The sequence below is a fragment of the Lentzea rhizosphaerae genome, from assembly GCF_042649515.1.
GTDB classification, from domain to species: domain Bacteria; phylum Actinomycetota; class Actinomycetes; order Mycobacteriales; family Pseudonocardiaceae; genus Lentzea; species Lentzea aerocolonigenes.
This window is the reverse complement of record NZ_JBHRZI010000018.1, coordinates 56,594-110,695: the sequence shown is the minus strand read 5'-3', so window position 1 is coordinate 110,695 and position 54,102 is coordinate 56,594. Positions and strand designations below refer to the sequence as shown.

At 69.0% G+C, this 54,102-nt stretch carries 51 protein-coding genes (1 of these 51 running past the window's edge); 30 read left to right on the top strand and 21 right to left on the bottom strand.

The window, feature by feature from the left end; all coding sequences use genetic code 11:
* On the top strand, window positions 1-697 hold a 697-nt coding region (locus tag ACFOWZ_RS24000; protein WP_382376046.1), incomplete at its 5' end, for an IS3 family transposase.
* Window positions 698-865: 168 nt separating this feature from the next.
* Here the strand turns inward: ACFOWZ_RS24000 and ACFOWZ_RS23995 are convergent.
* Complete coding sequence (locus ACFOWZ_RS23995; protein ID WP_382376044.1) at window positions 866-1,819, bottom strand: asparaginase; 954 nt, start codon at window positions 1,817-1,819, stop codon at window positions 866-868.
* Window positions 1,820-1,923: 104 nt separating this feature from the next.
* On the opposite strand from ACFOWZ_RS23995, the gene ACFOWZ_RS23990 reads away from it, so the two are divergent.
* Genes ACFOWZ_RS23990 through ACFOWZ_RS23980 form a run of 3 tightly spaced genes read left to right on the top strand, consistent with a single transcriptional unit; the run spans window position 1,924 to window position 7,161 of the window.
* Window positions 1,924-2,571: a GntR family transcriptional regulator gene (locus tag ACFOWZ_RS23990; protein WP_030471918.1), complete on the top strand. Its 648-nt coding sequence runs from the start codon at window positions 1,924-1,926 to the stop codon at window positions 2,569-2,571.
* 11 nt (window positions 2,572-2,582) lie between these two features.
* Window positions 2,583-4,838, top strand: a complete 2,256-nt coding sequence (locus tag ACFOWZ_RS23985) for a helix-turn-helix domain-containing protein (protein ID WP_382376041.1) — start codon at window positions 2,583-2,585, stop codon at window positions 4,836-4,838.
* Window positions 4,839-4,842: 4 nt separating this feature from the next.
* Window positions 4,843-7,161 (top strand): ATP-binding protein, encoded by a 2,319-nt coding sequence (locus ACFOWZ_RS23980; RefSeq protein ID WP_382376039.1) that lies wholly within the window; start codon window positions 4,843-4,845, stop codon window positions 7,159-7,161.
* Here the strand turns inward: ACFOWZ_RS23980 and ACFOWZ_RS23975 are convergent.
* Window positions 7,153-7,536, bottom strand: coding sequence for an SsgA family sporulation/cell division regulator (locus ACFOWZ_RS23975; protein ID WP_382376037.1), 384 nt, complete (start codon window positions 7,534-7,536; stop codon window positions 7,153-7,155). The genes ACFOWZ_RS23980 and ACFOWZ_RS23975 overlap by 9 nt on opposite strands.
* 176 nt (window positions 7,537-7,712) lie before the next feature.
* Here ACFOWZ_RS23975 and ACFOWZ_RS23970 point away from each other — a divergent pair, with 176 nt between their 5' ends.
* Window positions 7,713-9,680, top strand: coding sequence for a helix-turn-helix transcriptional regulator (locus tag ACFOWZ_RS23970; RefSeq protein ID WP_382376035.1), 1,968 nt, complete (start codon window positions 7,713-7,715; stop codon window positions 9,678-9,680).
* On the opposite strand, the gene ACFOWZ_RS23965 is transcribed toward ACFOWZ_RS23970, so the two are convergent.
* From ACFOWZ_RS23965 to ACFOWZ_RS23950, 4 genes are read right to left on the bottom strand one after another with little or no spacing between them, the layout of a single operon-like run.
* Window positions 9,677-10,237: a LuxR C-terminal-related transcriptional regulator gene (locus tag ACFOWZ_RS23965; RefSeq protein WP_382376033.1), complete on the bottom strand. Its 561-nt coding sequence runs from the start codon at window positions 10,235-10,237 to the stop codon at window positions 9,677-9,679. The two genes, ACFOWZ_RS23970 and ACFOWZ_RS23965, sit on opposite strands and share 4 nt — an antisense overlap.
* Window positions 10,234-10,980: a MaoC/PaaZ C-terminal domain-containing protein gene (locus ACFOWZ_RS23960; RefSeq protein ID WP_382376031.1), complete on the bottom strand. Its 747-nt coding sequence runs from the start codon at window positions 10,978-10,980 to the stop codon at window positions 10,234-10,236. Before ACFOWZ_RS23960 ends, ACFOWZ_RS23965 begins: the two co-directional genes overlap by 4 nt.
* Entirely contained in the window at window positions 10,980-12,149 is a 1,170-nt protein-coding gene (locus ACFOWZ_RS23955) for an acyl-CoA dehydrogenase family protein (protein ID WP_382376029.1), read from the bottom strand. The genes ACFOWZ_RS23960 and ACFOWZ_RS23955 overlap by 1 nt, the downstream gene beginning before the upstream one ends.
* Window positions 12,150-12,159: 10 nt before the next feature.
* A complete protein-coding gene (locus ACFOWZ_RS23950) occupies window positions 12,160-13,305 on the bottom strand; it encodes an acyl-CoA dehydrogenase family protein (RefSeq protein ID WP_382376027.1) in 1,146 nt (381 codons plus the stop codon).
* A gap of 40 nt (window positions 13,306-13,345) precedes the next feature.
* Here ACFOWZ_RS23950 and ACFOWZ_RS23945 point away from each other — a divergent pair, with 40 nt between their 5' ends.
* From ACFOWZ_RS23945 to ACFOWZ_RS23925, 5 genes are all read left to right on the top strand, one after another.
* Entirely contained in the window at window positions 13,346-13,945 is a 600-nt protein-coding gene (locus tag ACFOWZ_RS23945) for a TetR/AcrR family transcriptional regulator (protein ID WP_382376025.1), read from the top strand.
* Between the two features lie 9 nt (window positions 13,946-13,954).
* Entirely contained in the window at window positions 13,955-14,962 is a 1,008-nt protein-coding gene (gene ligD, locus ACFOWZ_RS23940) for a non-homologous end-joining DNA ligase (RefSeq protein ID WP_382376023.1), read from the top strand.
* A 77-nt stretch (window positions 14,963-15,039) separates the two neighbouring features.
* Window positions 15,040-15,258 carry a hypothetical protein gene (locus ACFOWZ_RS23935; protein WP_030469010.1) on the top strand — a complete coding sequence of 73 codons (219 nt, stop codon included), beginning with the start codon at window positions 15,040-15,042 and terminating at the stop codon, window positions 15,256-15,258.
* A gap of 96 nt (window positions 15,259-15,354) precedes the next feature.
* Window positions 15,355-16,272: a DUF1996 domain-containing protein gene (locus tag ACFOWZ_RS23930; protein ID WP_382376021.1), complete on the top strand. Its 918-nt coding sequence runs from the start codon at window positions 15,355-15,357 to the stop codon at window positions 16,270-16,272.
* Window positions 16,273-16,373: 101 nt separating this feature from the next.
* Window positions 16,374-17,063, top strand: a complete 690-nt coding sequence (locus tag ACFOWZ_RS23925; protein WP_382376019.1) for a DUF6319 family protein — start codon at window positions 16,374-16,376, stop codon at window positions 17,061-17,063.
* Window positions 17,064-17,322: 259 nt separating this feature from the next.
* On the opposite strand, the gene ACFOWZ_RS23920 is transcribed toward ACFOWZ_RS23925, so the two are convergent.
* Together ACFOWZ_RS23920 and ACFOWZ_RS23915 are read right to left on the bottom strand one after the other, a co-directional pair.
* The gene (locus tag ACFOWZ_RS23920) at window positions 17,323-19,413 is read right to left on the bottom strand and encodes an ATP-binding protein (RefSeq protein ID WP_382376017.1); all 2,091 of its coding nucleotides are present in this window, start codon (window positions 19,411-19,413) and stop codon (window positions 17,323-17,325) included.
* A gap of 21 nt (window positions 19,414-19,434) precedes the next feature.
* The gene (locus tag ACFOWZ_RS23915) at window positions 19,435-20,937 is read right to left on the bottom strand and encodes an alpha/beta fold hydrolase (protein ID WP_382376015.1); all 1,503 of its coding nucleotides are present in this window, start codon (window positions 20,935-20,937) and stop codon (window positions 19,435-19,437) included.
* Between the two features lie 203 nt (window positions 20,938-21,140).
* Between ACFOWZ_RS23915 and ACFOWZ_RS23910 the strand changes: the two genes are divergently transcribed.
* Complete coding sequence (locus tag ACFOWZ_RS23910) at window positions 21,141-22,010, top strand: EamA family transporter (protein ID WP_382376011.1); 870 nt, start codon at window positions 21,141-21,143, stop codon at window positions 22,008-22,010.
* Here the strand turns inward: ACFOWZ_RS23910 and ACFOWZ_RS23905 are convergent.
* Window positions 22,007-23,071 (bottom strand): ATP-dependent DNA ligase, encoded by a 1,065-nt coding sequence (locus tag ACFOWZ_RS23905; protein ID WP_030469016.1) that lies wholly within the window; start codon window positions 23,069-23,071, stop codon window positions 22,007-22,009. The genes ACFOWZ_RS23910 and ACFOWZ_RS23905 overlap by 4 nt on opposite strands.
* Before the next feature lie 128 nt (window positions 23,072-23,199).
* On the opposite strand from ACFOWZ_RS23905, the gene ACFOWZ_RS23900 reads away from it, so the two are divergent.
* Window positions 23,200-24,354 carry an RNA-guided endonuclease InsQ/TnpB family protein gene (locus ACFOWZ_RS23900; protein ID WP_382376008.1) on the top strand — a complete coding sequence of 385 codons (1,155 nt, stop codon included), beginning with the start codon at window positions 23,200-23,202 and terminating at the stop codon, window positions 24,352-24,354.
* A 93-nt stretch (window positions 24,355-24,447) separates the two neighbouring features.
* Here ACFOWZ_RS23900 and ACFOWZ_RS23895 read toward each other — a convergent pair whose 3' ends face one another.
* Complete coding sequence (locus ACFOWZ_RS23895) at window positions 24,448-25,107, bottom strand: dihydrofolate reductase family protein (RefSeq protein ID WP_382376006.1); 660 nt, start codon at window positions 25,105-25,107, stop codon at window positions 24,448-24,450.
* A 66-nt stretch (window positions 25,108-25,173) separates the two neighbouring features.
* Here ACFOWZ_RS23895 and zapE point away from each other — a divergent pair, with 66 nt between their 5' ends.
* The 4 genes from zapE (at window position 25,174) to ACFOWZ_RS23875 (ending at window position 28,548) form a co-directional block, all read left to right on the top strand.
* A complete protein-coding gene (zapE, locus tag ACFOWZ_RS23890) occupies window positions 25,174-26,163 on the top strand; it encodes a cell division protein ZapE (protein WP_382376004.1) in 990 nt (329 codons plus the stop codon).
* Window positions 26,164-26,466: 303 nt separating this feature from the next.
* Window positions 26,467-26,712, top strand: coding sequence for a DUF3040 domain-containing protein (locus ACFOWZ_RS23885; RefSeq protein WP_382376002.1), 246 nt, complete (start codon window positions 26,467-26,469; stop codon window positions 26,710-26,712).
* A 49-nt stretch (window positions 26,713-26,761) separates the two neighbouring features.
* The gene (locus ACFOWZ_RS23880) at window positions 26,762-28,357 is read left to right on the top strand and encodes an ABC-F family ATP-binding cassette domain-containing protein (protein WP_382376000.1); all 1,596 of its coding nucleotides are present in this window, start codon (window positions 26,762-26,764) and stop codon (window positions 28,355-28,357) included.
* A 2-nt stretch (window positions 28,358-28,359) separates the two neighbouring features.
* On the top strand, window positions 28,360-28,548 hold the full coding sequence (locus tag ACFOWZ_RS23875) for a DUF1737 domain-containing protein (protein WP_382375998.1): 189 nt from the start codon (window positions 28,360-28,362) through the stop codon (window positions 28,546-28,548).
* Between the two features lie 4 nt (window positions 28,549-28,552).
* Here the strand turns inward: ACFOWZ_RS23875 and ACFOWZ_RS23870 are convergent, their stop codons facing one another.
* From ACFOWZ_RS23870 to rocD, 3 genes are all read right to left on the bottom strand, one after another.
* The gene (locus tag ACFOWZ_RS23870; RefSeq protein WP_382375996.1) at window positions 28,553-28,957 is read right to left on the bottom strand and encodes a GNAT family N-acetyltransferase; all 405 of its coding nucleotides are present in this window, start codon (window positions 28,955-28,957) and stop codon (window positions 28,553-28,555) included.
* Between the two features lie 44 nt (window positions 28,958-29,001).
* A complete protein-coding gene (locus ACFOWZ_RS23865; RefSeq protein ID WP_382375994.1) occupies window positions 29,002-30,387 on the bottom strand; it encodes a DUF2252 domain-containing protein in 1,386 nt (461 codons plus the stop codon).
* Window positions 30,388-30,472: 85 nt separating this feature from the next.
* Window positions 30,473-31,723: an ornithine--oxo-acid transaminase gene (rocD, locus tag ACFOWZ_RS23860; protein ID WP_382375992.1), complete on the bottom strand. Its 1,251-nt coding sequence runs from the start codon at window positions 31,721-31,723 to the stop codon at window positions 30,473-30,475.
* Window positions 31,724-31,863: 140 nt separating this feature from the next.
* Between rocD and ACFOWZ_RS23855 the strand changes: the two genes are divergently transcribed.
* From ACFOWZ_RS23855 to ACFOWZ_RS23805, 11 genes are all read left to right on the top strand, one after another.
* Entirely contained in the window at window positions 31,864-32,694 is an 831-nt protein-coding gene (locus ACFOWZ_RS23855; RefSeq protein WP_382375990.1) for a PPK2 family polyphosphate kinase, read from the top strand.
* Window positions 32,695-32,840: 146 nt separating this feature from the next.
* Window positions 32,841-33,896, top strand: coding sequence for a lactonase family protein (locus ACFOWZ_RS23850; protein ID WP_382375988.1), 1,056 nt, complete (start codon window positions 32,841-32,843; stop codon window positions 33,894-33,896).
* Window positions 33,897-33,946: 50 nt separating this feature from the next.
* Window positions 33,947-34,684 (top strand): SGNH/GDSL hydrolase family protein, encoded by a 738-nt coding sequence (locus ACFOWZ_RS23845; protein WP_382375986.1) that lies wholly within the window; start codon window positions 33,947-33,949, stop codon window positions 34,682-34,684.
* Window positions 34,685-34,694: 10 nt separating this feature from the next.
* Window positions 34,695-34,997 carry an ArsR/SmtB family transcription factor gene (locus tag ACFOWZ_RS23840; protein WP_382375984.1) on the top strand — a complete coding sequence of 101 codons (303 nt, stop codon included), beginning with the start codon at window positions 34,695-34,697 and terminating at the stop codon, window positions 34,995-34,997.
* Window positions 34,994-35,449 (top strand): SRPBCC family protein, encoded by a 456-nt coding sequence (locus ACFOWZ_RS23835; RefSeq protein WP_382375982.1) that lies wholly within the window; start codon window positions 34,994-34,996, stop codon window positions 35,447-35,449. The genes ACFOWZ_RS23840 and ACFOWZ_RS23835 overlap by 4 nt, the downstream gene beginning before the upstream one ends.
* A gap of 10 nt (window positions 35,450-35,459) precedes the next feature.
* Complete coding sequence (locus ACFOWZ_RS23830) at window positions 35,460-36,227, top strand: HipA family kinase (RefSeq protein ID WP_382375980.1); 768 nt, start codon at window positions 35,460-35,462, stop codon at window positions 36,225-36,227.
* Window positions 36,211-36,597 (top strand): DUF3037 domain-containing protein, encoded by a 387-nt coding sequence (locus ACFOWZ_RS23825; RefSeq protein ID WP_382375978.1) that lies wholly within the window; start codon window positions 36,211-36,213, stop codon window positions 36,595-36,597. Before ACFOWZ_RS23830 ends, ACFOWZ_RS23825 begins: the two co-directional genes overlap by 17 nt.
* A 76-nt stretch (window positions 36,598-36,673) precedes the next feature.
* Entirely contained in the window at window positions 36,674-37,693 is a 1,020-nt protein-coding gene (locus ACFOWZ_RS23820; RefSeq protein WP_382375976.1) for an LCP family protein, read from the top strand.
* A 290-nt stretch (window positions 37,694-37,983) separates the two neighbouring features.
* On the top strand, window positions 37,984-38,715 hold the full coding sequence (locus tag ACFOWZ_RS23815) for an SDR family oxidoreductase (RefSeq protein ID WP_382375974.1): 732 nt from the start codon (window positions 37,984-37,986) through the stop codon (window positions 38,713-38,715).
* A 10-nt stretch (window positions 38,716-38,725) separates the two neighbouring features.
* The gene (locus ACFOWZ_RS23810; protein WP_382375972.1) at window positions 38,726-40,024 is read left to right on the top strand and encodes an MFS transporter; all 1,299 of its coding nucleotides are present in this window, start codon (window positions 38,726-38,728) and stop codon (window positions 40,022-40,024) included.
* Window positions 40,021-41,568, top strand: a complete 1,548-nt coding sequence (locus tag ACFOWZ_RS23805; RefSeq protein ID WP_382375970.1) for a helix-turn-helix domain-containing protein — start codon at window positions 40,021-40,023, stop codon at window positions 41,566-41,568. Before ACFOWZ_RS23810 ends, ACFOWZ_RS23805 begins: the two co-directional genes overlap by 4 nt.
* Before the next feature lie 133 nt (window positions 41,569-41,701).
* On the opposite strand, the gene ACFOWZ_RS23800 is transcribed toward ACFOWZ_RS23805, so the two are convergent.
* The 5 genes from ACFOWZ_RS23800 to ACFOWZ_RS23780 form a co-directional block, all read right to left on the bottom strand.
* On the bottom strand, window positions 41,702-43,171 hold the full coding sequence (locus tag ACFOWZ_RS23800; RefSeq protein ID WP_382375968.1) for an APC family permease: 1,470 nt from the start codon (window positions 43,169-43,171) through the stop codon (window positions 41,702-41,704).
* Window positions 43,171-44,643 carry a GMC family oxidoreductase gene (locus tag ACFOWZ_RS23795; protein ID WP_382375966.1) on the bottom strand — a complete coding sequence of 491 codons (1,473 nt, stop codon included), beginning with the start codon at window positions 44,641-44,643 and terminating at the stop codon, window positions 43,171-43,173. The genes ACFOWZ_RS23800 and ACFOWZ_RS23795 overlap by 1 nt, the downstream gene beginning before the upstream one ends.
* A complete protein-coding gene (locus ACFOWZ_RS23790; RefSeq protein ID WP_382375964.1) occupies window positions 44,640-46,079 on the bottom strand; it encodes an aldehyde dehydrogenase family protein in 1,440 nt (479 codons plus the stop codon). The genes ACFOWZ_RS23795 and ACFOWZ_RS23790 overlap by 4 nt, the downstream gene beginning before the upstream one ends.
* 81 nt (window positions 46,080-46,160) lie before the next feature.
* Window positions 46,161-47,264, bottom strand: a complete 1,104-nt coding sequence (locus tag ACFOWZ_RS23785; protein ID WP_382375962.1) for an NAD(P)/FAD-dependent oxidoreductase — start codon at window positions 47,262-47,264, stop codon at window positions 46,161-46,163.
* On the bottom strand, window positions 47,261-47,581 hold the full coding sequence (locus ACFOWZ_RS23780) for a bifunctional 3-phenylpropionate/cinnamic acid dioxygenase ferredoxin subunit (RefSeq protein ID WP_382375960.1): 321 nt from the start codon (window positions 47,579-47,581) through the stop codon (window positions 47,261-47,263). Before ACFOWZ_RS23780 ends, ACFOWZ_RS23785 begins: the two co-directional genes overlap by 4 nt.
* Before the next feature lie 120 nt (window positions 47,582-47,701).
* On the opposite strand from ACFOWZ_RS23780, the gene ACFOWZ_RS23775 reads away from it, so the two are divergent.
* Window positions 47,702-48,472: an IclR family transcriptional regulator gene (locus ACFOWZ_RS23775; RefSeq protein WP_382375958.1), complete on the top strand. Its 771-nt coding sequence runs from the start codon at window positions 47,702-47,704 to the stop codon at window positions 48,470-48,472.
* A 246-nt stretch (window positions 48,473-48,718) separates the two neighbouring features.
* Here the strand turns inward: ACFOWZ_RS23775 and ACFOWZ_RS23770 are convergent, their stop codons facing one another.
* Together ACFOWZ_RS23770 and ACFOWZ_RS23765 are read right to left on the bottom strand one after the other, a co-directional pair.
* Window positions 48,719-49,696, bottom strand: coding sequence for an acyl-CoA dehydrogenase family protein (locus tag ACFOWZ_RS23770; protein WP_382375956.1), 978 nt, complete (start codon window positions 49,694-49,696; stop codon window positions 48,719-48,721).
* Window positions 49,689-50,030 (bottom strand): MmcQ/YjbR family DNA-binding protein, encoded by a 342-nt coding sequence (locus tag ACFOWZ_RS23765; protein WP_382375954.1) that lies wholly within the window; start codon window positions 50,028-50,030, stop codon window positions 49,689-49,691. The genes ACFOWZ_RS23770 and ACFOWZ_RS23765 overlap by 8 nt, the downstream gene beginning before the upstream one ends.
* A 149-nt stretch (window positions 50,031-50,179) precedes the next feature.
* Here ACFOWZ_RS23765 and ACFOWZ_RS23760 point away from each other — a divergent pair, with 149 nt between their 5' ends.
* Window positions 50,180-52,549 carry a GcvT family protein gene (locus ACFOWZ_RS23760; protein WP_382375952.1) on the top strand — a complete coding sequence of 790 codons (2,370 nt, stop codon included), beginning with the start codon at window positions 50,180-50,182 and terminating at the stop codon, window positions 52,547-52,549.
* Window positions 52,546-53,652 carry an N-methyl-L-tryptophan oxidase gene (gene solA, locus ACFOWZ_RS23755; RefSeq protein WP_382375950.1) on the top strand — a complete coding sequence of 369 codons (1,107 nt, stop codon included), beginning with the start codon at window positions 52,546-52,548 and terminating at the stop codon, window positions 53,650-53,652. The genes ACFOWZ_RS23760 and solA overlap by 4 nt, the downstream gene beginning before the upstream one ends.
* Window positions 53,653-53,682: 30 nt before the next feature.
* On the opposite strand, the gene ACFOWZ_RS23750 is transcribed toward solA, so the two are convergent.
* Window positions 53,683-54,102: the final stretch of an RNA-guided endonuclease InsQ/TnpB family protein gene (locus ACFOWZ_RS23750; protein WP_382375948.1), read on the bottom strand. It continues 780 nt past the right edge of the window; 420 of the gene's 1,200 nt are visible here — the last part of the coding sequence; its start codon lies beyond the right edge, outside the window; the stop codon is at window positions 53,683-53,685.

Genomic DNA, 54,102 nt, shown 5'->3' with positions numbered 1-54,102 from the left:
GCTGCACCGCGAGGGCATCGACGTGGCCCGGTGCACGGTCGAGCGGCTCATGCGCGAGGCTGGGTTGCGTGGCCTGCTGCGCGACAAGTCGCCGCGCACGACACGACCGGCGGCGGAGACCAGCAGGCCCGCAGACCTGGTGGAACGTGACTTCACGGCGACGCGTGTCAACGAGCTGTGGGTTGCGGACATCACCTACGTGCGCACCGCCGCCGGCTGGGTCTACGCGGCGTTCGTACTCGATGTCTTCTCCCGCCTGATCGTTGGCTGGCAGGTCGCCACCAGCCTCTACACCGATCTTGCGCTGGACGCGCTGCAGATGGCGCTCTGGCGCCGCCAGTCCACTGGCGGTGACCTGACCGGACTCGTCCACCACAGCGACCGCGGCGTGCAGTACCGGGCGGTGCGCTACACCCAGCGCCTCGCCGAAGCCGATGCGGTCGCATCCGTTGGCAGCAAAGGAGATTCCTACGACAACGCGATGGCCGAGGCGTTCAACTCGTTGTACAAAGCCGAACTCGTCCGCAACAAGGGCCCGTGGCGCGGCATCGACGACCTCGAAATCGCCACCGTCGAGTACATCGACTGGTACAACAACCGACGCCTGCACGGCGAACTCGGGCACGTGCCGCCCGCCGAGTACGAAGCACTGCACGCGATGACCCATCCGGTCACCGCAACCCTGGAAACCAACTAATCCAGTCTCCATCAAACCCGGTACTTGACACGGGGGCTCGGCCGCGCGTCCATCGCCCAGGACCGGACTGTTGCGAGGCCGGCGACCTGCTGACATCCACCTGGGGCGCTTGAGCAATCAAGAAACATGTTGACGGGTACACACCCGTGTTGACCCGTCAACGTCGAATCAACAGGCCAGGGCGAGTGACGGCTTGACGGCGCCAACTGCACGTCCATGACCCAGGACCGGCACGGTGGCGAGGTCCTCGATCGCGCTCACGTCCACCCCGAGTCGCTTGAGCACCGCGACGATCACGACCGCGCGGGCTCGCGAGGAGCCGTCGGCGATCTTCAGCGCCACGCCCTCGCCGGTGGGGAGGCCGACGGCGTAGACGCCCTCCGCGCCGTCCTTGGCGATGACGCCGGGCAGGGCGTCCATCAGCACGGTCACGTCACGGCCGGTGCCGCCCACCCACTGCGGGTGGGTGTTCATCGCGGTGGCGACGCGGTGTTCCAGGGTGCCTTCCGGGGCGGCGGCCAGGCGGCCGAACGCCCTGGCCAGGCCCGTCAGGCTGATGGCGAAGATCGGGGCGCCGCAGCCGTCCACGCCCACCTGGGCCACGGGTTCGCCGGCCACGTCCTCGATGGTCTTGCGCGTCGCTACCTGCAGCGGGTGCGTCGGGTCCAGGTAGTCGGAGGTCGACCAGCCGTTGGTCACGCAGGTGGCGAGCATGGCGGCGTGCTTGCCCGAGCAGTTCATGTACTTCGGCGCGGCGGTCAGGCCGCGGGCCAGGTGCTGGGCGCGGGCGTCGTCGCCGAGGGGCAGGTCCGGGGTGCACTGCAGCGCGTCCTCGTCCAGGCCGGCAGAGGCCAGGATGCGGAGGGCGCCGGAGACGTGGAAGTCCTCGCCGGAGTGAGAGGCACACGCGAGGGCGAGCAGTTCGCCGTCGAGGTCGAGGCCGCTGCGGAGCATCGCGAGGGCCTGGAGCGGCTTGTTCGACGAGCGGGGGAACGCCACGTCGCCGGGCCTGCCGACGGAGAGCACCGGATCGCCGGACGGGTTGGTGGCCACGACGGTGCCGTGGTGCACCGACTCCAGGAAGTCGCCCCGCCAGACCTCTGCCACTACCTCGTGTCCCATGTCGCCCCTTCCCGCACCTCGACGAAACTGCCAACTGTCGACAGTTGACAACATCGATAATGTAACCAGGAGACGGCCGGTGCCGTCCAGATCAGGAGACGAAGGTGACACCTCCCCTGCACCTCAGTCTGGCCGGGCAGGCCGTGGACGTCCTGCGTGAGCAGGTGCTCACCGGGGAGATCCCGCCTGGCTCACGGGTCAACGAGGTCGAGGTGGCGCAGAAGCTCGGCATCAGCCGCGGGCCGTTGCGCGAGGCGATCCGGCACCTGGCCTCGGAGGGTCTGCTCACGCTGGTGCCGCACCGCGGCGCGTTCGTGCCCGACGCCAGTCCCGACGACGTCCGGGCGCTCTTCGAACTGCGGACCGCCCTCGAGTGCGCGGCCGCGGAACTGGCGGCGTCGCGGCGGACCGACGTCGACCTGGTGCGGTTGCACGAGGTGTGCGCGGCGAGCCGGAGCAACTACCACGCGGGGCAGCCGTTCCCGTACCGGCTGGACCTCGCGTTCCACCAGACGCTGCTCGACGCGGCGCGCAGCCCGTACATCGCGGAGCAGGTGCGGCTCGTGCAGCAGCGAGTCGTTCTTCTCCGCAGTGCGCTCGAGGACGACCCGCCGCACCAGCACGCGTCGATGGACGACCACGACGAGCTCGTCAGGGCGATCGAGGACGGCGACGCGGCCAGGGCGTCGACGGTGATGCGCCGTCACCTCTCTCGGGTGTGTGCACAGATGCTCACGAGCCTGAACCACTAACGTCGGAAGACATGACGTTCGGCGACCGGCTCCTGCAGCACCGCAAGAGCGCCGGGCTCAGCCAGGAGGAGCTCAGCGCCCGCTCCGGTGTCAGCGTCCGCGCCATCAGCGACATGGAACGCGGCAGGGCCCGCTCCCCGCAGCGCCGCACGACCGAAGCGCTCCTCGACGCGCTCGGCCTCGGCGAACCCGACCGCGCCGAGCTCCGCAGGCTAGCCAGGGCGGGCCGGGCCACCGTGACGAATCCCGTCTGGTCGTTGCCGATGTACGTGGCGGACCTCGTCGGCAGGGACGCCGAACTCGCCACGATCGCCGCGAAGCACGGCGGGCTCGTGGTCGTCCACGGCGCGGCGGGAACCGGCAAGACCAGTCTCGCCGTGAGGGCTGCCCACCTGCTCGAAGGACGCTTTCCGGACGGTCAGCTGCTCGTCGAGCTGGACGGCTCCACACCGCCGCTCGAACGGTTGCTCAGGGACCTCGGCATTCCCGCCGAGCACGTACCGGAGGACGTCAACGGGCAGACGCGGCTCTACCGGTCGTTGCTCGCGGGGAAGCGTCTGCTGCTCGTGCTCGATGGTGCGCACACGGAGGAGGAGGTCCGCACGCTCCGTGCCGAGCCGGGCTGCCTCACGATCGTGACGTCGCGACGGCGGCTGGCCGGACTGGAGGACGCCACGTGGATCCGGCTCGGCGGCCTCACCGAGGACGCCGCCGTCGAGCTGCTCGCGTCGATCATCGGGCCCGCCCGCGTCGACGCCGACCACGAGACCGCGCGGGAGCTCGTCGCGTTGTGCGGAACGTCGCCGCTGGCGTTGCGGATCGCGGGCAACCGGCTCGCCAGCAGGCCGCGCTGGCCGTTGCGGCACCTGGTGGAGCAGATCCGGGAACGCCGCCTGGCCGCGCTCACGGCGGGCGATCTCGACGTGCGGGGCGCGTTCGAGGTGTCGCTCGCGCACCTGCCGGACACCGCGCGGCTCGTGTTCCGGCGGCTCGGCCTGCTCGTCGGTACCCGCGTCACTGCTGAACTGGCGGCCGAGCTGGCCGGGATCGGCGTGACGGAGGCGGAACAGGCGCTGGAGGAGCTCGCCGACGTCAGTCTGCTCGACGCCGACGACGACGGGTACTCGATGCACGCGTTGGTCAAGACGTTCGCCAACGGCCTGATTGACGCCACCGACGACGACGCGCACCGCAAGATGCTTGCCTGGCTGCTGGAGACAGCAGTGGCCGCGGGAGTCCTCTTCGGACAGACGGGTGACGCACGGCGTGTGCGCCCGCGGGACAGGGCGTTCCCGCACGTTCCGGCGGCGAGGCGCTGGCTGGACGAACACCGCGACCTGATCCCGCGGATCGTCGAGCAGGCACAGGCCAAAGGCATGCACGACGACGTCGTCCGCGCCGTGATCGCACTCTCGCACTACGCGGCCATCGAACCGGGCCTCGTCTGGGAAAGGGTCTACCGCGCCGCACTCCCGTCGGCCCGCGAGCCGTGGCAGGAGATCGTGCTGCTCACCCAGCTCGGCTGGGTCCTGTTCGACGTGGCCGGCCGGTCGGGCCCGGCGCTGGAGGTGCTGACCCGCGCGGCGCGGCTCGCCGAGTCGTCGGGGGAGACCGGGCACCTCGGCTGGGTGTGGCTGATCGCGTCGGCCGCGCACAGCGGGCTCGGAGAGGACGAACAGGCCGAAAGCGTGTGCCTCAAGGCCATCGAGTCGATGCACGAACCCGAGGACGTGCACTACGCACGGTCCGTGCTCGGTGTGCTGTGGCGGCGAATGGGTCGTCCTTATGCCGCCGTGGCCGCCCATGAGGAAGTCGCGAGAGAGCAGCGCGCCTATGCGCACACCATCTACGAACTCTCCGCTCTCGGTCGCACGCTCGGATGGCTCGGCCTCGCGCTGATAGACGTCCATCGGCCGGACGACGCCGTCTCCGCACTGACGGAGGCGGAGTGCGTCTACAAGCGTGCACAGATGACGTCGTGGCTTGCGCGCACGCAGTTTCATCGCGCAGAAGCTCACCGGGCCGCGGGCCGGATCGACCAGTCCGACGAGGACCTCGCCCAGGCGCTCGAAGGGTTCCGCGCGACCGGCGACCGGATCGGGGAGATCGAGACCCTGCGGGCCCTCGCCGACAACGCCGAGTCACGAGGCGACCACAGCGCGTGCCAGCGCCATCTGCGAGACTCGCTCGCGACGTGCGAGCGGTGGGACACCGACGCAACGCGCGAGATAGCCGCCGAAGTGCGAAAACGCTTGTCCAGAGGGTGAGGCGATGCGGGCGACCACCTTCAGCGAGTTCCTGCGCTTCTACCGGCGGCGCGCGGCACTCACGCAGGAGGACCTCGCCGCCCGCGCCGGCCTGGGTGTGCGGACGCTGAGCGACCTCGAACGCGGCCGGGTGCAGACTCCCCAGGCGCAGACCGTCGGCCTGCTCGTGGCCGGACTCGGCCTGCGCGGCACCGAGGCCGACCAGTTCGTGGCGCTCGCCCGGTCCTCCCACACAGCCCAGCCACGTCCCGAACGCACCGACTGCGCGCTTCCGGCCCGTAAGGCCCTCATCGGCCGTGAGCCAGAGCAGCAGCAGCTTGCCGAGTTCATCGGCCGTGCGTCGGCATCGCCGGTGCTGGACGTCGTCGTCGTGCACGGACCTCCGGGCGTGGGCAAGACCTCTCTCGCGGTGGACGCCGCACACCGGTTCGCCGACCGGTTCACGGATGGTTCTCTTCACGTCGACCTGCGCGGCATGGACCCGGCCCCGCTGTCTGCAGAACGTGCGATCGCACGGCTAATGCGGGCGTTCGGCGTACCGGACGCACGGATGCCGTCCGACCCGGACGACCGCGTCCGCCTGTACCGGTCGATGCTGCGGGAACGGACCGTGCTGCTCGTGCTCGACAACGCCGGGAACGAGGCCCAGGTCCGGCCGCTGCTCGCCGCCAGCCCCGGTTCGCTCGTGCTGGTGACCAGCCGCAACGTTCTGGCGGGACTGGCCTGCCGGTCCCGCCTCGGCCTCGGCCCGCTGCGTCACGACGGCGCCGTCGCACTGCTCGCCGCGACCGCCGGGCCTGACCGGATCAGGGCCGACCTGCACGCCGCGGACGAGGTCGCAACGCTGTGCGGCGGCGTTCCGCTGGCCCTCGCCATCGCGGGCCGCACCACGTCGTCGTTGCGGCACCTCGCCGAGCAGCTCTCCGACGAGCGGGAACGCCTGGACGTGCTCGCGACCGGTGACGTCCAGGTCCGCACGGCGTTCGAGCTGTCCTACCGGCTGCTCACGCCGGACGCCGCGATGCTGTTCCGCAGGCTCGCGCTGGTCCACGGCCCGGACACGTCCGTCGCGCTCGCCGCGGTCGCCACCGATCTGGCTCCCGGCGACGCGGAGTCGTTGCTGGAGGACCTCGTCGACGCGAGCCTGCTGCGACCGGACGTTCCCGGCAGGTACTCGTTCCACGACCTGATACGTGACTACGCGCGCGAGCGTTTGCACAGTGAGGAACCGGACCTCGAAAAGCACCGCCTGCGCACGCGTGACTGGCTGCTGACCACCGCGAAACGGTGCGCTTCGGCGTTCCTCCCGGACGACGAGGGCGCGACGGACCTGGCGAGCGCGGACCGCTGGCTGTCCGAGGAGCTCGCGAACTGGCGCGGCGCGTTCCGGGAAGCCGTCGACGACGGCGCCCACGAGCAGGTGCTGGCGCTCGCGCGGTCGATGCACTGGTACTCCGATCACCGCGGGTCCGGCGAGCTGTGGCTGGAGGTGTACACGGCGGGCGTCGCCGCGGCCGCCGCGCTGGGTGAGGCCGAGCAACAGGCCCAGCAACTCAACTTCGTGTGCTGGGTCTACGTCGCACGGCACACGAACATCCCTCTGGCGGTGCGGTGGCATGAGGAGGCGTTGCGGGTAGCGCAGGAGTGCGGCTCTCTCGCGGAGACGGCCTGGGCGCACTACTACCGGGCGGCCGTCGAAACCCGGCTCGGTGACCACGCGGCGGGCGTGAGGCACGCCGAGCGCGCCGCGGACCTGTTCCGCGAGGCCGGTCAGCCGATGAACGTGGTGATCGCGATGTCGTACAGCGGTGTGCTGCTGGAGCGGCTGGGGCGCTTCGCCGACGCGGTTGCGACGCATCGGGCGTGCGTCGCGGAGGAACGGGCGTTGCGCGGTGACGAGCGCGGGGTCGCCCTGGAGAACGCGGCACAGCTGCTGCTGCGCCTGGCGGACGCGCTGGTGGCCGCGGGCGAGCACGAGCAGGCGCTCGACGTGGTGGCCGAGGCCGAGGAGCTGACCGGGCGGGGTGCGGCGAACCTGCGGTCGATGGCCAGGCACACCCGCAGCCGCTCACTGGCCGCCGCCGGACGGCTCGCCGAGGCACGGGAACAGCTGTCCGGTGCCGTGGAGTCGCTGTCCGACCCGGAGGTCAAGGTGGCCGTGTTGATGGAGCTCGCCGGGCTTTGCGACCGCATGGGCGACCACGACGCCGCGATCCGCCACCGGGTGCGTGCCCTGGCCGAGAGCGAGGGCCACGAGTCACCCGGCATGACCAAGCTGCAGCTTGACCTCGCGGACGCGCTCGGGATCGGTCTGTCAGCGTAGGACGGTGCTCACGAACGCGTCCGCGTCGAAGTGTTCCGAGCCGGGCGGCACGAGCCGGTAGGTCGCGTCGAGGAACTTCCGCAGCGTGCCCGCCGGCACCCGGAACACCGTCACGTGCTGGTCCGAGATCAGCTCCAGCACGAGCACCCGGCCGGCGTGCGGGCGCAACCGCACGTCGCCTTCGCCCGCCGGCGCGACGAGGCCCTCGGCGAGCAGGTCCCTGCCCATGATCCACGTCGCGACCGAGCCGCCGGCGTGGAAGTTCATCGTCACCGCGAACGGGTCGTCCGCCTGGTAGAGCAGTTCCGTCTCAACTGGCGCGGTGGCGCCGTTCTGCCGGACGAAGTCGAAGACGGTGCGTGACGCGACCCGCATCGGGGACTCCCTGAGGTGTTCGCCTGTGTTCAGCAGTTCTCACGCGAGGAAAGCCGAATCGGTTCAACGGCACGTGTTGACGTTCCCAATTGAATTGTGCGAACGGGCAGACCTGCGGAAGTTCTGCCGGTGCTTCTGCATGGTCCCGCAGGGCCGCTGACGATTTGCTGGATGGCATGGTTGCCCCGCTTCGTCCAGGCCTCGTCGACGCCGTCGTGCGTCAGGCCGGTGGCCTGCTCGTGGGCCGTGAGCGGGAGATAGCCGTCTTGACAGACGCGCTCGGTGGTGGTGCACGGTCGTGCGTCGTGCACGGCGCGACGGGGATGGGCAAGAGCGCGTTGTTGTCTGTCGCGTCGTCGATCGCGGTGCGCAGCGGGCTGCGGCCCGTGCGGGGTCTTCGGGCGTTGTCCGGGGTCGACAGCCACACGTTGCTCGTGGTGGACGACGTCGAGCAGCTTTGTGCCGAGGAATGCGAACGTTTGTCGCGATTTCGGGGCGCTGTGGTGGTGGGAGGAGACTTCGACCCGGATTCTCTGGGTTTCGTCGATGCGGTTCGGGTTCCATTGCGGCCCGTCGACGCCGAATCGGTGGCCGAGATGATCCGGCGCCGGTTCGACGTCGAGCCCTCGCCCGAGCTGACCGCGTTGTTCCTGGAGCACAGCGGCGGCGCACCGGGCGTGGTGAGCGACGTGTTGGACGTCGTCACGGACCTCACCGTGAACTCGGTGCGCGCCACGCTTCCCGGACTCCGGCTGCCACGCCTGCTGCGGGCCGTGCGACGCCACTGGCAGTTGCTCGACATCGACGCGGTGGTCGTTGCGCGCGCTCTGGCTGTGGTGGGCCATGCGTCGTTGGACCTGTTGTGCGAAGTCGCCGGCATGGGGTCGTTCCGCACCCTCGCCGCGTTCGAACGCCTTGTCGACGCACGGCTTGCGGTTTCCGAGCCGATGCGCCTCCAGTCCCCGGCGTTGAGCCACGCGATCCGGCACGAGACGGCGCCGGAGGTCAGGGAACGCCTGCACCGCGTGGCGGCGGACGTCCTGCACCGGCGCTGCGACCCACCGGCTGGCGTCGCCGACCAGGTCGTGGCGTGCGCCGAGCCCGTCGGGGCGTACTGGGTGGCTCCCGTGCTGCACAGCGCGGCACGGCTGCACCGGGCCGCCGGACGACCGGACCAGGCGGTGAGGTGCCTGCGCGCCGCCCTGCGCGAGCCGTTGAGCCGCGAGGCAGCGGCGCAGGTGGCGGTGGCGATGGCGGACCTGCACCTGCGCTGCGGGATCGCACCGCGCGCGGGCGAGCTGGCACGGCAGGCGCTCGTCGTCGACGGTGACGCGGCGGACTGGCTCGCCGCGGTCGCGCTGGACTGGCAGTGCGACGAGGACGTGCTGGGCGCTCTGGGGAGGCCGCCGGTCATTCCCGAAGACCCGGAGCAGGTGCTCCGCGACCTCCCCGAGAGCGGGCAGCTGCTGATGCCGTCGGTCGTCCTCGCCGGGCTCGGTCTGGTGCAGGCCGGATCCGTCGCGGTGCTGGAGCTCGCGCCACGGCTGCGCGCCCGGCTCACCGGGACGGAGAACGACTGGCTGACGGCGCTGGAGATGTGGGCGCACCGGGAGAACGGTGACCACGCCGAGGTTTCCCGGCTCATGCGCGACCTCGCCGAGGCCTCACCCGCGCGAGGTTGCGTGGCACTGGGTGCGGGCGCATTCGTCGCGTCCTGTGTGGACAGAGGGAGGCCTGGTGAGGCGCGGGAGGTGCTGGTGCGCCTCGGTTACACGGGCACGTTGCCGCCGGCGTGGGCGTGCACCCCGCTGCTGCACCACCGCGCACGCATGCACCTCGCCCTCGGCGCACCGCGAGCCGCACTGGCCGACGCAGAACAGGCGGGGGACGCCGAACTGGCCGGCCTCGCGCGGACGGCGCTGGCGGAACCGTCGCAGCAGCCGTTGCGGTGCGCGGCCTGGCAGAAGCTGACGCCGCACGAGTCGCGCATCGTGCGGCTGGCGCTCGGCGGCGAGACGAACCGGGAGATCGCAACGCGGTTCAACGTCACGCAACGGGCGGTCGAGCTGCACTTGACCCGCGTCTACCGCAAGGTCGGGATCAGCAGGCGAGTGCAGCTCTCCTCCGTCTTCGGCACCGTCTAAAGCAGACCCGAACGCAGTGCCCACGCCACGGCGTGCACGCGGTTGCGCAGCCCGAACCGTTCCAGCAGCTGGTGCAGTGCGTACTTCACGGTGCGCTCCGAGCAGAACAGCCGTGCGGCGACTTCGGCGATCGTCGCGCCGTCGGCCAGCAACCGCAGCAGCTGCAGATCACGGTCGTTCAGCACCGGTGACCTCTCCTGCACGTGGTGCCCGCCGACGAGCAGCTTGACCAGCCGTTCGGCGTTGACGTCCGCACGCCGCAAGGGAAGCGGAAGGCCTGCTTGTGCAGCGATCGACGGTGTGAGGTCGTGCACCCGTGCGGCGATGACCACGATCCTGGACGAACCGCTCGCTCGCAGCCGTGCGGCCTGTTGCGCACACAGCTCGTTGACGAGAGCAAGCAACACATGTGCGTCCATGCGATCTTGCACCACTCGCACCCGTGGTGAGTTCTTCAGCAGGTGCGTCACGCCGGCGGCGCTGATCAGGTCGCGGGACTCCACCGCAACACGCACCGGTTCGAGTCCGGAGTCCAAGGTTGCCAGGGCAGTGCTCATGCCTCCGATCGTCCGAATTTTCGGCTGCCGTCCACTTCGGAAAACCGAACCGATCCGACGAGCACCTGCCGATCGCCCGCGAACGTGCGGAACTCGCCGGTCGGCCAGTGCTCGATCCGGAGCTCGTCACCGGGGAACACGGGTGCGGTGAACCGGGCGTGCAGCTCGGTGAAGTCCTTGCCGCGCACGGTGATGCCGAGCGTGCACAGGCCGTGCAGGATCGGTCGTTCGAACCCGGCCCTTCTGGCGAACGCGGGGTCGGAGTGCATCGGGTTCACATCACCGGTTTCGCGATACCGCAACGCCTGGTCCGTCGAGGTCTGGAAGAAGCTCACGTCCGGTTCGGTGGAGGGCACCTCGAACGTGCGGGTCTCGCCGCGGTCGCCGCCGAACCCGCCTTCGCCCTTGATGAAGCACGACGACCGCGTGCTCGCGTACTCCGACTCCCACGTGCTGACGACGAGAGCGCCGGAACCCTTGTCGTAGATGCCGGTGACGGTCTTCGTGACGACCGCGGAACCGTCCGCGGGGAGCCTGCGGTGCACCCACAGCGACTGCTCGGCGTGCAGGACCTGGGTCATGTCGGCACCGGTCAGCCCGAGCTGGGGGCCGCCGTGCTGCAGCAGCGGGATGGCGAACGCGGGGGAGTAGCCGCCCGTCGCCGCCGCGTACACCTCGGCGTCGCCGGCCGACCAGGTGCGGACCTGTCGTTCGACGACGCCGAGGATGTCGTGCTGGAGCATCAACCCAGTGTGCCTCGGACGTGCGCGTGGCCCTTGAGCAGGTTGCGGGCGATCGTGCGGCGCTGGATCTCGTCGGTGCCCTCGTAGATGCGCAGCAGCCGCAGCTCGCGGTACCAGCGCTCGATCGGCAGCTCGCGGGTGTAGCCCATGCCGCCGTGGATCTGCAGCACGCGGTCGACGATCTCGTTGGCCTTGATGCCGCCGTAGAGCTTCGCGATCGACTGCGCCTGCCGCGAGTCCTGCTTCTGGTCGACGAGCCACGCGGCGTGCAGCACGAGCCAGCGCAGCGCCTCGATCTCGACCGCGGAGTCGGCGATCATCCACTGGATGGCCTGGTACTCGGCGATGGGCTGGCCGAACGTGACGCGGTTCTTGGCCTGCTCGATCGCCATCTCGACGAGGCGTTCGACCGATCCGAGCGCACGGGCGGGCAGCAGGTAACGGCCCTGGCCGATCCACTGCATCGCGAGGTGGAAGCCCTTGCCCTCCTCGCCGAGGATGTTCTCGTGCGGCACGCGGACGTTGTCGAACACGAGTGCCGCAGGACCCCACTGACCCATGGTCGGGATGGGCTCTGACTTCCAGCCCATGTCGCGGTCGACGAGGAAGCACGTGACGCCGCCGTCGGCGCCCTTCTCCTTGTCCGTCACGGCGAAGACCATCACGAAGTCGGCTTCGTTGCCCTGCGTGATGAACGTCTTCTCGCCGTTGATGACCCACTCGTCGCCGTCCCGCACGGCGGTCGTGCGGATGGCCTTGGCGTCACTGCCGGCGCCGGGCTCGGTGATCGCGAAGCACGACACGCGTTCGCCGGAGATCGTCGGCATCAGGTAGCGCTGCTTCTGCTCCTCGTTGCCGTGGAACAGGATGTTGTCCGCGTACCCGCCGAACCGGAACGGCACGAAGCTGCGGCCGAGCTCGGCCTCGATGAGCGCGGTCATCATCGCGCCCAGGCCCATGCCGCCGTACTCCTGCGGCGTCAGCACACCGAAGAACCCGGCCTGCTTGGCCTTGTCCTGCAGCGCCTTCAGCTCGTCCTTCGGCAGACCGGGCTGGCCGGCGCGTTCGCGGCGCAGCACCTCCGGCTCCAGCGGGATGATCTCCTTGCGCACGAAGGTCCGCACCCAGTCGCGGATCTCCTTCTGCTCCTCGTCGAGCGTGAAGTCCATTGCTTTCCTTTCAGATGAACGCGTTCACGCCCGTGAGCGCGCGGCCGATCAGCAGTTTCTGGATCTGGCTGGTGCCCTCGTAGAGGGTGGTGACGCGGGCGTCCCGGAGGTACTTGCCCACCGGGTACTCGTCGATGTAGCCGTAGCCGCCGAAGACCTGGATGGCGTTGTTGGCGACCCTGACCGCGGCCTCGCTGGCGTAGAGCTTGGCCATGGAGGCCTCGGTGCTCATGGGTTCGCCGCGGTCCGCGAGGTCGGCGACGCGCCACGTGAGGAGCCGGGCGGCGTCGGTCTCGACGGCCATGTCCGCGAGGAGCTCCTGCACGAGCTGGAAGCCCGCGATGGGCTTGCCGAACTGCTCGCGTTCCTCGGCGTACTGGAGTGCGGCCTCCAGCGCGCCCCTCGCGGCACCGACGCATCCTGCGGCGACGGACATGCGGCCCTTGTCGAGCGCGCCCATCGCGAGCTTGAAGCCTTCCTCGCTGAGCAGGGCGTCTTCTCCGACCTCGACGTCGTCGAGGGTGATCTCGGCGGTGGCCTGGCCGCGCATGCCGAGCTTGCCCTTGATCTCGGTGGCGGTGAAGCCCTCGGTGCTCGTGGGGACCAGGAAGGCGCTGATGCCCTTCGGACCTGGTCCTCCCGTGCGGGCGAACACGAGCGCGACGTCCGCCCACGTGCCGTTGGTGATGAAGACCTTGCGGCCGTTGAGCACCCAGCCGTCGTCCGTCCTCGTGGCCTTGGTGACCAGGCTGCCGGCGTCGCTGCCGGTGCCGGGTTCGGTGAGCGCGAAGCAGCCGACCAGGGTGCCCGCGGTGAGGCCGGGCAGCCAGCGCTGCTTCTGCTCCTCGGCGCCGTGCTTCGCGATCGACTTCGCGACCAGCCCGAGCGAGACGGAGATGAGGCCCCGGACGGCGCTGTCGCCGCGCGCGATCTCTTCGAGCACCAGGCAGTAGGCGAGGTTGTCGCCGCCGGACCCGCCGTAGGTCTCGTCGATGCCGAGCCCGAGGAACCCGACCTCGCCGAGTGCCGGCACGAGGTCCCGGTCGATCGCCTCCTCACGGTCCCACCGCGTCGCGTGCGGGACGATGCGCTCGTCAGTGAAGCGCCGTGCCAGCTCCCTGAGCTGCCGGTGCTCGTCCGAAAGCGTCAAGTCCACGGGTCCTCCCGATTAACCGAACAGTGTTAGGTTAACCCACATGCCCCGGCCGAGCACCCCTCTGCTGAGCCCCGACCGCATCAGGTCGACGGCTCTGGCCGTCATCGACCGCGACGGGCTCGACGGCCTGTCCATGCGCAAGCTCGCCGCCGAGCTCGGAGTGCAGGCGGCGTCGCTGTACGGGCACGTCCGCACCAAGGACCAGCTGCTCAACGACATCGCATCCTCCATATTGTCTGCAGTCGACGTGTCCGGCTTCGAAGTCGACTGGAGGGAGGGCTTGATCCGGTGCGCGCGCTCGTACCGTGCGGCGTTGTCGTCGCACCCGAACATCGTCCCGTTCCTGGCGTACGGCCCGGCCGGTCGTGACGAGTCGTTGAAGCGGCTCGACATCCTGCACGGCGCCCTGGTCGACGCCGGCTGGTCGCGCCGCGAGGCCACGATGATCGCCGCGGGCCTGATGTACATCGTGTTCGGTTCGGCGCTGAGCTCGTTCTCCAGCGGTTTCTCCGCCGATCCCGCCGACTACTCCGGCCGCTACCCGCACCTCGACCGCGCCCACCTGCTGGCCGGCGTGGCCCGCGAACTCGACCACGACAGCTTCGAACTGGCGCTCGCGGCGTTCGTCCGGGGCCTTTAGTGTTTCGGCGTGGCTGCGAAGGCGAAGGCGATCGAGCTCGAGGTCGGTGACCGGCTGGTGCGGGTGTCCAACCCGGACAAGCCGTACTTCCCCGCGCGGGGCATCACCAAGGGGCAGGTGGTCGAGTACTACCGCACCGTCGCGCCCGCGCTGCTGTCCGTGCTGCGCGACCGTCCCGTGGTCCTGAAGCGCTACGTCGACGGCGTCGAGGGCGAGGCGTTCTACCAGAAGCGCGTGCCGAAGGGCGCCCCCGACTACGTCGAGACAGTGACCGTCCGCTTCCCCTCCGGCCGCCCCGCCGACGAGATCTGCCCGACCGAGGAAGCCGTGATCGTGTGGGCGGCCAACCTCGGCACGTTCGACTTCCACCCGTGGCCCGTCCGCCGGCCTGACGTCGACCACCCCGACGAGCTGCGCATCGACCTGGACCCGCAGCCGGGCACGGACTTCTCCGACGCCGCCCGCGTCGCCCTGGTGCTGCGCGAGGTGCTCGCCGACGCCGGCCTGACCGGCTACCCGAAGACCTCCGGCGGCCGCGGCATCCACGTCGCCGTCCGGATCCGCCCCGAGTGGGACTTCATCGACGTTCGGCACGCGGTGATCGCACTGGCCCGCGAGGTCGAGAAGCGCGCGCCGTCCCTCGCGACTTCGGCCTGGTGGAAGGAAGAACGCGGCTCGCGCGTCTTCATCGACTTCAACCAGGCCGCCCGCGACCGCACGATCGCCTCGGCCTGGTCGGTGCGCGGAACGGCCCGCGCGACCGTGTCCACACCGGTGGAGTGGGACGAACTGTCCACTGTGGACCCCGATGACTTCGACGTGCTGACCGTGCCGAAGTACCTCGCCGAGCGCGGGAACCCGCACGAGGGCCTCGACTCGGAGGCGTTCGGCATCGAGACGCTGCTGGGGTGGTACGCGGCCGACCCGCGTGGCGAGATGCCGTACCCGCCGGACTACCCGAAGATGCCGGGCGAGCCGATGCGGGTGCAGCCTTCGCGTGCCCGCAAACAGGACTGAGTGAGCCAACCGGCTGTATCGGGAACGGATCGACTGGCTGACCTCGTAGACTGGGGGGAACGCGAGAGGAGGTCGCCATGTCCCAGCCGTACGTCGTGCGGTACGTCGGCGGTCCCCTCGACGGCCGGGTCGACTCGCTGCCGTCCACGCCGGATGACCCGAAGCAGACCGTGACGTACGTGCACCTGCACGGCGGTCCGAAGATCGTGCACATCTACGAGCTGTCGTACGCGGTCGAGTACGGCTGCGAGTACCGGCTGCGTGCCGAGGAAGCCGAGCCCGACGTCATCGGGTGATCGTCCGAGCAATCCTCACGTGGACATTTGCTGGCAACTGGGTTTACCGTTTGTCATGAGAGCGCTCTCACACATCGTGGTGCGAGAGGAGTTTCCATGCACGTGCGGATTCGAGGTGCGATCGGCATCGCGGCGGTGGCGGTGTCGCTCGTGGCGGCGGGACTCGTCGTGGGACAGAGGCCGGCGGTGTCGCACGCGGGGCACAGTCACGTCTACAGCGCCGAGCAGGCGCGGGCGGTGGTGGAGCAGCAGGCTGTTCCCGGGTCCGAGTTCCGGGTCACCTGCGCGTCCAGTCATCGCAGGCAGGACGACCCGATCGTGTTCCAGAACCAGTCCGGCGTCTCACACATGCACGAGTTCTTCGGCAACAGGACGACGAACGCGTTCTCCACGCTGACGTCGTTGCGGGCCGGGTCGACGAACTGCAACCCGATCTCGGACAAGTCGGCTTATTGGGTGCCGACGCTCTACAAGAACGGCCAGGCGGTCGCGCCCGACAGCGTGACGATCTACTACCAGGGCATTCACGACCGGACGCGGGCCGTCGCGCATCCCCAGGGGCTGCGGTACGTGGTGGGCAACGCGAAGGCCACGTCGCCGGAGGAGAACCCGGCGGCGCGGTGGTCGTGCACGACGCAGTCGCCGTCGAACCGCGACTTCCTGAACTGCCCGCCGGGCACCAAGGTCGAGACGTACCTGGACTTCCCGACGTGCTGGAACGGGAGGGACCTCGACTCGGCGAACCACCGCGACCACATGGCCTTCGCGGTGGGGCTGGTCTGCCCGTCGTCGCATCCCGTGGTGGTGCCGCGGCTGGAGTTCCTGATCACCTATCCGGTGAACGGCACCGGGTTGTCGTTGGGAGGCACGCTCAACGGCGCGAACGTGACGAGTGCGCCCGGCTACACGTTCCACGGTGACTTCATGAACGCGTGGGACCCGGCTGAGCTGGAGCGGCGGGTCCGCAACTGCATCAACGCCGGCTACATCTGCGGGGTCGACGGAACTCCGTAGGATTTTTGGGTAGTGATCTTGCTGCCGACCCGGTGCTCAGAAATGTCAGGGGTATGCGGCATGCTGGGGCACAGGTGTTCGAACGGTGGGGAGGCAGCGCGATGGCGAAGAAGAGCGGGCTGTCGGCGGAGGACGTCGACAGCCTGCGCTCGCAACTGGACGGAGGCACCCAGCCGCTGGTGTGGTTCACGGCGGCCGCGGTGGGGATGGAGGCGGGGAGGTCGGCGAAACTGCTGGCGTTCACCGACCCGGAGGAGGGTGACTTCATCCAGGTCAGGCCGACGGGCTCGAAGGACGAGATGTCCTTCTCCCCGGCCGAGTTGACGCTGGAGAAGCCCCCGCCGCGCAAGAAGCCGGCGACCCCACCTCCTGCGCCGCCGGAGCCGCCGCGCGAGACTGAGATCATTCACCCCTACGTTCCGGAGGCGCCGGTGAAGCCCGCGGCCCCCAAGCCGAAACCCGCTGCCGCACCAGTCGAACCGGCGGCCCCGAAGCCCGCGGCGCGCAAGCCGTCCTCGAAGGGCGCCACACCCGAGGTCACCGTGACGCTGGTGACGGCGGGCGAGGGCGAGTGGACCGTCGAGGTGCTCCAGGGCACCCGCAAGGCCATCCGCCCGACGCCGGTGTCCCCGGCCGCTGTGGCCCAGGCCGCGAAGCTGCTCACCCCGGAGGTCGCCGAGATCGTCGAGGGCGTCCTGAACGCGGCGCGTGCCCAGCAACTGGCCCGGGTGGAGCAGTTGCGCGCCGAACTGGAGGCAGCGCAGAAGGCTCTGGACGACCTGGGCGCGTAGCGAAGTCACGTGCTGCCACGGCTCGGGTGGTTGTCGCCGCGCGTTCGGGTGAGAGGGGTTCCCAGGGCTGGTGCCGGGGCGGACCGTGGGGTGCGCGGATGTCCCGCGCAGGTCCGGCTTGGAGGACGGGGAGGCCCTGATGGGTACGTGTGGGTGCTGTTCCGGGTGCACGGGTCCCGGCTGCGGCTGCTGTTCCAGCTGCTGACACGAGGTTCGCTCGGGGAGCTTCCCGCTCCGGCCAGGCGGGAGGCTCCCCTTGTCACGTCTTGTCGAGGTCTTGCAGCATTCTCGCCACGTCGGAGGCCTGAGGCGCGCCGAGATCGGTGAAGGTGTCGAGAGCTTCCGCCCACACCTCCTGTGCCCGGCCCGTCTCGCCTTGCCGCGCCAGGATCTTCCCCAGGCAGAGCAGGATGTCCGCCTCGCCGCGCCGGTCGCCGATCTCCCTTCGGACGACCAGCGACTCCCGGTACGCCTCCATCGCCTCGTCCAGCCGGTCGAGCTGCTCGTAGGTGGCCGCGATGCTGTGGAGCGCGAAGCCCTGTCCGTGCAGATCGCCGATTTCGCGCCGGAGCGCGAGCGACCTGTTCAGGTACTCGAGTGACTCGTCGAAGCGTCCGAGGTCGCGATAGGTGGAACCCAGCCGGTTCAGCGTGACCGCGATGCCGCGTGGACGGTCGCTTTCGAGCCGGAGCGCGAGTGCCTCCCGGTGGCATTCGAGCGCGGCCTCGACGTTGCCCTGCTTGCGGTAGGTGGAGCCGAGCATGTCGAGACTCCCCGGACTCCGGCGGATCGCCAGCGACTCCTCGAGGAGGGCGGCGGCCTCGTCGAAGCGCTGGAGGTCGTAGTACGCGACGCCGAGCGACCTGATGATCCAGGCACAGGTCGTGTCGTCGTTGAGGAGGCGGGCGGATGACAGCCCGATCTCGTAGGTGGCGATCCAGTCGATCCAGGGTTTGCGCAGGTCGTAGTAGCTCCACAGGGCCCAGGGAAACGCAGCCGCCAGTGCGTGTTCGCCGAGCTGGTGAGCGCACCGGGTCGCTGCCGCGAGGTTGGCGGCCTCGGCCTCGCACCACGCCAGGGCTTCGCCGCGGGTGGTGAAGGGCGGGGAAGCGACCGGCGGTTCCGGCAGCTGGATCCGGGGTGCCGTGAGCAGGGGCAGGAGACGGCTGTCGGCGGTCATCGCGCAGTGGAGGTACCAGTGGAGCATGCGGCGGGCAGCCGCGAGCCGGAGTTCGGCAGGCTCTTCGGACTCGGCGAGCTCGGCCGCGTAGAGGCGTAGCACGTCGTGGAACCGGTACCTGCCGGAACCGTTCGCCTGGACCAGGTGTGCCCCGGCAAGGGCCTGGAGGAGCCGTTTCGCTTGAGGCAAAGGGACATCGGCGAGTGCGGCGGCCACGTGCACGCCGAAGTCCGGGCCGGGGTGCAGGCCCAGCAACCGGAACAGCCGCGCACCGGCCGGCGGCAGGTTGCGGTACGACCACGAGAAGACCGCGCGGACGGCGGTGCTCGCGTCGCCGTCGTCGTCGGACAGCAGGTCCAGGCGGCTGCGTTCGTCCTGCAGCTCGGTGGTGAGCTCGCTCAGTGCAAGCCCCGGTTCGGCCGCGGCTCGTTCGCCTGCCACGCGCAACGCCAGCGGCAACCGGCCGCACTGGTCGATCAGGGTCGCGGAGGCTTCCGGTTCGGCGTCGACCCGGGCCGCGCCGACGAGATCGCGCAGCAGACGCAGGGATTCGTAGCGGGACAACAGGTCCAGGGTCAGTCGCTGGGCGCCGTTGCGGGCGACGAGGCCTGCCAGGCCACTGCGGCTGGTGACGAGGGCGAAGCAGCTGCTCGAACCGGGCAGGAGCGGGCGGACCTGGTCCGGTGAGCTCGCGTTGTCGAGCACGACCAGCACCCGCCGTCCGTCGAGGAGCGAGCGGTAGAGCGCGGCCTGGTCGTCCAGCCGCGGCGGAATCGCGTCACCGGACACGCCGAGCGCGTGCAGAAAGCCTTCCAGCGCTTGGGCGGGTTGGACCGGTGCGTCGGGGGAGTAGCCGAGCAGGTCGGCGTACAGCTGGCCGTCGGGGAAGTGATCACGCGCCCGGTGTGCCCAGCGCACCGCCAAAGCGGTCTTGCCGACGCCGGCTGTACCGGCGATCGCGCAGATGACCACCGCCGCGGGCTCTTCGGTCAGCAGCGCGTCGAGCTGCCGGAGCTCGTTCTCCCGGCCGCTGAACTGCCGGACGTCGGCCGGGAGCTGGTGCGGCACCACCGGGCGGATGGTCGGCTGCGGCTGGTGCAGGTACAGATCACCGTGGACGTCCCGGACCTGCACGACGTTGTTCGCGGTGCCGTGGAGCTGGTTCCCCATACCCGTCGAGGCTACGGAGTATCAGGGCGGGCAGACGGTGCCGTTCGACGGCACCTTCGCGTCGATCAGGTAGTCGCGCACCGCCGTCGTGGCGCAACCGGACAGGGCCAGCGCCCCGTGCCCGCTGCCCTGCCACCCGATCAACGCCGACCCCGGCAGCCGCTGCGCCGTGTGTTCGGTGCCGGGCGCGGGCGTCGCCGGGTCGTTGGCCGTGCTGAGCACCACGATCGGCGGCGCGCTCTTCAACGGGTCGAGCTTCTCGGCCTTGGGCGGCGGGAACGGGTTGCAGTGCAGAAGCTGGCGGGCGAACACGGCACCGAACAGCGCGTGCTTGCTCTGCCAGTCGGCGGCGAGCGCCTTCACGCGGTCCGGCGGGATGCGCGTGGCAGTGTCGTTGCAGCCGATCACCAGGCCCGCGTCGAAGCGGGGCGGGTTCTCCTCGAGGTCGTTCACCAGCGGGTCGAGGAAGGCGAACAGGCCGCTGGCGTCACCGGCGCGCGCCTTCACCAGTGCGTCGGCCAGCGCGGGCCAGCGTGAGCGTTCGGTGAGGCCGGCCAGGACCGCGTTCAGCGCGGAGCCGGGCGTCAGGTCCACGTACTCGCCGCGGACGCGTGTCGTGCGCAGCTGCGTCAGGAGAGCCTTCACGTCCTCGCGGGGGTTGGCCAGGGCGCAGCCGCGGGTCTTGCAGTCCTTGGCGAACTCGTCGAACGTCGCCTCGGCCGCGACCGCTCGCGACTCGAGGACGCCGACCTGGTCGAGCGTCGGGTCCGGGGCGCCGTCGAGGACGATGCGGCCGATGCGGTTCGGGTAGCGCTGCGTGTAGGTCGTGACGACGCGCGAGCCCTCGCCGAGACCGATGGCGTTGAGACGGTCGGTGCCGAGGTAGTCGCGGAGTCGTTCGAGATCGGCGGCCGCGCGCCAGGAGTCGAACGCGGTCAGCCTGCCCTCCAGGTCGAGCACGCACTCCTGCGACGCCTCACCCGCGGCGACGACGAGGTTCGACTGCTCGGTCTCGGCGGGGTCGTACTCGACGAGCTGCGCGCGCGTTGCCTGCGGTACGCACGAAATGCCGTCCGAACGGCCCGTGCCGCGCCTGTCCACGCCGATGATCGTGTACGTGCTGAGGAGATCCTTCGGCAACGACGCCGCGAGGCGCGCCGCCTTCACCGTGCCGGGCTCACCGCCGGGGTCGTTGACCACGACCAACGCGCTCTTGCCCGTGCCGACGCGCATCAGCGCGATGCCGAGCGTGCCGCGTCCCGGACGTCCCGGCGGGTCGAGCACCACGGTCATGCGCGCACACTCGTACGTCTGGTCGCCCTGGGGAGGGTTGGCGCCGAGGCGGTCCTTCATCTGCTCGTTGCACGGTGACCACGCCAGCGAGTCCTTCTTGTACTCGTCCAGCGGTGGCACGGGCTGCGGGCCCGCGAGCGCGCTCTGGTCGACGGGCTGGTTCTCCTCGCCCTTGACCGCGATCACCGGCCGGGTCGAGGGTCCCGCGCTGCACGCCGTCAGCACGCTCACTGCCAGAAGGGCCAAGGCAGCGCGACGCACAGATGTCCTCACTCTCGTTCACACTCCGGGAAGGTGAGCGTCGCACCTTCCACGTGAGACCGCGGTGAGTCTCGGCACCGCTTTTGTGCCGAGACTCATCGCCGCAGTTGGCTTCTCGGATTGAGCACGGTGAGTCTCGAATTCGAGTGGACATCGTGAGTCAGGATGGGGCCATGGCTCACGCTGACCGGCTCCCCGTCGCCCGGCTGATCGGCGGCATCCCGCCGACCGCGCTCGTGCTGCTCGGGATCGTCAGCGTGCAGGTCGGCGCGGCCATCGCGAAGCAGCTGTTCGCGGTCGCTGGCTCGGCGGGAACCGTCACGTTGCGCCTGGTCGTCGCCGCGCTGGTGCTGGTCCTGATCTGGCGGCCGTCGCTGCGGATGGACCGCCGCACACTCGCCGTCGTCGTGAGCTACGGCGCGGTGCTGGCCGCGATGAACCTCTGCTTCTACGCCGCACTCGACCGCATCCCGCTCGGCGCGGCCGTGACCATCGAGTTCCTCGGCCCGCTCGCGGTGGCCGTCGCCGGTTCGCGGCGCTGGCTCGACGGCGTGTGGGTGCTGCTCGCGGGCGCCGGTGTGGTGCTGCTCACGCGGGTCGAGGGCGGTCTGTTGTGGACGGGCGTGTTGTTCGCGCTGGCCGCCGGCGCGTGCTGGGCGGCGTACATCCTCGTGACGGCGAAGCTCGGCAGTCAGACGACCGACGGCAAAGGGCTCGCGCTCGCCATGGTGGTGGGCTCGGTCATCGCGTTGCCGTTCGGCATCTCGTCGGCGGGCACCGCGATCCTCGACCCGGTCGTGCTCGCGGCCGGGCTCGCCGTGGCGCTGATGTCGTCGGTGATCCCGTACTCGCTGGAGCTGGAGGCGTTGCGCCGCATGCCGCCGCGCGTGTTCGGGATCCTGATGTCGCTGGAGCCCGCGGTCGCGGCGGTGGCGGGTCTGGTGCTGCTCGGCGAGCACCTCAGGCCGGCGCAGTGGGTCGCCGTCTGTTGCGTCGTGATCGCGTCCGTCGGTGCGACCCGGTCGGCGAAGCCCGAGGTCTAACGGGCCCGCAGCTCGCCCTTCAGCACCGAGGCCACGTCGTAGCGGGCCGGGATGTCGAGCTGGTCGTAGCGGCACGACAACGGCTCGCGGTCCGGGCGCCACCGCGCGAACTGGCCGTTGTGCCGCAACCGCACGGGCTGCTCGCCCTCGGTCTGGGTGTAGTGGATCTCCAGCACCCGCTCCGGGCGCAACGCCACGTACTCGGCCTGCTTCCCGCGCCAGCGGTTGATCTCGCCAGGAATCCGTTGCCCCGGAACGGGGTTCGCCCACGGGTGGTCGGCGGACTCGGTGATCAGCGGCGCGAGCTCCTCGGCCAACGAACGGCGTTCGGCGGCCTTGAACGAGCCGCAGACCCCGATGTGGTGCAAGACGTCGTTCGAGTCGTAGACGCCGAGCAGCAGCGAGCCGACGGCCGTGCCGGGCTCGGTGTCCTTGTGCCAGCGCAGGCCCGCGAGCACGACGTCCGCGGTGCGGGCGTGCTTCACCTTGATCATCGAGCGCTTGCCCGGCGTGTACGGGCCGTCCGACGGCTTGCCCATCACGCCGTCCAGGCCGGCGCCCTCGAACAGCGTGAACCACTGCCGCGCCGTCTCGACCGAGGTCGTCGCGGGCGTGATGTTGAGGCCGGGCAACGAGAGCAACGCCTCGCGCCGCGCGACCGTCGGCGACTCGAGCAGCACCTCGGACCCGAGCGCCAGCAGGTCGAACGCGACGAACGTGGCGGGCGTCGACTCCGACAGCATCGTCACGCGGGACGCCGCCGGGTGGATGCGCTCGGACAACGCGTCGAAGTCCAGCTCGTCGTTCTTCGCCACGACGAGCTCGCCGTCGACGACCACCCGGTCAGGCAGCACGTCGAGCATCGACGCGACGACCTCGGGGAAGTAGCGGTTGAGCGGCTTGCCGCTGCGGGACTGCAGGAAGACCTCGTCGCCGGAGCGGAACACCACGCAGCGGAAACCGTCCCACTTGGGCTCGAACAGCAGGTCGGCAGTATCCGGTATACCGTCGACCGCGGTGGCGAGCATGGGCTGCAGAGGTGGCGTCAGCGGTAGGTCCACGCGGTCATCCTGCCTCTTCGTCGAAGTTGTCGCATGAGCATCGGACCGGTGGCAGGAGGGTGCGCTCTCCAGGTTCTGCGCCGACGGCCCGCACCAAGCCTCGAACACGCGTTCGGTATGGTCGTGCGGTGAAGCTCGTCGTGCAGGTCAAGCTGCTGCCGACTGTCGAGCAGGCGGTGGCGTTGCGGTCGACTCTGCACGCGTGCAACGACGCAGCTGCTGCCGTGTCACGGGTAGCGTTCGAGGCGGGTGTGTTTCGTGAGTACGCCTTGCGTAAGGCCGCTTACGCCCCACTGAAGGCACAGGGTCTGGGTGCGCAGGCCGCTCAGCATGTGATCAAGAAAGTCTCGGATGCGTACACCTCCTTGTACGCGAACATCCGCAACGGCAACCTCGGGCCTGCGGGCGGCAGACGTCGGGTGAAGGCGGAATCGAAGCCGATCAGGTTCCGGTCTGATGCGGCGCAGCCATTCGATGACCGCTGTCTGTCGTGGCAGTACGACCAGGGAACCGTGTCGATCTGGACTGTCGCGGGCAGGATGAAGAACTTGCGCTTCACCGGTTCCGCGGACCAACTCACCACGCTGCGTGCGCATCGGAGGGGCGAGTCGGATCTGGTGCACCGGGACGGCATGTGGTTCCTGATCGCCACTTGCGACATCACAGAGAAACCCGAGATCGAACCTGTCGATTGGATCGGCGTCGATCGAGGCATCGTGAACCTGGCCACTACCAGCGACCTGGACAACTTCCAGGGCCGTCGCCTGCAGCGCTACCGACGCTGGCATGCCCGCAAACGTGCTGAGCTGCAGGCGAAGCGGACGAAGTCGGCGCGGCGCCGGTTGAAGCGGCGCACCAAGCGTGAAGCTCGGCACTCGACACACGTGAATCATCAGGTCGCCAAGAAGATTGTGGCTGTTGCCGAACGCACCGGTCGCGGTATTGCCCTGGAAGACCTCGGCGGTATCCGCGACCGGGTCACGGTTTCCCGGCACCAGCGGGCCACACTCACCAGCTGGCCGTTCCACCAGCTCGAACAACACATCCGTTACAAGGCGAAACGCGCTGGTGTGCCGGTGATTCTCGTCGATGCGCGGTACACCAGCCAAATGTGTCCGCGGTGCGGCCACACCGAACGTTCGAACCGTCCCGCCAGAGATTTTTTCCTTTGTCGTCGGTGTGGTCTCGCTGGACCTGCCGATGTCGTCGCCGCCGTGAATGTCCGAACCCGGGCTCGGTCGGCGTGGGTACACGTCAACGTGCCCGACCTGACAGCTGCTTGAGCAGCCATCGGGAAATGCGGCCCGCACACGCGCAGCCAGCCGTGGACGATGAACGCGAACAACGCCCTTGGGATCGAGCCTCAAGTTCGCTCTTCAGGGTTGAGTAGTTGACCTGGAATTTCGCCGCTGGTACCGCAGCAAAAGGACGTCGTCCGCGCGCAGGACCGACGTGAGCTCCAGATCCACCGGCGGCACCACCGGACCGTGCGCGATCCGCGACGAGTCACCAACGGCGAGCAACGGCGAGATAGTCAGGTTCAGCGCGTCGACCAGTCCGTCCGCGATCATCGACCCGAACAGCCGCGGCCCACCTTCCAGGTTGATCCTGTGGAGGCCGCGCGCCGCGAGTTCGGACACCGCCTGCGCGAGGTCGACCTCGTCCTCCCCGGCGACGATCACGTCGGCGGGCAGCGGCGGGAGTCCTGCGGCCGCGCAGGTGATCACGATCGGCGGCACCGCGGAGCCGGTGAACAGCGGCAGGTCCGGCGTCAGCGTCCCGCGCGCGGTCACCACGGCGATCGGCAGCCGTGCCGAGGGCCGGTAGCCCTCGATCAACACCGTTCCGGCTCCCACCAGCACGACGTCGGCCAGTTCCCGGCCGAGTGTGAAGATCTTCTTGTCCGCGGGCGACCCCAGCCCCGCCGAGCGCCCGTCGACCGAGACGGCACCGTCCACGCTGGACACGAAGTTGGCGGTCACCCACGTCCGGTCCGGCGGATAGGCGTAGAGCGACTCGAGGGCTGTGTCGGTCATCTCAACGCCTGGTGAGGGCCACAACATCTGCACGGACACATCCCATCACGCCGATAAGCTGCGGGCATGCGCTTGTCCGACCGGGATCCCCAGATCGGTGCCGACGAACTGATCGAGAACCTGGTGCCGCCACCGAGGTTCGACACCGTCAGCTTCGACACCTACATCCCCAACCCGGACGAGCCGAGCCAGGCCGCCGCGGTCGAGGCCGGCCGCCTGTTCGCCGCGCGGGTCAGCCTCAAGCGCAAGAAGACGTGGTCGCTGTTCGGGTCGAAGGACGACGAGGGCAAGCTCGGCCTCTACCTCGACGGCGGCTTCGGCGTCGGCAAGACCCACCTGCTCGCGTCGCTGTGGCACGCCGTGCCGGGCCCCAAGGCGTACGGCACGTTCGTCGAGCTGACGAACCTCGTCGGAGTGCTGACCTTCCCGGAGGCCGTCCGGCGCCTGAGCGGCCACAAGCTGCTCGCGATCGACGAGTTCGAGCTCGACGACCCCGGCGACACCATGCTGGTCACCCGCCTGATCAAGGAACTGACCGCGGCCGGCGTGTTCGTCGCCGCCACGTCCAACACGCTGCCGGACAAGCTCGGCGAGGGCCGCTTCGCCGCCGCCGACTTCCTGCGCGAGATCCAGTCGATGTCCTCGAAGTTCGACGTGGTCCGCGTCGACGGCCCGGACTACCGCCACCGCGGCCTGCCCGACGCCCCGCCGCCGATGTCGTCCGACGAGCTGGAGACCAAGGCGGCCGACACCGCGGGCTCGACCATCGACGACTTCGACGACCTGTGCAAGGCGCTCGCCCGGATCCACCCGTCGAAGTACGGCCGGCTCCTCGACGGCGTCACGGCCGTGCACCTCAAGGACGTCAAGCCGGCACCGGACCAGAACGTCGGGCTGCGGCTCGTGGCGTTCGGCGACCGGCTCTACGACCGCGACATCCCGGTCGCCGTGTCCGGTCAGCCGCTGTCGGACCTGTTCACCGAGGAGATGCTCAAGGGCGGGTACCGGAAGAAGTACCTGCGCGCGGTTTCCCGGCTGGTCGCGCTGAGCCGCTGACCAGGAGATGTCGCGGGCGTAGCAGCGGTGCAGCTCGGCGTCGATCTCGGCCGACGGCCAAGATCAGCGGGGTCCTGAGCGCCGGCTGGGTCAGCAGGTCGCGGCGACCCGGTCGATCAGCGCGCACCCTCGTAGGCGGCGAACTGCTGTGCGTCGAGTCTCAGCGCGAGCTTCTTCGAATCCCCCGAGCAGGCGCGGGAGTATGACTGATCGGGCGATCCCGAGTTTGACTCAGGCGGCGTTCGAGTATCCACTGGGTGACGAGTGGGAATGATGACGTCCCGACGTCCTCCGGAGGCCCCCATGCTGAGTGAAGCCGAACGCCGCTCGCTCCAGGAGATCGAGCAGCGGTTGCTGGCAGACGAACCGAGATTCGCCCGCACGATGAACCGCCAGGTGCGCCCGTGGCTGTTCTACCTCTTCCTGCTCGTGTTCGGCGGCCTCACGGTGCTGCTGACGGTGATCGGCGCGTTCGGCCCGGCGTTCCAGTGCCTGCTGGTCACGGCCGGTGTGCTCGTGCTGCGCAGGTACCCGATCCGCCTCCGTTAGCCGGAAACTCGCTGGCGCCGGGAACTGGGCACCCCCGACCATCACCGGCGTGGGTTATCTGGAAGCGAACGGGCTCGCGTACGCACTCCCCGACGGCAGGGAGCTGTTCCGCGACGTCTCGTTCAAGGTGAGCGGCGGGACCGTCGTCGCGCTCGTGGGCGCGAACGGTGTCGGCAAGACGACGCTGCAACGGATCCTTTCGGGTGAGCTCACCCCGAAGCAGGGCAGCGTGCACGTGCAGGGCGGGCTGGCGGTGATGCCGCAGTTCATCGGGTCCGTGCGGGACGACTCACTCGTCCGCGACCTGCTTCTCGCCGTCGCCCCGGAGGCGCTGCGCCGGGCCGCGGCCGAGCTGGACGAGGCCGAGCTCGCGTTGATGGACACCGACGACGAAGCCGCCCAGATGCGGTACGCAAACGCTCTCACCAGCTACGGCGAGGCCGGCGGGTACGACGTCGAGGTGCTCTGGGACACCGTCACCGTCGCCGCACTCGGCCTGCCCTACGACCGGGCACGGTTCCGCGAGGTGCGCACGCTGTCCGGCGGCGAGCAGAAACGCCTGGTCCTGGAAACGTTGCTGCGCGGCCACGAGCAGGTCCTGCTGCTCGACGAGCCCGACAACTACCTCGACGTGCCCGGCAAGCGCTGGCTGGAGGACCGGCTGAAGGCCACCGACAAGGCCGTGCTGGTCGTCAGCCACGACCGCGAGCTGCTGGCCAACGCCGCCACGCACGTCGTCACGGTCGAGGCGCATTCCGCGTGGACGCACGCCGGCTCGTTCGCGACCTGGCACGCCGCCCGCGCGAAACGCATCGAGAAGCTGCTGGAAGATCACCGCCGCTGGAACGAGGAGCACGAGCGGCTCAAGGAACTCGTGCGCACGCTCCAACAGCAGGCGAAGTACTACGAGTCGATGGCGCCGAAGTACCGAGTCATGGCCGCACGGCTGCAACGGTTCGAGGAAGCCGGCCCACCACCGGAGATCCCCACGGACGAGAAGGTCAATCCCCGGCTGAAGGGCGGCCGCACCGGCGTTCGCGCGATCACGTGCGAGGAGCTGGAGCTGACCGGGCTGATGAAGCCGTTCTCGCAGGAGATCTTCTTCGGCGACCGGGTCGCAGTCCTCGGCTCGAACGGGTCCGGCAAGAGCCACTTCCTGCGGCTGCTCGGCGGCGACGACGTCCGCACGACCGGCGCGTGGAAGCTCGGCGCCCGTGTGGTGCCCGGCCTGTTCGCGCAGACGCACGAGCACCCGGAGTGGCTCGGCCGCACGCTCGTCGACATCCTCTGGCACGGCGACGACCAGCGTCGTGGCCGCGATCGTGGCGCGGCGATGTCCGTGCTGAAGCGCTACGGGCTCGACAAGTCGGGTGACCAGCGGTTCGAGAACCTCTCGGGCGGTCAGCAGGCGCGGTTCCAGATCCTGCTGCTGGAGCTGTCCGGGGCGACGCTGCTGCTGCTCGACGAGCCGACGGACAACCTCGACCTCGCGTCGGCGGAGGCGCTGCAGAACGCGTTGAACGACTTCGAGGGCACGGTCGTGGCGGTCACGCACGACCGGTGGTTCGCCAAGTCGTTCGACCGGTTCCTGCACTTCCGGGCGGACGGGCGAGTGTCCGAAGTAGACGAACCGGTCTGGAGCTGATCATGAGCGCACCCCCGGACGATCTGCCGGTCTACCGAGTTCTGACCGGGCCTGACGACGCGACGTTCTGCCGCAGGGTCAGCGAGATGATCGCGCTGGGCTACCGGTTGCACGAAGGTCCCGCGGTGACCTTCGACGGCGAACGGGTGATCGTCGCCCAGGCCGTGCTGTGGCCGGGGGCCGTCGGCTGACGGCTCAGAGCTCCCAGGAGACGAAGGCGCCGTCGTCGATCGACCCGCCCGCCTTCTTGTAGGTGGCCTGCGCCGCCGCGTCCCCTGCGGCGGTCCCGGTCCACATCGCGTAGCAACCCCGTTCCGCCGCAAGGGTTTTCAGGGCCTCCACCAACGCCGTGCCGATGCCGCGGCGCAGGAACGCGTCGTCCACGCCGAGCTCGTAGAGGAACATCTCGGTGCCCTTGTCCGGATGTGTCGTCTCCACACCGGACACGAACCCGGCCGGCTGGTCGCCGACGTAGGCGATCAGCAGGTGGCTGTGATCCTGCGCCAGGAACCGCGCCGTCGCGTCCGGCTGCGGCGGCGCGTCGAACAGGTGCGCGGCGGCGAACACGTCGTCGGGGGAGGCGGCGCGGCGGATCTTCATACCGCCAGGCTAGGTCAACTTTCCGCGACAGGCCCGAAGGCGCGTCAGCGGTCCTCGACGACCGCGGGCAGCCTGCCGCTCCTGACGAGCCGGGTCAGCTCCTCGTGGTCGGCCTCGGTCTGGTCCGCGTAGTCGAACGCGTACTTCGCGAACGCCTCGTCGAGATCCTCGCCGCCGCCGTTCTGGAAGTACCCGGCGAGCAGCCGCGGATCGAGTGAACGCGTGTGCGCGCGGGCCAGCAGGGCGCCCGCGAACCGGCCGTAGTCGTCGAGGTCGTCGCGCTTCAGCGTGGTCGCGTCGATCTCGCCCTTGCGGTTGCGGAACTGCCGCACGATGAACGGCCGGCCCTCGATCGTCGTCCAGCCCAGCAGGATGTCCGACTCGGCCTGCACGAGCCGCGCGCCGTGCACGATCCGCTTGCCCTCGTGCTTGGCGGGCTCGACGTCGAGGAACGGTTGCAGGGCGGAAGCGCGGGCTTCCTTGGCCTGCAACACCAGCGCCTCGGTGCCGTTGCCGTGCAACAGGATCAGGTAGTTGCGCAGGCCGACGCTGCCCGTGCCGACGACGCGGAACGCCACGTCCGACACGCCGTAACGCATGATCAGGTTCCGCCGCGACTCGCGCAGGGTGTCCACGTAGGACGGCAGCGCGGCGATCACGGCCTGTGCGGTTGCAGGGGAGACATCGGTGAACGTCGGCGGGTTCGTGATGAACCGCCACTTCTCGCCGTCGTGGGCGGTCCACTTCGCGGCGAAGCGGGCGCTGGTGTTCTTGCGCGACTTCTCGGCGGCCTTGGAGAAGTCGTTGATCAGGTCGTCGGCCTTGACCTTCGACAGCGTGGACTGGTCGCCCAGCGCGGTCCACGAGTCCATGAACGGCATCTCCGCGAGGCGCCTGATCACGGCGCGGTAGGCGCTCACCGCGTCCTCGGCGGCGTCGCGGCAGCCCTTGTCCGACACACCGCCGACCCGGCCCGCCAGCACCAGGGACGCCACGAGCCGCTTGAGGTCCCACTCCCACGGGCCGGGCAGCGTCTCGTCGAAGTCGTTGATGTCCATGACGATCTGGCCCTCGGGCGTGCCGTAGAGGCCGAAGTTCGCTGCGTGTGCATCACCGCACAACTGAGCGTGCAGGCCGGTCGAGCACCCGGCCGCGAGGTCGCCCGCCTGGAGACCGGCGGCGCCGCGGAAGAAGGCGAACGGGTTGGCGAGCATCCTGCCGATCCGCAACGGGATCAGGTGCTCCAGCCGTCCGGTGTTGCTCGCGTTCACGAACTCCAGCACGGACGGGCGCGAGGCGGCCAGCGAGGCGGCGCGGTGGGCCTTGAAGTCCACAGAGGACCGCAGCGCACGGCCCTGCGCGTAGACCTCCTCCGGCTCGGTCCACGTGCCCAGAGCAGCCGCGGCCTCCATGCGCACCCGTTCACCCATACGAGTAATGATGCCTCAGACAGAAACGATGAACGGCGCATTCGTACACCTCAGGTGGACGAATGCGCCGTTCATCGAGAGCGAATCACCCCAAATCGGGACGAACGACCTCCGCGATCGCCTGCACGCCCTTGTCGATCTCCTCGCGGGTGATCACCAGAGGAGGTGCCACCCGCAGCGTCGACGCGTGGGTCTCCTTGCAGAGCACCCCGCGCGCGGCCAGTGCCTCGGACGCGGCACGTCCCACCGGGCCGCCGGGCGCGATCTCGACGCCGGCCCACAGGCCGCGCCCGCGCACCTCTGCCACGCCGTGGCCGACGAGCTTGTTCAGTTCCGCGTGCAGGTACGCGCCCAGCTCGCGGGAACGCTCCTGGAACTCGCCGGTCTCCAGCAGCCGCACGACCGCACGGCCCACGGCGCACGCGAGCGGGTTGCCGCCGAACGTCGACCCGTGCTCACCGGGCTTGAGCACGCCCAGAACCGCGCGGGAACCCACGACCGCGGACACCGGCAGGATGCCGCCGCCCAGTGCCTTGCCCAGCGTGTAGAGGTCGGCGCGCACACCTTCGTGGTCCAAGGCGAACAGCTCGCCGGTGCGGCCGAGGCCGGACTGGATCTCGTCGGCGATCATCAGAACGTTGTGCTCGTCGCACAGGCGGCGGATTCCGGCCAGGTATCCGGCGGGCGGCACGACCACGCCGGCCTCGCCCTGGATCGGCTCGATCAGGATCGCGGCGGTGCGCGGCGAGATGGCGGACTCGACCTCGTCGAGGGTGCCGTACTTGACCACCTTGAAGCCCGGCGTGAACGGGCCGAAGTCGTTGCGCGCCGTCTCGTCGGTCGAGAACGACACGATGGTCGTGGTGCGACCGTGGAAGTTGGACCCGGCCACGATGATCTCGGCAGTGCCCTCCGGCACGCCCTTGACCTGGTACGCCCACTTGCGGGCGACCTTGATCGCGGACTCCACGGCCTCGGCGCCGGAGTTCATCGCGAGCACCATCTCGGTGCCGGTCAGAGAGGCGAGCTCACGGCAGAACAGGCCGAACTGGTCGTGGTGGAACGCACGGCTGGTCAGCGTGACGCGGCTGAGCTGGTCGACGGCGGCGGCCACCAGGGCGGGGTGGCGGTGGCCGAAGTTCAGCGACGAGTAGCCGGACAGGAAGTCCAGGTAGCGGCGGCCTTCGACGTCGGTGACCCACGCCCCCTCGCCCTGCGAGATGACCACCGGCAGCGGGTGGTAGTTGTGCGTGCTCCACTCCTCGTCAAGAGCGACGTAGTCAGCGCTAGCCAAATTGGTGGTCTCCGCGGTCCGGTGCTCAGCGATGGCGGTCATCCTCCAAGGCTAGGGTGCAGAACAAGCGATTTCGACCGTGATGCGTTGCACGCTGGCTCAGTTCGTTGCGTAGATTCACCGATCAGCGGCGAATCTTTGCCCAGCGGGCGGGATCGGCGGTGAATCGCTACGGTCAGATGATGGCGAAGAAGTCGGTTCGTGAAGCCCTGCGACTCGATCAGGTGGATCTCTCCACCCTCGACCCGGCCGGTCGTCCGATCGGCCCCAAGAACAAGAAGGAGGCCGCGGAGGACCTCGCCGCCACCGGGACCGAGCTGGACGGCCTGCAGGAGGCGCTGTACGCGGAGAACTCTCGCGCGGTGCTCCTCGTGTTGCAAGGGATGGACACCTCCGGCAAGGGTGGCGTCGTCAGGCACGTCGTCGGTCTGGTGAACCCGCAGGGCGTGCGCATCGCGTCGTTCAAGAAGCCGACTCCCGCCGAACGTCGCCAGCACTTCCTGTGGCGCATCAGGAAGGTTCTTCCGGAGAAGGGGCGCATCGGCGCGTTCGACCGTTCCCACTACGAGGACGTCCTCGTGCCGAAGGTGGAGCGTCTGCTCACGGCCGCCGAGATCAAGAAGCGCTACAAGGAGATCAACGCGTTCGAGAAGGAGCTCGCGGACGCCGGCACCACGGTGATCAAGTGCTTCCTGCACATCTCACCGGAGGTGCAGAAGGAACGCCTGCTCGCACGGCTGGACGACCCGCGCAAGAACTGGAAGTACAACCCTGCCGACATCGACGTGCGCTCCAAGTGGTCGAGGTACCAGGAGGCGTACACCCTGGCGTTGCGGAACTGCGCGGACACGCCCTGGTACGCGGTTCCCGCCGACCGCAAGTGGTACCGGAACTGGGCGGTGAGCCGGTTGCTGCTGGAGACCCTGCGGGAGATGGACCCGAAGTTCCCTCCGCCCGCCTACGACCTCGAGGCCGAGAAGGCCCGGTTGACCTGGAACGATCCGTTGCGCTGAGCGCAATCTTCATTGCACCTATTGCCTGACTGTAACGGTCTAGGCCACTGTGGGCTGCGCCGCCGACGAGAGTATCCGGAGGTGCGGACGTGGGTGTGGACCGGCGACGGTTTCTCGGAGCCATGGGTGTGGGAGCGGGATTGCTGATGACCGGAGGAACGGCCGAAGCGGCCCCTGTGGCCAGGAGAGTCTTCTTCGGCGCCTACACGACGTGGAGCGGTGGCGCCAAGGGCATCGGCATCGGCACTTACGACACGGCGAACGGCCAGCTGAAGACGACCGGCGTGATCACGGGTGTGGTCAACCCGTCGTTCGTGATCGAGTCGCGCGACGGCCGGTTCCTGTACGCGGTCAACGAGAACACCAAGGGCGAGGTCACCGCGATCGACGCGAGCACGCTCAAGGTGATCAACAAGCAGCCGACCGGTGGCGCCGACCCGTGCCACCTGACGCTCGACCCGTCCGGGAAGTTCCTGATCACCGCGGACTACTCGTCGGGCTCGCTGAGCGTGTTCCCGGTCAAGGCGGACGGCAGTCTGGGCGCGCGCACGCAGAAGGTGCAGCACAAGGGATCCGGGCCCGACCCGGACCGCCAGCAGGGTCCGCACGCGCACCACGTCGTGTTCGACCTGGCCGGACGGTACGCGGCGGCGGTCGACCTGGGCGCGGACTCGGTGTTCGTGTACTCGTTCACCGCGGGCCAGCTCAAGGGAGTCTCGACGGCGAAGTTCAAGCCGGGCGCCGGACCGCGCCACATCGCGTTCCACCCCAACGGCAGGACGGCGTACGTCGCGAACGAGCTGGACTCGACCATCGTGGCGTGCGGCTACGCCGACGGGAAGCTCACGCCGGGCCAGGTGCTCAAGACCGCGCCTGCTTCCGGGGTGCGCAACTACCCGGCCGAGGTGCTGGTGTCCGGTGACGGGAAGTTCGTCTACCTGTCGAACCGCGGGCACGACAGCGTGGCGCACTTCGCGGTCAACGGCGCGGAGCTGGCACTGGTCGGCCACACGCCGGTCGGTGGCAAGTACCCGCGGCACGTCACGCTCGACCCGTCCGGGCAGTTCCTCTTCGCGGCCAACCAGAACTCGAGCAACGTGACGTCGTTCGCGGTGGACCGGGCGAGCGGGAAGCTGACGCCGTCCGGCACGCCGCTGCAGACCGCGATCCCGGTCTGCGTGCTGCCCACACGTCTGGGTTAATGCCCTTCTAGTCGATCGTCCACAGTGGTACTCCAGCCTTCATGGGTCTCATGGCTGGGGTACTGGCAGTAGCTCTGATGGCGCCCGCGCCGTTCGCACCGGAGTACGTCGCACTCGGCGACTCCTACGCGTCCGGTGCGGGCGCCGGTTCCTATGTGGACGGCTCGTGTCGCCGCAGCTCGAACGCCTACCCGGCGTTGCGGGGCAAGGACTTCCCGGCGTTCAGGTTCGTCGCGTGCAGCGGAGCGACCACGAAGTCGCTCAGGTCGCAGTTCCGGGCGCTGACCCCGGCCACGACGTTCGTCACGATCACCGTCGGCGGCAACGACCTCGGGTTCGTCGACGTGATGACGACCTGCACGCTCAAGGGCGACCGGGCGTGTGAGAACCGGGTCGGGAAGGCGCGGGACTTCACCCGCGACCAGCTGCCCGCCCGGCTCGACGCCACCTACGCCACGATCAGGACGGCCGCGCCGAACGCCGAGCTGGTCGTGCTCGGCTATCCGCGGCTGTTCACGCCGGACGACGACTGCCGCACCCTGTCCAGGGCCAAGCGGCAGGCGCTCAACGACGCCGCCGACGAGCTGTCCGGCGTGATCGCGGAGGCGGCCTCACGTGCGGGTGTGCGGTACGTCGACGTGAGGGAAGCGTTTGCGGACCACGGCGTGTGCTCGTCCGAGCCGTGGATCAACGCCTTGGTCAACCCGACCGGCGACTCCTACCACCCGAACAGGGCCGGGCAGGCCGCGTACTTCGAGGCGTTGACAGCGGGACTCCGTAAGTTCTAACTTACCGTTCGTGGAGACTTACCAAGTGGCGTTCGCGGCGCTCGGCGACCCGACCCGCCGCGAGATCTTCACGCTGCTCGTGGCCAGGCCTCGGGCGGTGGGGGAGATCGCCGCCGAGCTGCCCGTGTCGCGGCCGGCCGTGTCGCAGCACCTCAAGGTGCTCAAAGAGGCACGGCTGGTCCGCGTCGAGGCGGAGGGAACAAGGCGGCGGTACTCCGTCGACCACGTCGGGGTGGCCGCGATGCGCGACTACCTCGACGACGTGTGGGGTCAGGCACTCGCGAACTTCGCTGCGGCGGTGGAGGAACAATGACGGAAGTAAGACGGTCCGTGCTGGTCAACGCAGGTGCAGACCACGCGTTCAAGGTGTTCACGGAGAAGTTCGTGACGTGGTGGCCGCCCGCGCACCACATCGGTGCGGCGGAGCTGAAGGACGTCGTGGTCGAACCGCGCGACGGCGGCCGCTGGTACGAGATCGGCACGGACGGCGCCGAGTGCGACTGGGGTTCGGTGAAGGCCTGGGAACCGCCGTCGCGGCTGCTGCTGGCCTGGCACCTCGACGGCGACTGGGACTACGACCCCGATCCGGCGAAGGCGTCCGAGGTGGAGATCACCTTCACGCCCGAGGGCTCCGGAACCCGAGTCGAGCTGGTGCACCGCAACTTCGAACGGCACTTCACCAAGCCTGAACGGGTCCGCGAGGGCGTCAGCGGCGACGGTGGCTGGGGCGGAATTCTGCTCGGCTTCCAGAAGGCCTTCGTGTGATCATGCGCGGGTGAGTCTGCTGAGAGAGGTCACGGCCACCCGGTACGTGACGCCGTTCCGCGAGGGCGGGTCGATGCCGGGTCTGGTCGAGGCCGACGACCTGGGTATGTACGTGGTGAAGTTCCGCGGCGCGGGGCAGGGAGTGAAGGTCCTGGTCGCCGAGATCGTCGTCGGCGAGCTGGCCCGGCGGCTGGGCTTCCGCATACCCGAGATCGTGCTCGTGCACCTCGACCCCGAGCTCGCCCGCGCGGAACCCGACCAGGAGGTCCAGGAGCTGCTGCGGGCCAGCGGCGGCCTGAACCTCGGCCTCGACTACCTGCCAGGCTCCTTCGACTTCAACCCGGTCGTGCGCGACCCCGGCACCGAACTGGCGACGAGGCTGTTGTGGTTCGATGCCCTCGTGCTCAACGTGGACCGCAGCTGGCGCAACCCGAACATGCTGCTGTGGCACCGGGAACCGTGGCTGATCGACCACGGCGCCGCGCTGTACTTCCACTACTCGTGGAGCCCGGAACGCCCGGCCACCAAGGACTACCGGTTCGACGCGTCCGACCACGCGATGCTGCCCAACGCGGGCAGCGTGTCCGAAGTGGACGCCGAGATGGCCGCGAAGATCACCCCCGAGCTGCTCGACGAGGTGCTCGCGCTCGTTCCGGACGAGTGGCTGGAAGGTGATCCCGCGGAACTCCGCCAGCGGTACAGGGACTTCTTCACCCACCGCCTTGCCCACCGCGGCTGGGTCGACTCGCTGGAGGCCGCGCGTGCCGCACGTGTTTGAGTACGCGCTGCTGCGGGCGGTGCCGCGGCAGGAGCGTGGCGAGTTCATGAACGTCGGTGTCATCGTCTACTGCCGCGACTTGGACTTCCTGTGTGCCAAGACCTATGTGGACGGTGACCGGTTGCGGGCGCTGGACCCGCAGCTGGACGTGGAGACGCTGGAAACGTCGCTGAAGCACCTCACGAACTCGTGTGACGGCTCACCGGACGCCGGTCCGGTGAGCACGACCACAGTGGGGCAGCGGTTCCGGTGGCTGACGGCGCCGCGCAGCACGATCGTCCAGACGTCGCCCGCGCACACCGGATGGACCGACAACCCGTCTGCCGAGGTCAACCGCCTTTTCGAAGCACTGGTGCTGCCGCCCCGGTAGGTTTCCTCGCAACCTGAGGGGGCGCACCGCGTCCCTAGGTGCAAAGCGAAACTGATGCGATCGGGGTTGGCGACACATGAGCGCTGGGTATCACCACGGCTACCAGCAGCCGCGGCGTCCCATGCCGCCGCAGCGGCCGATGAAGAAGAAGAGGCGTCCCGGACGCGTCATTCTGGTGCTGCTGCTCGTCCTGGTGCTGGGCGCCGTCGGGTTCGGGTTCTACGTCGACTCGACGCTGACGCGGATCGACGCGCTCCCGGACTACGAGGGCCGTCCCGCCGAGACGCCCGGCACCACGTGGCTGCTCGTCGGCTCGGACGCGCGTGACGGCCTGACGCAGGAGCAGAAGGACGCGCTCGCCACCGGCGACGCGGCTGGCCGGCGCACCGACACCATCATGATGCTGCACCTGCCGGACAACAGCGCCGCCAAGCCGGTGCTGCTGTCGATTCCGCGTGACTCCTACGTCGCGATCGAGGGCAACGGCCGCAACAAGGTCAACGCGGCGTACGCGTTCGGTGGTCCCCAGCTGCTCGTGAAGACCGTCGAGGGCGCGACCGGCGTGCGGATCGACCACTACATGGAGATCGGCTTCGGCGGGTTCTCCGACATGGTCGACGCGGTCGGCGGCGTCGACATCTGCATCGACGAGCCGATCAAGGACCCGCTGGCCGGCATCGACCTGCCCGCGGGCTGCCAGGAGCTCGACGGCCCGAAGGCGCTCGGGTTCGTGCGGACGCGCGCGTTCGCGACCGCCGACCTGCAGCGCGTGCAGAACCAGCGGAAGTTCCTGTCGGCACTCTTCGAGAAGGTCAAGAGCCCTGCCACGCTCGCGAACCCGTTCCGCGTCATCCCGCTGATGAGCGCGGCGTCCGGTTCGGTGTCGGTCAACACGGACGACCACGTGTGGCACCTCGCGAGCGTCGCGCTCAACATGAGCGACGCCGCGAGCGGCACGGTGCCGGTGGGATCCACGCCGACGGTGCCCGGTGCGGGCTCGGTCGTGCAGTGGAACAAGGAGAAGGCCTCGCAGCTCTTCGACCTGATCAGCAAGGACGAGCCGGTGCCCGCCGAGCTGATCGCCCCACCGAAGTAACTACTTGGCGGGCTCGGAAGTGGGCTCCGAGCTGGTCAACCCGGCCTCCTGTGCGATCTCTTCGAGCTCGCGCAGGAGGTCGTCGTAAATAGGCGTCGTAGACATCTGATGGTGCCCCCTCTTAGCGATCTTCCCCCGTTCAGGTGACGGGAGCTTACGCCCCTGTACCCGTTCCTCTCGCGCTATATGCCTGTCTCCCGCTAAATGGTGGCTAAAGCCACCTGTTGATCAGGCATTATGTGGATCAGCCACATGTCGAGCACGTCCCGTGACCCCTACCGTTTTCAGGTATGTCGAGTGTCACGGGTCACACCGCGCTGATCACCGGAGCCGCGAGCGGCATCGGCCTGGCCTGCGCCAGAGCGCTGGCCGACGCGGGCGCCGAGGTCCACCTGGTCGATCTCGACCCCAAGGTCTGCTCGCTGGCCGAGGAACTCGGTGGCACCGGTCACGTCGTCGACCTGATGGGTCCGGTCGACGCCCTGCCCGCCGAGATCGACGTCCTGGTCAACTGCGCCGGCGTGCAGCACGTCGCCCCCATCCACGAGTTCCCCGTCGAGCGCTTCTCGGCGATGGTCGAGCTGATGCTCGGGGCGGCGTTCCGGCTCACCCGGCACGTGCTGCCGCACATGTACGCGCGCGGCTGGGGCCGGTTGGTCCACATCACCAGCGTGCACGGCATCCGCGCGTCCGCGTTCAAGTCCGCCTACACCGCCGCGAAGCACGGCCTGGAGGGGTTCTCCAAAGTCGCCGCGCTGGAGGGCGCTCCGCACGGCGTGACGTCCAACTGCGTGGCGCCGGGCTACGTGCGGACTCCGTTGGTGGAGAAGCAGATCGCGGACCAGGCGAAGGTGCACGGGATCCCCGAGGCGGACGTGCCCGAGAAGATTTTCCTCCAGCGCAGCGCAGTCAAACGGATGATGGAGCCTTCCGAGGTGGCCTCGGCGGTGCTGTGGTTGTGCGACAACAGTTTTGTCACCGGTACGTCGTTGGCCGTCGATGGCGGCTGGTCAGCTCAATGAGGAGTTGTCGATGATCAAAAAGGTAGTGGGCGCTTCGCTCATCGGGACAACTGTCGAGTGGTACGACTTCTTCCTCTACGGGTCGGCAGCCGCCCTGGTGTTCAACAAGCTCTTCTTCCCGACCGCGGATCCGTTGAACGGCACGCTGCTCGCGTTCACGACCTACGCGATCGGGTTCCTCGCGAGGCCCCTGGGCGGCGTGGTCTTCGGCCACTTCGGCGACCGGTTGGGGCGCAAGAAGCTGCTGGTGCTGTCGTTGCTGCTGATGGGTGGCGCGACGATGCTGATGGGCGTGCTGCCGACCTACGCGTCGGTGGGGATCCTGGCGCCGTTGATGCTGACGTTCCTGCGCCTGGTGCAGGGCTTCGCGCTCGGTGGTGAGTGGGGCGGGGCCGTGCTGATCGTGTCCGAGCACGGTGACGCGAAACGGCGCGGGTTCTGGGCCGCGTGGCCGCAGGCAGGCGTGCCGTGCGGCAACCTGCTCGCGACGGCCGTGCTCGCGATCCTGGCGGCGGTGCAGTCCGACGCGGACTTCCTGTCGTGGGGCTGGCGGATCCCGTTCCTGCTCTCCGGCGTGCTCGTGGTGATCGGGCTGTGGATCCGGCTGACGGTGTCCGAGTCGCCGATCTTCCTTGCGGCACAGGAGAAGGCCGCCCAGGCGAAGGTGCCAGAGGTGGAGAAGGCGCCGGTGCTGGTGCTGCTCAAGCACAACTGGCGCGAGGTCCTGATCGCGATGGGTGCGCGGTTCGCCGAGAACGTGTCGTACTACGTGATCACGGCGTTCATCCTGGTGTACGTCGTGACCGGGCTCGGGCTGTCGAAGTCGGTGGGGCTCAACGCCGTGCTGATCGCCTCCGCCGTGCACCTCATCGCCATCCCGATGTGGGGCCACCTCTCCGACAAGTTCGGGCGGCGGTCGATCTACCTGGTGGGCGCGGTCGGCATGGGCGTGTGGATCTTCGCGTTCTTCGCGTTGCTGAACACCAAGAACCCGGTGCTGATCACGCTGGCCACGACGGTCGGACTGGTGCTGCACGGCGCGATGTACGGGCCGCAGGCGGCGTTCTTCTCGGAGCTGTTCGGCACGAGGGTGCGGTACTCCGGTGCGTCGATCGGCTACCAGCTCGCGTCGATCGCGGCCGGCGCGCTCGCCCCGCTGATCGCCACGGCGCTGCTGAAGGCCTACGGGTCGTCGTTCCCGATCTCCGTGTACGTGGTGATCACGTGCGTGATCACGATCGTCGCGGTCGTGCTCGCGCGGGAGACCCGTGGTGCGGATCTGGAGGATCGTGACAGGGTTGGGGTGTGACACGACGGCGTGAGGCCGAACTGGCGGCGTTGTTCGAGACCGCGTCCGAGCTCGCGGGCATGCGCGACCCGGACGCGGTTCTCCGCTCGATCGTGCGCAGGGCGCGGACGCTGCTCGGAACGGACGTCTCGTACCTGTCGATGAACGACCCGGCCGGCACCTACATGCGGGTGACGGACGGGTCGTTCTCGCCGTTGTTCCAGAAGGTGCGGCTCGGCCTCGGCGAAGGACTCGGCGGGCTGGTCGCGCAGACCGCGCGGCCGTACGCGACCTCCGACTACTTCGCCGACGCCCGGTTCAACCACACCAGACCGATCGACTCGGCGGTGCGGGACGAGGGCCTGACGGCGATCCTGGGCGTGCCGCTGAAGCTCGACTCGAAGGTCATCGGCGTGCTCTACGCGGCGGACCGGACCCCGCGGGAGTTCCCGCCGGAGGAAGTCGCGCTGCTGCAGTCGCTCGCCGACCACGCGGCGATCGCGATCGACACGGCGTCGTTGTTCGCGATGATCCAGTCCCACAACGAGGCCATGAAACGGGCAGAGGAGGCCCACGACCGGCTCACGGACCTGGTGCTGCGCGGCGGTTCCTCGGCCGAGGTCGCGGCGGCCGTGGGGGAGCTGCTCGGCGGGCAGGTCGAGGTGCGGGAGACCGTGCCGTCGCTCGCCGTGCGGGCCAACGGGCGGGCCGTGCTGATCGACGGCGTGTGGGTGTGCGCGGTGCTGGCCGGCTCCGAGCTGCTGGGCGGGATCGCGCTCTCCGGGTGCGCCGACCTGTCGGACGTGGACCGGCGGCTGTTCGAACGGTCGGCGGTCGTGACGGCGTTGTTGTTGCTGTTGCGCAGAACCGTGGCCGAGGCGGAGAACAAGGTCCGCGGGGAGCTGATCACCGACATCCTGGACGGACGTGCCGCAGCGGGGCTGGTCGCGCGGGGACGGCGGGTCGGGGTCGAGCTGACCGAGCCGCACGTGGTGCTGGTGGCGGACGGGAACCTGTCCGGCGCCACCCACTACGCGTCGATCCACAGAGGACTCGCCGGGTCACGTGGCCGCGACGTCGTGCTGGCGTTGCCGTCGAAGTCCACCGACGTCGCGCACGAGGTGGCGAAGACGCTGAACGCGACGGTCGGTGCCTGCGGCCCGGTCGCCGGTCCGGTGGCGATCGCGGCGGCCTACGAGGAGGCCCGGCGGTGTCTGAAGGCGTTGCGGCAGCTGGGGCGGGAGAAGCAGGCCGCGACGATGGACGACCTCGGGTTCGTCGGCGTGCTGCTGGGGGATCGCGCGGACGTCTCCGGCTACGTGCGGTCGGTGCTGGGGCCGGTGCTCGACTACGACGCCGAACGCGGCACGGAGCTCGTGCGCACGCTGGAGGTCTACTTCCGGTGCGGCGCGAACCTCAGTCGTGCCAAGGCGGAGCTGCACCTCCACGTCAACACGGTCACGCAACGGCTCGACCGGGTGTCGTCGTTGCTCGGCGACTGGCAGTCGCCGGACCGCGTGCTGGAGGTGCAGCTCGCCCTGCGCCTACTTCGCCTGCTGGGTTAGGCAGGCGTCTGCAAGTACCACCAACTCTTGATCGAATCGCCGACAACTACACCCAACCTGTTCGGTGACCGTCGAACAGGTTGGGTGTAGTTACACGCCTGTTGATGTTGGGTTGGTGGTACTTGCAGACGCCTTACGACGACGGCACGGCGTCGCCCGCGGGTGCGTCGGAGTTGCCGAACGGCTTGGCGATCGCCATGTACACCAGGCCGATGCCGACCACGAGCGCACCGCTGAGGATCACGACGTAGTTGTCGTACCACGGCGCGTCCGGGGTGCGGGGCCAGACCATGTTCACCATCGCCGCGACGCCGTACGCGAGCGCCAGGACGTTGATGACCATGCCCCACCGGCCGAGCGTGAACTCGCCGGACGGCACCCAGCCCTTGAGCCTCGCCCTCAGCGCCGCGAACACGACCATCTGGAAGCCCAGGTAGATGCCGAGCGTCGCGAAGGACACGATCTTGTCCAGCGCGTTCGTGGAGAGCATCGACGCGAAGACGATGATCACCGGGATGACGCCGGCCAGCGCCAGGGCGTACGGCGGGATGTGGCGCTTCTGGTTGAACTTGGCGAGGGCCTTGTGCCCGAACAGCATCTTGTCGCGGGCGTAGGAGTACGTCAGGCGGGAAGCCGCCGCCTGCAGCGACATCGTGCAGGACAGGAACGAGATCAGCACGACGCCGATCACGATCTTGTAGCCGATCGGGCCGAACGCGTTCGTCAGGACGTTCGTGACCGGGTCTGCGTCCTCGCCGCTGATGACCTTGCCGAAGTCCGGCACCGCGAGCAGCAGTGACAGGCACGCGAACGTGGCCGCCGCGCCGCCGATGTAGATGGTGCGGCGCATGGCCTTCGGGATGACGCGGCCGGGGTCCTTGACCTCTTCCGCGGTGTCACCGCACGCCTCGAAGCCGTAGTACTGGTACAGGCCGATGATGCCCGCCGCGAAGAACGCCGGCAGGTAGCTGCCGGACCCTCCCGCGCCGAAGCTGTCGAACAGCACGCCCAGGCCGTGGATCCTGTTGTCCACCAACAGCCAGATGCCGACGACGAGTGCACCGACGATCTCCGCGGCGAACCCGAAGATCGCGGCCCAGGACAGCACCTTCGTGCCCGCGTAGTTGATCAGCGTCGAGACGACGACGATCGCGATCGCGCACAGCACGGTGTTGCCGACGGTGGCCGTGTAGCCGAGAAGTGTTGCCAGGTAAGGGCCCGCGCCGTAACTCACGGACGCGATGGTGACCAGCAGGGCGATCATGTAGATCCAGCCGGTCATCCACGCCCAGCGCTTGCCCCACAGGCGGCGTGCCCACGGGTACACGCCGCCGGCGACCGGGTACTGCGCGACGAGCTCGCCGAACACGAGCGCGACCAGGAACTGGCCCACGCCCGCGACGACGAAGCTCCAGATCATCGGCGGACCGCCCAGAGCGAGGGCGGTGCCGAACAACGTGTACGTGCTGACCACGGGCGAGAGGTAGGTGAAGCCCAGCGAGAAGTTCGCCCACGGGCTCATGTCCCGCTTGAACTCCGACGTGTACCCGAGGTCCTTGAGCCGATCTTCCTCGGTCGTCGTCCTTGGCACTGTTGCAGTCACTACGCCTCCCTGATCAGGTCGGCGGCGCGCTCTCCAATCATGAGGACCGTGACCATCGGGTTCACGGTCGGCATGGTGGGGAACACGGACGCGTCGACCACTCGCAGGCCTTCCAGCCCGACGACCTTGAGGTCACCGTCCACAACGGACCCGATCGCGCACGTGCCGGCCGGGTGGTAGACGGTGTGGGCTGCTCTGCGTCCGTACTCGGACAGGGCCTCGTCGGTGGTGACGTCCGGTCCGGGGGCGATCTCCCGCTTGAGCCACGACTTCAGCGGTTCCTGCTCGGCGATCTTGCGTGCGATCTTGAAACCGTCGACCAGCGTCTGCTCGTCGTAGCCGTCGGGGTTGGTGAAGTACCCGAAGTCCAGTGCGGGCTTCTCGGTGGGGTCGCTGGACTTCAGCCACAGCTTGCCCTTGCTGTGCGGCCGGGGGATGTTCGGCGTCATGCAGACGCCGTGCTCCACCTTCGGGTAGCCGAGGCGTTCCGTGTTGGTGGTGAACGGGATCTGGTAGAAGTGGAACATCAGGTCCGGGCGCGGGTCGGAGGAGTCACGCCGGATGAAGAGCCCCGCGTCCGAGTCCATCACCGAGTTCTCCGGCAACGGCTTGGTGGTCTCCCAGACGATGACCGACTCGGGGTGGTCGAGCAGGTTCTCGCCGACGCCGGGCAGGTCGTGCTTCGGCTCGATGCCGATGCTGCTGAGGTGTTCGGCGTCGCCGATGCCGCTCAGCATCATCAGCCGGGGCGTGTCGATGGCGCCCGCGCAGAGCAGAACCTCTTTGTTGGCCTCGACGTACCCCTTGTCGGTGTGCACGCCGATCGCGCGGTTGCCGTCGAACTCGATCCGGCCGGCCCACGTGTTGAGCAGCAGCGTGAGGTTCTTGCGGCTGTCGAGGATCGGGTGCAGGTACGCGGTGGACGCGGACGAGCGCTGGTTGTTCTTCTCCGGGTGGTAGGCGATGGAGAAGAAGCCGACGCCGTCCTCGAACGGCTCCGCGTTGAAGTTGTCGACCTCCGGGACGTTCACGGCCTTCTGTGCGGCGGCCACGAAGTCCTTGGCGATCGGGTTCCGGTCCTTCTCGACGACCGGGATGATGTTGAGCTGGACCTTGTCGTAGTACGGCCCGATCGCGTCCCAGGTCCAGCCGTGGCCCCACTCGTCGAAGTCCTGCGGCAGCGGGTTGAAGCAGATCAACGTGTTGTGGCTGGAACATCCGCCGAGGACCTTTGCACGGCTGTGCCGGATGTGCGAGTTGCCGTTGGGCTGCTCGACAGTCGGGTAGTCGTAGTCGTACTCGGTCTCGAGCAGGTTGATCCAGTTGCGCAGGTTGAGGATCTTCTCGTCGCCCACGTCGGAGGGACCGCCCTCGATGACCGCGACCGTGACGTTCTCGTCTTCAGTAAGTCTCGCCGCGAGCACACAGCCCGCCGTACCACCGCCGACGATCACGTAGTCATATGCGGTCACTTGGGGTCCTTTCGCGCGAACCAGTTCTGGGCTTGGGGCTTGAGGTTCTGGTAGACGTGCTTGGGCTCGGTGTACTCGTGCAGCCCCGCGGTGCCGAGCTCGCGGCCGACGCCCGAGCGCTTGAAGCCGCCCCACTCGGCCTGCGGCAGGTACGGACCGAACTCGTTGATCCACACCGTGCCGTGGCGGAGCTTCTTCGCGACGCGCTGGGCCTTGTCGAGGTCCTGGCTCCAGACGCCGCCCGCGAGGCCGTAGTCGGTGTCGTTGCCGAGGAACGTGGCTTCTTCTTCGGTCTCGAAGCGTTCGGCGGTGATGATCGGGCCGAACGTCTCGTCCTGGACGAGCTTCATGTCGCGGGTGCAGTCCGCGTAGACCGTGGGGCGGAAGAAGAAACCGTTCTGCAGCTCGGGTTCGTCCGGCCGCCTGCCGCCGGCCTTGAGCGTGGCGCCCTCCTGCTTCGCGAGCTCGACGTAGCTCTCGACCTTGGCGCGGTGCTCGGCGCTGACGAGCGGCCCGGACTCGGTGTCGGGGTCGAACCCGTTGCCCAGCTTGATGAGGTCGGCCCTGCGAGCGACCTCGTCGACGAAGTCGTCGTAGATGCTGCTGTGCACGATGAGCCGCGTGCCCGACGAGCAGACCTGGCCCGCGTGGAAGAACGCCGCGGTGAGCGCGTAGTCGACGGCGGTGTCGAGGTCCGCGTCCGCGAAGACGATGTTCGGGTTCTTGCCGCCCAGCTCGAGCGCGACCTTCTTCACGGTCTTGGCGGCACTGGCCATGATCCGCTGGCCGGTGGCGAGGCTGCCGGTGAACGAGATCAGGTCGACGTCCGGGTGCTCGCTCAGCGGCGCGCCGACCTCGGGCCCGGTGCCGAGCAGCAGGTTCGCGACGCCGTCGGGCAGTCCGGCTTCCTGGAGCAGCTCGAACAGCTTGATGGTGGTGAGCGGCGTGACCTCGCTCGGCTTTGCCACGATCGTGTTGCCCGCCAGCAGAGCCGGCGCGATCTTCCAGGAGATCTGCAGCAGCGGGTAGTTCCAGGGCGCGATCATGCCGCAGACGCCCACGGGCTCGTAGTCGATGCGGCTGATGACGTCGTCCGGCGTGCCGTGGACGACCTTGGGATGCAGCAGGCCGGCGAGGTTGCCGTAGTAGCGGAACACGGACACGACGTCGTCCACGTCGATCCGGCTCTCGACCAGCGTCTTGCCGGTGTCGAGCGTCTCGGTGCGGGCGATGTCCTCCTTGTCGCGTTCCAGGAGGTCCGCCACGTGGTTCAGCACGGCGGCGCGGTGCTCGGGGCTGGAGTGCTGCCAGTCGCCGTGGTCGAAGGCGTTTCTCGCCTTCGCGATCGCTTGGATCGCCTGCTCGCGGGTTTGGTCCTCGACCTCGGTGAGAACACTCTGGTCGTAGGGGTTGATGATCTGCCGCACCGGCGACACTGACGCCTCCCTGTTCGTATGTCCACGTAGGACATTGGGGTGTAGCCGGTCGCCGCTGGCGGTAAACCGTGACGACCGTCTCTACTTCACATTCCTGCGCAGACGCGTGAAAAGACGAGCGTTGCTCATCGCGACGATGCCGACAACGTCCTCTTTGTCCACACCGTCTCGATAGGTCGCTACGAACTTCCTGTCCTCGATGGACCCATCTTCGACGCGAACGTCGTCCGTCGCCCGTCCGATGAACTGGATCCGGACGCCGTACTGGTCCGACCAGACGTAGCCGCCGTTGGTGTGAGTCGCGACGGTCTCGCCCGCGAGCAAGTTGCGGGTGGCGACTTGCGCCTGCTCGGTCGCCGACGTCCAGTGCTCGGCGCGATGCCCGGCGCAGTTCGCGACGTCGCCGACGGCGACGATGTTCTTCACGTTCGTCACGCCGCCCGCGTCGCACACGACGCCGTTGGCGAGCTTGACCGGTCCGCCGGCGAGCCAGTCCGTCGCCGGGCGGGTGCCGATGCCCGCGACGACGACGTCGGCGTCAACCTTCCGTCCATCTGCGAGGTTGATTACGCCGTCAACGTTGACTGAGTCAACATTGATTCCGGTGATCAACGTTGATCCGTGGTCGCCGTGCAGCTGTCCACACGCGGCACCCATCTCGGCCCCCAGCACGCGCGTGAGCGGCGTGGGGAGCGCTTCGACGACGGTGACCTCCTTGCCCAGGGCGCGCGCACTGGAAGCGATCTCAGCGCCGATGAACCCGGCGCCGATGACGCCGAGGTGCTGGGCGCCGGCGAGTGCGTCGCGCAGCTTGACGGCGTCGTCGAGAGTGCGCAGAACGTGTGTGTTGGAGATTGTCCGCGGTATACCGCCGGTCGCGATGACGACGCCGTCGGCTTCGACGGTGCTGCCGTCGCTCAACGCGATCTCCTGCGTCGACAACAGGCCGGTTGCCCGTGTGCCGAGTCGCCACTCGGCGTCGAGCGCGTCGAGGTCCTCCTGGTCCGCGAGGGGTACGGCCTCGACCTTGCCGAGGAGGAAGTCCTTCGAGAGAGGGGGCCGGTCATAGGGCAGATGGATCTCATCGCCGATCACGATGAGACGCCCGTCGAACCCCTGCTGGCGCAGTGCCTGGGCCGACCTCAAGCCGGCGAGCGATGCGCCGATGATCGCGATCGTTCTCACGCCACGTCCTTGTTCACCTCGACATCGACATAGACCACTCCATCTTTCACAACGACGGGGTGGGTCTTCACCGGTCTTTTGGCGGGGAGACTTGTGGGCTCGCCCGTGCGAAGGTCGAAGCTCGCGGCGTGCAGCGGGCATTCGACGAAGCAGCCCTCCAGCCATCCCTCGCTGAGGGACGCTTCCTGGTGGGTGCACGTGTCGTCGATGGCGTACAGCGCGCCGTCGGCGTTGAACACCGCGAGCGGTGCATGGGGACCGACGATGCGCACAGCCTCCCCTGGGGGCAGGTCCATGAGAGCGCAGACGCGGATCATCGTCGGCCTCCGTTGCGTGACGCGGCACACGTTCCGAATGACGCAACACAATGTGAGCCTCGCGCGACGCGCCGTCAAGAGTTCGAGCGGGTTGTTTTGCCTGCCGGTTACTGTTGCGCGATGAGCAACTCCGACTCGGCAGCTCAGGTGCAGTCCGTGGACAGAGCCATCAGCGTGCTCGAACTACTGGCCCAAGGCGAGGCCGGTATCACCGAAATCGCTGGTGAGCTGGGTGTGCACAAGTCCACGGTGTCCAGACTCGTCTCCGTGCTCGAGGCGCGTGGCCTGGTCGAACAGCTCGGCGAAAGAGGCAAGTACGCGATCGGCTTCGGGGTGGTCAGACTGGCCGGTGCGGCCACCGGTCGCATGGATCTGACCAAGCTCGGCCAGCCCGTCTGCCAGACGCTCGCGGACTCGTTCGGCGAGACCGTCAACATCGCCGTGCACGACGCCGGCGTCGCCATCAACATCACCCAGGCCCGCGGCTCGGCGGCCGTCTCCGCCGTCAACTGGATCGGTCAGCGCACGCCCCTGCACGCCACGTCGTCCGGCAAGGTCCTGCTCGCGCACCTCCCGGTCGAGGAGCGCAAGCGGCTCGTCTCGTTGCCGCTCGACGCCTACACCGAGCACACGGTCGTCGATCCCGATCGGCTGCTGGCCGAGCTGGAGACCGTCGCCGCCCAGGGTTACGCGGCGTGCTTCGAGGAGTTGGAGTTGGGGCTGCACGCGGTGGCCGTTCCGGTGCGCGGGCATCGGGGTGAGGTGGTGGCGGCGATGAGCGCGTCCGGTCCGTCGTACCGGTTGTCGCGGCAGCGGGTCGAGGAGATCGTGCCCGCCATGACGACCGCCGCCGCGGACCTCTCCGCACAGCTCGGTTATTTCGCGGGCTGATCCCACCACGGGACCCAGTCCCAGTCGGCGAGGCCGGTCCAGGAGGTCCTCAGGCGTTCGGCGAGCGTGCTGCCGAACGCCACCGAGGACTCGTTGGGGCAGCCAGCTCTTGATCGACCTGCGGAACAGGTCGCGTTCGGCGGCGAGCTGGTCGAGTGGCGGCAGGTCGTCGGTGTGGCCGCTGGCGGCACGCCCGCTCGCCCGGACCACAGCGGCGTGCTCGGCGTGCAGCTCGCCGTTGCGCTCTCACTTCTCCTTGCTGAGCAGCCGGTCGAGCAGCGTGGCCCGGATCCCCGGCCGCGTCCCGAACACCAGCAGGAACGTCGCTTCGCGCAGCAGCCGCTGACTGTGCTCCTGCGGCAGGACGGCCCGGCTCCCGTCATGGACGACGAGGGCCGCGGCCGTCCTGAGCGCGAGCTCGGCCGCCTGTGCCCTGGCCGCGGGGATGGCGTCGGGGTCGGCTTCGTGCAGCAGTTTCCGTGTGGCGACGAGCTCGGCTTCGTCGTGCCCCAGGAGCTTGATCGCCCGGCGCGCGACCCCGAGTGCGAGCGATCCGGTGAACCGCAACGACTCCGGATCACCCTCGAGGTGCTCGGTTCGCGCGATCGTGGACGTGACCCGCTCGTTCGGCACGAACAGCCGGTCGAACCGGAGCGTCACCGTCCGGCTCGCCCGCACCGCGACCGTGCTCAGTGGCTCCGACGCGCTGAGCCCTGCGGTGTCGACCAACGCCCACACCAGGACGTCGTGCTCGTCCCTGGCCGCGACGTGCAGCACGTCGATCATGCCCCAGCCGGTGACCCACGGAGCCTGGCCGTCGAACACCCAGCCGCCGCGGACCGCCTCGGCGGTGAGCAGCGGCGGTCCCGGTCGCACGGCCGCGGTTGCCGCGAGCCCGGCGCGGCACCTTCCGGTGGTCAGCGGGGACAGGTACTCGGCGCGGAGATCGTCGTCGGCGGTCTCCGCGACGGCGATGACGGCGCCGTGGTGCTGGACCCAGACGAACGTGGTGGCCAGACAGCCGCTCGCGAACGTTTCCACGATCCGTTGCACCGTCGGGTAGTCAGGCACGTCGAGGGTGGACTCCGGCGAGGCGAGGCCGTAGAACCCGGCGTCGGCCAGCAGGTCCAGGTGCGGGACGTGGTCCTGTGCGTCCACCTGCGGTGCCGCGGGGAACAGCACCTCGTCGGCGATCCGTTCTGCTTCGCGCAGGGCGTCACTCACGGTGGTGCGCCTCGCGGACCTTGGCGGGGGCCTTGAGCCGCCACGCCTCCTCGACCAGTTCGGCCAGCTGGCCGGGGTCGACCTTCTCGAGGTCGACCAGGATCGCGCCGTAGCCGTCGTAGTGCGGCGTCGTGTAGAAGGCCGGATCGCCGGACGCCAGCAGCGCGGCCTTCTCGTCCAGGTCGCACATGAGCACGAGCCCGCCCTCGGCCTCGGTCCGCAGCCGGGCGAACCCCTTGCCTGCCACCTTCAGCGAGGGCGTCCGGAACCAGGTGGACTCCTCCACCTCCGGCAGGCGCTTCGCCGATTCGACCACTTCGTCCCACGTTGGCATGAGTTCATGCTGACGGTCGGGGTCGTTCCACGCCTTGTACGAATGGAAACCCCGAACGGCGGTATTGACCTACCGGGGTGCGCTGCCGCAACTTGTTGCTGATCGTGGAACGGGTTCCGTTTCGCGCAACGGCGGCGAAGGGTGTCGAGATGCCTGGGAAGATGCCTCGCGTGGTGCTCGTGGGGGCGGGGATCGTCGGGTGTGCGCTGGCCGACGAGCTCACCGAACGGGGCATCACCGACATCACGGTCCTGGACCAGGCACCGGGCCTCGCCGCCGGCGGGTCCAGCAGCCACGCGCCGGGCCTGGTCTTCCAGACCAACCCGTGCCGCAGCATGACGGCCTTCGCCCGCTACACGGTCGAGAAGTACACCGCGCTGGGGTGCTTCGACCAGATCGGCGGCCTGGAGATCGCCACCACGCCCGCCCGGCTGGCCGACCTGTCGCGACGACACGGCTGGGCCACGTCGTGGGGCGTGGAGAGCCGGCTCGTCGACGCCGACGAGGTCGCGCGGCTGCACCCGTTGCTCGACCGCGAGCAGATCCTGGGCGGGTTCCTGATCCCGAGCGACGGGCTGGCGAAACCCGTTGCCGCTGCGGAGGTTCAGGCTGCGCGTGCCGTGGCGAGGGGCGCGCGGTTCGCGTTCGGGCAGAAGGTCGTCGCGGTCGAGACCTCGGGGGACGAGGTCACCGGGGTGCGCACGGAGACCGACGTCTTCCCGGCCGACATCGTGGTGTCGTGCGCCGGGATGTGGGGTCCGGTGCTGGGGGAGATGGTCGGGCTGACCGTTCCGCTGGTGCCCATGGCGCACCAGTACGTGTTCACCGGCAGCGTGGGGGCGAGCGCGGAAGCGCTGGCGCGCCAGCCTGTTCTCCGGCACCAGGAAGCCGATCTGTACTTCCGTTCGCACGGCGACGCGCTGGGGATCGGTGCGTACGGGCACCGGCCGATGCCGATCGCGGCCCGGGACATCACCTCCTCGGAGCTGCCGTTCACCAAGGAGGACTTCGAACCGTCGTGGGAGGCGGCCGTCGACCTGATCCCCGCGCTGGCCGAGGCCGGCGTGGACCGCGGGTTCAACGGGCTGTTCTCGTTCACCAGCGACGGGATGCCGCTGCTCGGTGAACACCCGCGGCTGAACGGATTCTGGGTCGCGGAGGCGGTGTGGATCACGCACTCCGCCGGTGTGGCCAAGGCGGTGGCCGAGTGGATCGTCGACGGACGGCCGGAGCTGGACCTGCACTCCAGTGATCTCAACCGGTTCGAGCAGGTGCAGCTGGCGCCGGACTACGTGCTGGAACGGAGCTGCCAGAACTTCGTCGAGGTCTACGACGTGCTGCACCCGTTGCAGCCCGTGGAAAGCCCGCGACCGCTGCGCACGAGTCCGTTCTACTCCAGGCAAAAGGAGCTCGGCGCGTTCTTCCTGGAGGCCTCCGGGTGGGAGCGGCCGCACTGGTACGAGGCCAACGCCGGTCTGGCGGAGGTCGCGGAGGTGCCGGAGCGGAACGAGTGGGCGAGCCGGTACTGGTCGCCCATCTGCGGTGCCGAGGCGCTCGTGACGCGCAAACGCGTGGCGATGTTCGACATGACGCCGTTGAAGCGGCTGGAGGTCAGCGGGCCGGAGGCGCTGAAGTTCCTGCAGCACATGACGAGCAACAACCTCAACCGCAAGCCCGGCGCGGTCGTGTACACCCTGCTGCTCGACGAACGCGGCGGGATCAGGAGCGATCTCACCATCGCGCGGCTCGGGCCCGACACGTTCCAGATCGGCGCCAACGGCAACCTGGACCTCGACTGGCTGACCCGCAAGAGCGCTGTCTGGAGTCGCGTTCAGGTCCGGGACATCACCGCGGGCACCTGCTGCATCGGTCTGTGGGGACCGAAGGCGCGGGACCTGGTCGAGCCGGTGTCCACACTGGACACCAGGAAGGGGTACTTCACCGGCCAGCAGGCCTACGTCGGCAACGTGCCGGTCACCGCGCTCCGCCTGTCCTACGTGGGTGAGCTGGGCTGGGAGCTGTACACGACGGCCGATCTCGGGGCCAAGCTCTGGGACACGCTGTGGGAGGCCGGGCAGGAGCACGGGGTCATCGCGGCCGGGCGCGGGGCGTTCAACAGCCTGCGGCTGGAGAAGGGCTATCGGTCGTGGGGCACGGACATGACGGCCGAACACGACCCGTACGAGGCGGGCCTCGAGTTCGCGCTCGCCAAGGACAAGCAGTTCGTCGGCGGGTGGCGGCTGGAGGGACGAGTGCCGGACCGCAAGCTCACGTGCCTCACGATCGACGATCCGCACCAGGTCGTCATGGGCTCCGAACCCGTTTTCCACCAAGGGAAAGCGGTCGGATACGTCACGAGCGCCGCGTACGGGTACACGACCGGGCTCAACATCGCGTACGCGTGGCTGCCCGCCGACGTCGACGGCGAGGTGGAGATCGAGTACTTCGGGGAGCGCGTCACGGCGCGTCCGGCGCAGGAGCCGCTGTTCGACCCCGAGATGAAGCGGCTCAGAGGGTGACGTACGACGTCGTAGTCATCGGGCTCGGCGGCATGGGCAGCGCCGCCGCGTACCGGCTCGCCCAGCGCGGCAAGAGGGTGCTGGGGCTGGAGAAGTTCACGCCCGTGCACACGCAGGGGTCCAGTCACGGTGGGTCGCGCATCACGCGGCAGGCCTACTTCGAAGACCCCGCGTACGTGCCGTTGCTGCTGCGCGCCCACGAGATGTGGGACCAGATCGAGCGCGACAGCGGGGAGCGGATCTTCCACCGCGTCGGCGGCATCATCGTCGGCGCGCCCGACTCGCGGGGGATAACGGGCAGCAGGGCGAGCGCCGAACAGTGGGGCCTGACGCACGAGGTGCTGGACGCGCCGGAGATCCGCAGACGCTTTCCCACGCTCAGCCCGGCCGCGGACGAGATCGCGTTGTACGAGCAGGCCGCGGGACTCGTCGTGCCGGAGGCGGCGGTGCGCGCCCACCTCGCGCTCGCCCGGCAGGCGGGGGCCGAGCTGCACTTCGAAGAGCCGGTCACGCACTGGGAGGAAGGCCGGGTCACCACCGCCAGGGCGACCTACGAGGCCGGGCACGTCGTGGTGTGCCCCGGCCCGTGGGCGCCGGAACTGTTGCGGGACCTGGAGATCCCGTTCGAGGTCGAACGACAGGTCCAGTTCTTCTTCACCCCGAAGGAGAACCTCCGCGACCACCCGATCTACATCTGGGACCGCGCGGACGGCACGAACTTCTACGGCTTCCCCGAGCTCGACGGCGCCGTGAAGGTCGCGTTCCACCACGGCGGCAAGAGGTGCACGCCCGACACCATCGACCGCACGGTGCACGCCCACGAGGTCGAGGTCATGGCACAGGCCACCCGGTCGCCGATGCCCGGCCTCGCCGGCACGTTCCAGCGCGCCGCCACCTGCATGTACACCAACACCGCGGACGAGCACTTCGTCATCGCACGCCATCCCGCCCACGACAACGTCACCGTGGCGTGCGGCTTCTCCGGGCACGGCTTCAAGTTCGTGCCGGTCGTCGGCGAGATCCTCGCCGACCTCACGATCGACGGGTCCACGCGGCACCCGATCGCCCTTTTCGACCCTGCTCGCTTGAGAGGCGGGACTTGACTTCCTCCCCCTCGTGAATGAGGGGGATTCCTACGGCTCGCGCCGCGGGGTTTTCTGCTTCGTCGCCGACTGCCCGCCCGGAGGGTTCCGTTGAGGTCTTACCCCGGCTCCACAGACTGTCACCGCCAGCCCGGCGGCCAGAATGTTGCGTGCCGCGTTCACGTCCCGATCATGGGTCGTGCCACAACCGCACGTCCACGTACGCACGTGCAACGGCATCTCAGCCGCGAGCGCGCCGCACGCCGAGCACAGCTTCGACGAGGGGAACCAGCGATCGATCACGATCACGTCCCGCCCGTGCCAGCTCGCCTTGTACTCCAGCTGTTGCCGGAACTGCCGCCAGCCCGCGTCGTTGATGGCGCGGGCGAGGCGGTGGTTGCCGACCATGTTCGACACGGCCAGGTCCTCGATCACGAGCGTTTGGGTTTCACGCACGAGCCGAGTGGTGAC

Coding starts and splice junctions, on each gene's coding strand:
- ACFOWZ_RS23870 (WP_382375996.1), bottom strand. CDS start 28,957: ATGAAGATCCGCCGCGCCGCCTCCCCCGACGACGTGTTCGCCGCCGCG.
- ACFOWZ_RS23865 (WP_382375994.1), bottom strand. CDS start 30,387: ATGGGTGAACGGGTGCGCATGGAGGCCGCGGCTGCTCTGGGCACGTGG.
- ACFOWZ_RS23945 (WP_382376025.1), top strand. CDS start 13,346: ATGCCCCGGCCGAGCACCCCTCTGCTGAGCCCCGACCGCATCAGGTCG.
- zapE (WP_382376004.1), top strand. CDS start 25,174: ATGCGCTTGTCCGACCGGGATCCCCAGATCGGTGCCGACGAACTGATC.
- ACFOWZ_RS23925 (WP_382376019.1), top strand. CDS start 16,374: ATGGCGAAGAAGAGCGGGCTGTCGGCGGAGGACGTCGACAGCCTGCGC.
- ACFOWZ_RS23835 (WP_382375982.1), top strand. CDS start 34,994: ATGACGGAAGTAAGACGGTCCGTGCTGGTCAACGCAGGTGCAGACCAC.
- ACFOWZ_RS23965 (WP_382376033.1), bottom strand. CDS start 10,237: ATGAGCACTGCCCTGGCAACCTTGGACTCCGGACTCGAACCGGTGCGT.
- ACFOWZ_RS23765 (WP_382375954.1), bottom strand. CDS start 50,030: ATGCCAACGTGGGACGAAGTGGTCGAATCGGCGAAGCGCCTGCCGGAG.
- ACFOWZ_RS23845 (WP_382375986.1), top strand. CDS start 33,947: ATGGCTGGGGTACTGGCAGTAGCTCTGATGGCGCCCGCGCCGTTCGCA.
- ACFOWZ_RS23930 (WP_382376021.1), top strand. CDS start 15,355: ATGCACGTGCGGATTCGAGGTGCGATCGGCATCGCGGCGGTGGCGGTG.
- ACFOWZ_RS23910 (WP_382376011.1), top strand. CDS start 21,141: ATGGCTCACGCTGACCGGCTCCCCGTCGCCCGGCTGATCGGCGGCATC.
- ACFOWZ_RS23975 (WP_382376037.1), bottom strand. CDS start 7,536: ATGCGGGTCGCGTCACGCACCGTCTTCGACTTCGTCCGGCAGAACGGC.
- ACFOWZ_RS23775 (WP_382375958.1), top strand. CDS start 47,702: ATGAGCAACTCCGACTCGGCAGCTCAGGTGCAGTCCGTGGACAGAGCC.
- ACFOWZ_RS23895 (WP_382376006.1), bottom strand. CDS start 25,107: ATGACCGACACAGCCCTCGAGTCGCTCTACGCCTATCCGCCGGACCGG.
- ACFOWZ_RS23935 (WP_030469010.1), top strand. CDS start 15,040: ATGTCCCAGCCGTACGTCGTGCGGTACGTCGGCGGTCCCCTCGACGGC.
- ACFOWZ_RS23855 (WP_382375990.1), top strand. CDS start 31,864: ATGGCGAAGAAGTCGGTTCGTGAAGCCCTGCGACTCGATCAGGTGGAT.
- ACFOWZ_RS23810 (WP_382375972.1), top strand. CDS start 38,726: ATGATCAAAAAGGTAGTGGGCGCTTCGCTCATCGGGACAACTGTCGAG.
- ACFOWZ_RS23995 (WP_382376044.1), bottom strand. CDS start 1,819: ATGGGACACGAGGTAGTGGCAGAGGTCTGGCGGGGCGACTTCCTGGAG.
- ACFOWZ_RS23885 (WP_382376002.1), top strand. CDS start 26,467: ATGCTGAGTGAAGCCGAACGCCGCTCGCTCCAGGAGATCGAGCAGCGG.
- ACFOWZ_RS23980 (WP_382376039.1), top strand. CDS start 4,843: ATGCGGGCGACCACCTTCAGCGAGTTCCTGCGCTTCTACCGGCGGCGC.
- ACFOWZ_RS23815 (WP_382375974.1), top strand. CDS start 37,984: ATGTCGAGTGTCACGGGTCACACCGCGCTGATCACCGGAGCCGCGAGC.
- ACFOWZ_RS23920 (WP_382376017.1), bottom strand. CDS start 19,413: ATGGGGAACCAGCTCCACGGCACCGCGAACAACGTCGTGCAGGTCCGG.
- ACFOWZ_RS23875 (WP_382375998.1), top strand. CDS start 28,360: ATGAGCGCACCCCCGGACGATCTGCCGGTCTACCGAGTTCTGACCGGG.
- ACFOWZ_RS23960 (WP_382376031.1), bottom strand. CDS start 10,980: ATGCTCCAGCACGACATCCTCGGCGTCGTCGAACGACAGGTCCGCACC.
- ACFOWZ_RS23985 (WP_382376041.1), top strand. CDS start 2,583: ATGACGTTCGGCGACCGGCTCCTGCAGCACCGCAAGAGCGCCGGGCTC.
- rocD (WP_382375992.1), bottom strand. CDS start 31,723: ATGACCGCCATCGCTGAGCACCGGACCGCGGAGACCACCAATTTGGCT.
- ACFOWZ_RS23820 (WP_382375976.1), top strand. CDS start 36,674: ATGAGCGCTGGGTATCACCACGGCTACCAGCAGCCGCGGCGTCCCATG.
- ACFOWZ_RS23850 (WP_382375988.1), top strand. CDS start 32,841: ATGACCGGAGGAACGGCCGAAGCGGCCCCTGTGGCCAGGAGAGTCTTC.
- ACFOWZ_RS23760 (WP_382375952.1), top strand. CDS start 50,180: ATGCCTGGGAAGATGCCTCGCGTGGTGCTCGTGGGGGCGGGGATCGTC.
- ACFOWZ_RS23780 (WP_382375960.1), bottom strand. CDS start 47,581: ATGATCCGCGTCTGCGCTCTCATGGACCTGCCCCCAGGGGAGGCTGTG.
- ACFOWZ_RS23970 (WP_382376035.1), top strand. CDS start 7,713: ATGGTTGCCCCGCTTCGTCCAGGCCTCGTCGACGCCGTCGTGCGTCAG.
- ACFOWZ_RS23955 (WP_382376029.1), bottom strand. CDS start 12,149: ATGGACTTCACGCTCGACGAGGAGCAGAAGGAGATCCGCGACTGGGTG.